At 37.2% G+C, this 51,478-nt stretch carries 57 protein-coding genes; 35 read left to right on the forward strand and 22 right to left on the reverse strand.

The features are described 5' to 3' along the window. Positions 1-359: 359 nt before the first annotated feature. The 11 genes from AC1RNS_RS15030 (at position 360) to AC1RNS_RS15080 (ending at position 9,460) form a co-directional block, all read left to right on the forward strand. On the forward strand, positions 360-560 hold the full coding sequence (locus tag AC1RNS_RS15030) for a cold-shock protein (RefSeq protein ID WP_054770577.1): 201 nt from the start codon (positions 360-362) through the stop codon (positions 558-560). A 277-nt stretch (positions 561-837) separates the two neighbouring features. Beyond that, a complete protein-coding gene (locus AC1RNS_RS15035; RefSeq protein WP_492993762.1) occupies positions 838-1,836 on the forward strand; it encodes an ABC transporter substrate-binding protein in 999 nt (332 codons plus the stop codon). Between the two features lie 259 nt (positions 1,837-2,095). Further along, the gene (locus tag AC1RNS_RS15040; RefSeq protein WP_492993763.1) at positions 2,096-2,953 is read left to right on the forward strand and encodes a DUF72 domain-containing protein; all 858 of its coding nucleotides are present in this window, start codon (positions 2,096-2,098) and stop codon (positions 2,951-2,953) included. Continuing rightward, positions 2,953-3,774 (forward strand): sulfite exporter TauE/SafE family protein, encoded by an 822-nt coding sequence (locus tag AC1RNS_RS15045; protein WP_492993764.1) that lies wholly within the window; start codon positions 2,953-2,955, stop codon positions 3,772-3,774. Before AC1RNS_RS15040 ends, AC1RNS_RS15045 begins: the two co-directional genes overlap by 1 nt. A gap of 49 nt (positions 3,775-3,823) precedes the next feature. Beyond that, positions 3,824-5,191, forward strand: a complete 1,368-nt coding sequence (locus AC1RNS_RS15050) for a bifunctional metallophosphatase/5'-nucleotidase (protein ID WP_492993765.1) — start codon at positions 3,824-3,826, stop codon at positions 5,189-5,191. Positions 5,192-5,227: 36 nt separating this feature from the next. Then, complete coding sequence (locus AC1RNS_RS15055; RefSeq protein WP_492993766.1) at positions 5,228-6,337, forward strand: HD-GYP domain-containing protein; 1,110 nt, start codon at positions 5,228-5,230, stop codon at positions 6,335-6,337. Between the two features lie 23 nt (positions 6,338-6,360). After that, complete coding sequence (gene yunB / locus AC1RNS_RS15060; protein WP_492993768.1) at positions 6,361-7,170, forward strand: sporulation protein YunB; 810 nt, start codon at positions 6,361-6,363, stop codon at positions 7,168-7,170. 105 nt (positions 7,171-7,275) lie between these two features. Next, positions 7,276-8,199: a lipoyl synthase gene (gene lipA / locus AC1RNS_RS15065; RefSeq protein WP_492446244.1), complete on the forward strand. Its 924-nt coding sequence runs from the start codon at positions 7,276-7,278 to the stop codon at positions 8,197-8,199. Between the two features lie 33 nt (positions 8,200-8,232). Further along, complete coding sequence (locus AC1RNS_RS15070) at positions 8,233-8,586, forward strand: YutD family protein (protein ID WP_492993770.1); 354 nt, start codon at positions 8,233-8,235, stop codon at positions 8,584-8,586. A gap of 118 nt (positions 8,587-8,704) precedes the next feature. Then, a complete protein-coding gene (locus AC1RNS_RS15075; RefSeq protein WP_492993772.1) occupies positions 8,705-9,235 on the forward strand; it encodes a D-glycero-alpha-D-manno-heptose-1,7-bisphosphate 7-phosphatase in 531 nt (176 codons plus the stop codon). 27 nt (positions 9,236-9,262) lie between these two features. Then, positions 9,263-9,460, forward strand: coding sequence for a hypothetical protein (locus AC1RNS_RS15080; protein WP_492993773.1), 198 nt, complete (start codon positions 9,263-9,265; stop codon positions 9,458-9,460). A gap of 149 nt (positions 9,461-9,609) precedes the next feature. Here AC1RNS_RS15080 and AC1RNS_RS15085 read toward each other — a convergent pair whose 3' ends face one another. Next, positions 9,610-9,873, reverse strand: a complete 264-nt coding sequence (locus AC1RNS_RS15085) for a DUF3055 domain-containing protein (RefSeq protein ID WP_492993774.1) — start codon at positions 9,871-9,873, stop codon at positions 9,610-9,612. Positions 9,874-9,961: 88 nt separating this feature from the next. Between AC1RNS_RS15085 and AC1RNS_RS15090 the strand changes: the two genes are divergently transcribed. Together AC1RNS_RS15090 and AC1RNS_RS15095 are read left to right on the forward strand one after the other, a co-directional pair. Beyond that, positions 9,962-10,414: a DUF86 domain-containing protein gene (locus tag AC1RNS_RS15090; RefSeq protein WP_492993775.1), complete on the forward strand. Its 453-nt coding sequence runs from the start codon at positions 9,962-9,964 to the stop codon at positions 10,412-10,414. After that, positions 10,411-11,163 (forward strand): TIGR01457 family HAD-type hydrolase, encoded by a 753-nt coding sequence (locus AC1RNS_RS15095; protein ID WP_492993776.1) that lies wholly within the window; start codon positions 10,411-10,413, stop codon positions 11,161-11,163. The genes AC1RNS_RS15090 and AC1RNS_RS15095 overlap by 4 nt, the downstream gene beginning before the upstream one ends. Before the next feature lie 274 nt (positions 11,164-11,437). Here AC1RNS_RS15095 and AC1RNS_RS15100 read toward each other — a convergent pair whose 3' ends face one another. Next, the gene (locus tag AC1RNS_RS15100) at positions 11,438-11,674 is read right to left on the reverse strand and encodes a YuzB family protein (protein WP_427544855.1); all 237 of its coding nucleotides are present in this window, start codon (positions 11,672-11,674) and stop codon (positions 11,438-11,440) included. A 332-nt stretch (positions 11,675-12,006) separates the two neighbouring features. Here AC1RNS_RS15100 and AC1RNS_RS15105 point away from each other — a divergent pair, with 332 nt between their 5' ends. Beyond that, the gene (locus AC1RNS_RS15105; RefSeq protein ID WP_492993777.1) at positions 12,007-13,071 is read left to right on the forward strand and encodes an NAD(P)/FAD-dependent oxidoreductase; all 1,065 of its coding nucleotides are present in this window, start codon (positions 12,007-12,009) and stop codon (positions 13,069-13,071) included. Between the two features lie 59 nt (positions 13,072-13,130). Here the strand turns inward: AC1RNS_RS15105 and AC1RNS_RS15110 are convergent, their stop codons facing one another. Next, positions 13,131-13,466 (reverse strand): YuzD family protein, encoded by a 336-nt coding sequence (locus AC1RNS_RS15110; protein ID WP_492993779.1) that lies wholly within the window; start codon positions 13,464-13,466, stop codon positions 13,131-13,133. Positions 13,467-13,548: 82 nt separating this feature from the next. Here AC1RNS_RS15110 and AC1RNS_RS15115 point away from each other — a divergent pair, with 82 nt between their 5' ends. Next, on the forward strand, positions 13,549-13,785 hold the full coding sequence (locus tag AC1RNS_RS15115; RefSeq protein ID WP_341300224.1) for a NifU family protein: 237 nt from the start codon (positions 13,549-13,551) through the stop codon (positions 13,783-13,785). A 46-nt stretch (positions 13,786-13,831) separates the two neighbouring features. On the opposite strand, the gene AC1RNS_RS15120 is transcribed toward AC1RNS_RS15115, so the two are convergent. Continuing rightward, positions 13,832-14,524 (reverse strand): DUF2225 domain-containing protein, encoded by a 693-nt coding sequence (locus tag AC1RNS_RS15120; protein ID WP_492993781.1) that lies wholly within the window; start codon positions 14,522-14,524, stop codon positions 13,832-13,834. Between the two features lie 186 nt (positions 14,525-14,710). Here AC1RNS_RS15120 and AC1RNS_RS15125 point away from each other — a divergent pair, with 186 nt between their 5' ends. After that, positions 14,711-15,085 carry a HesB/IscA family protein gene (locus tag AC1RNS_RS15125; protein ID WP_492993783.1) on the forward strand — a complete coding sequence of 125 codons (375 nt, stop codon included), beginning with the start codon at positions 14,711-14,713 and terminating at the stop codon, positions 15,083-15,085. Between the two features lie 355 nt (positions 15,086-15,440). On the opposite strand, the gene AC1RNS_RS15130 is transcribed toward AC1RNS_RS15125, so the two are convergent. The 3 genes from AC1RNS_RS15130 to AC1RNS_RS15140 all read right to left on the reverse strand — a co-directional run bounded on the left by AC1RNS_RS15130 (position 15,441) and on the right by AC1RNS_RS15140 (position 16,956). Continuing rightward, positions 15,441-15,815, reverse strand: a complete 375-nt coding sequence (locus AC1RNS_RS15130) for a hypothetical protein (protein WP_492993785.1) — start codon at positions 15,813-15,815, stop codon at positions 15,441-15,443. Between the two features lie 245 nt (positions 15,816-16,060). Beyond that, positions 16,061-16,258, reverse strand: coding sequence for a hypothetical protein (locus AC1RNS_RS15135; protein ID WP_492993787.1), 198 nt, complete (start codon positions 16,256-16,258; stop codon positions 16,061-16,063). Positions 16,259-16,464: 206 nt separating this feature from the next. Further along, positions 16,465-16,956, reverse strand: a complete 492-nt coding sequence (locus tag AC1RNS_RS15140; protein ID WP_492993788.1) for a CarD family transcriptional regulator — start codon at positions 16,954-16,956, stop codon at positions 16,465-16,467. Between the two features lie 102 nt (positions 16,957-17,058). On the opposite strand from AC1RNS_RS15140, the gene AC1RNS_RS15145 reads away from it, so the two are divergent. The 3 genes from AC1RNS_RS15145 to AC1RNS_RS15155 all read left to right on the forward strand — a co-directional run bounded on the left by AC1RNS_RS15145 (position 17,059) and on the right by AC1RNS_RS15155 (position 18,878). Next, positions 17,059-17,556: a MarR family winged helix-turn-helix transcriptional regulator gene (locus AC1RNS_RS15145; RefSeq protein ID WP_492993789.1), complete on the forward strand. Its 498-nt coding sequence runs from the start codon at positions 17,059-17,061 to the stop codon at positions 17,554-17,556. A 311-nt stretch (positions 17,557-17,867) separates the two neighbouring features. Continuing rightward, the gene (locus tag AC1RNS_RS15150; RefSeq protein WP_492993791.1) at positions 17,868-18,377 is read left to right on the forward strand and encodes an NUDIX hydrolase; all 510 of its coding nucleotides are present in this window, start codon (positions 17,868-17,870) and stop codon (positions 18,375-18,377) included. 171 nt (positions 18,378-18,548) lie between these two features. Then, complete coding sequence (locus AC1RNS_RS15155) at positions 18,549-18,878, forward strand: YuiB family protein (protein ID WP_492993792.1); 330 nt, start codon at positions 18,549-18,551, stop codon at positions 18,876-18,878. Between the two features lie 53 nt (positions 18,879-18,931). On the opposite strand, the gene AC1RNS_RS15160 is transcribed toward AC1RNS_RS15155, so the two are convergent. Further along, the gene (locus tag AC1RNS_RS15160; RefSeq protein WP_492993794.1) at positions 18,932-19,414 is read right to left on the reverse strand and encodes a divergent PAP2 family protein; all 483 of its coding nucleotides are present in this window, start codon (positions 19,412-19,414) and stop codon (positions 18,932-18,934) included. A 121-nt stretch (positions 19,415-19,535) separates the two neighbouring features. Between AC1RNS_RS15160 and AC1RNS_RS15165 the strand changes: the two genes are divergently transcribed. The 7 genes from AC1RNS_RS15165 (at position 19,536) to cysI (ending at position 27,179) form a co-directional block, all read left to right on the forward strand. Then, positions 19,536-21,044 carry a leucyl aminopeptidase gene (locus AC1RNS_RS15165; protein ID WP_492993795.1) on the forward strand — a complete coding sequence of 503 codons (1,509 nt, stop codon included), beginning with the start codon at positions 19,536-19,538 and terminating at the stop codon, positions 21,042-21,044. Positions 21,045-21,189: 145 nt separating this feature from the next. Next, positions 21,190-21,387: a uroporphyrin-III methyltransferase gene (locus AC1RNS_RS15170; RefSeq protein ID WP_492993796.1), complete on the forward strand. Its 198-nt coding sequence runs from the start codon at positions 21,190-21,192 to the stop codon at positions 21,385-21,387. 298 nt (positions 21,388-21,685) lie between these two features. Beyond that, positions 21,686-22,462, forward strand: a complete 777-nt coding sequence (gene cobA / locus AC1RNS_RS15175) for a uroporphyrinogen-III C-methyltransferase (RefSeq protein ID WP_492993797.1) — start codon at positions 21,686-21,688, stop codon at positions 22,460-22,462. Between the two features lie 12 nt (positions 22,463-22,474). Further along, positions 22,475-23,221: a sirohydrochlorin chelatase gene (locus tag AC1RNS_RS15180; protein ID WP_492993799.1), complete on the forward strand. Its 747-nt coding sequence runs from the start codon at positions 22,475-22,477 to the stop codon at positions 23,219-23,221. After that, positions 23,215-23,364, forward strand: coding sequence for a YezD family protein (locus AC1RNS_RS15185; RefSeq protein WP_283869335.1), 150 nt, complete (start codon positions 23,215-23,217; stop codon positions 23,362-23,364). Before AC1RNS_RS15180 ends, AC1RNS_RS15185 begins: the two co-directional genes overlap by 7 nt. A gap of 288 nt (positions 23,365-23,652) precedes the next feature. Further along, a complete protein-coding gene (locus tag AC1RNS_RS15190; RefSeq protein WP_492993801.1) occupies positions 23,653-25,440 on the forward strand; it encodes an assimilatory sulfite reductase (NADPH) flavoprotein subunit in 1,788 nt (595 codons plus the stop codon). 17 nt (positions 25,441-25,457) lie between these two features. Next, complete coding sequence (cysI, locus tag AC1RNS_RS15195; RefSeq protein WP_492993803.1) at positions 25,458-27,179, forward strand: assimilatory sulfite reductase (NADPH) hemoprotein subunit; 1,722 nt, start codon at positions 25,458-25,460, stop codon at positions 27,177-27,179. 64 nt (positions 27,180-27,243) lie between these two features. On the opposite strand, the gene AC1RNS_RS15200 is transcribed toward cysI, so the two are convergent. From AC1RNS_RS15200 to AC1RNS_RS15220, 5 genes are all read right to left on the reverse strand, one after another. Beyond that, positions 27,244-30,045 (reverse strand): S-layer homology domain-containing protein, encoded by a 2,802-nt coding sequence (locus AC1RNS_RS15200; protein ID WP_492993805.1) that lies wholly within the window; start codon positions 30,043-30,045, stop codon positions 27,244-27,246. 268 nt (positions 30,046-30,313) lie between these two features. Then, positions 30,314-31,384 carry a sulfate/molybdate ABC transporter ATP-binding protein gene (locus AC1RNS_RS15205; protein WP_492993806.1) on the reverse strand — a complete coding sequence of 357 codons (1,071 nt, stop codon included), beginning with the start codon at positions 31,382-31,384 and terminating at the stop codon, positions 30,314-30,316. A gap of 16 nt (positions 31,385-31,400) precedes the next feature. Then, the gene (cysW, locus tag AC1RNS_RS15210) at positions 31,401-32,276 is read right to left on the reverse strand and encodes a sulfate ABC transporter permease subunit CysW (RefSeq protein ID WP_492993807.1); all 876 of its coding nucleotides are present in this window, start codon (positions 32,274-32,276) and stop codon (positions 31,401-31,403) included. 9 nt (positions 32,277-32,285) lie between these two features. After that, positions 32,286-33,116 carry a sulfate ABC transporter permease subunit CysT gene (gene cysT / locus AC1RNS_RS15215; RefSeq protein ID WP_286924312.1) on the reverse strand — a complete coding sequence of 277 codons (831 nt, stop codon included), beginning with the start codon at positions 33,114-33,116 and terminating at the stop codon, positions 32,286-32,288. Between the two features lie 11 nt (positions 33,117-33,127). Continuing rightward, positions 33,128-34,180 carry a sulfate ABC transporter substrate-binding protein gene (locus tag AC1RNS_RS15220; RefSeq protein WP_492993808.1) on the reverse strand — a complete coding sequence of 351 codons (1,053 nt, stop codon included), beginning with the start codon at positions 34,178-34,180 and terminating at the stop codon, positions 33,128-33,130. 513 nt (positions 34,181-34,693) lie between these two features. Between AC1RNS_RS15220 and AC1RNS_RS15225 the strand changes: the two genes are divergently transcribed. The 6 genes from AC1RNS_RS15225 to AC1RNS_RS15250 all read left to right on the forward strand — a co-directional run bounded on the left by AC1RNS_RS15225 (position 34,694) and on the right by AC1RNS_RS15250 (position 40,186). Next, on the forward strand, positions 34,694-35,395 hold the full coding sequence (locus AC1RNS_RS15225) for a phosphoadenylyl-sulfate reductase (RefSeq protein WP_492993810.1): 702 nt from the start codon (positions 34,694-34,696) through the stop codon (positions 35,393-35,395). A gap of 12 nt (positions 35,396-35,407) precedes the next feature. Continuing rightward, positions 35,408-36,472, forward strand: coding sequence for a sulfate permease (cysP, locus tag AC1RNS_RS15230; protein WP_492993812.1), 1,065 nt, complete (start codon positions 35,408-35,410; stop codon positions 36,470-36,472). A gap of 858 nt (positions 36,473-37,330) precedes the next feature. Then, complete coding sequence (gene sat, locus AC1RNS_RS15235) at positions 37,331-38,470, forward strand: sulfate adenylyltransferase (RefSeq protein WP_492993814.1); 1,140 nt, start codon at positions 37,331-37,333, stop codon at positions 38,468-38,470. Then, positions 38,467-39,060: an adenylyl-sulfate kinase gene (gene cysC / locus AC1RNS_RS15240; protein WP_492993816.1), complete on the forward strand. Its 594-nt coding sequence runs from the start codon at positions 38,467-38,469 to the stop codon at positions 39,058-39,060. The genes sat and cysC overlap by 4 nt, the downstream gene beginning before the upstream one ends. Positions 39,061-39,561: 501 nt before the next feature. Beyond that, a complete protein-coding gene (locus tag AC1RNS_RS15245) occupies positions 39,562-39,690 on the forward strand; it encodes a hypothetical protein (protein ID WP_492993817.1) in 129 nt (42 codons plus the stop codon). A gap of 25 nt (positions 39,691-39,715) precedes the next feature. Next, a complete protein-coding gene (locus tag AC1RNS_RS15250) occupies positions 39,716-40,186 on the forward strand; it encodes a GNAT family N-acetyltransferase (protein ID WP_492993818.1) in 471 nt (156 codons plus the stop codon). A 119-nt stretch (positions 40,187-40,305) separates the two neighbouring features. Here AC1RNS_RS15250 and mnhG read toward each other — a convergent pair whose 3' ends face one another. The 7 genes from mnhG to AC1RNS_RS15285 are packed head-to-tail and all read right to left on the reverse strand — an operon-like array spanning position 40,306 to position 46,064. Next, a complete protein-coding gene (gene mnhG, locus AC1RNS_RS15255; RefSeq protein ID WP_286924689.1) occupies positions 40,306-40,674 on the reverse strand; it encodes a monovalent cation/H(+) antiporter subunit G in 369 nt (122 codons plus the stop codon). Continuing rightward, positions 40,658-40,939 carry a Na(+)/H(+) antiporter subunit F1 gene (locus AC1RNS_RS15260; RefSeq protein WP_492993819.1) on the reverse strand — a complete coding sequence of 94 codons (282 nt, stop codon included), beginning with the start codon at positions 40,937-40,939 and terminating at the stop codon, positions 40,658-40,660. Before AC1RNS_RS15260 ends, mnhG begins: the two co-directional genes overlap by 17 nt. Beyond that, on the reverse strand, positions 40,936-41,415 hold the full coding sequence (locus AC1RNS_RS15265) for a Na+/H+ antiporter subunit E (protein WP_492993821.1): 480 nt from the start codon (positions 41,413-41,415) through the stop codon (positions 40,936-40,938). The genes AC1RNS_RS15260 and AC1RNS_RS15265 overlap by 4 nt, the downstream gene beginning before the upstream one ends. A 4-nt stretch (positions 41,416-41,419) precedes the next feature. Then, positions 41,420-42,907 carry a Na+/H+ antiporter subunit D gene (locus tag AC1RNS_RS15270; RefSeq protein ID WP_492993822.1) on the reverse strand — a complete coding sequence of 496 codons (1,488 nt, stop codon included), beginning with the start codon at positions 42,905-42,907 and terminating at the stop codon, positions 41,420-41,422. Further along, a complete protein-coding gene (locus AC1RNS_RS15275; RefSeq protein WP_492993823.1) occupies positions 42,900-43,241 on the reverse strand; it encodes a Na(+)/H(+) antiporter subunit C in 342 nt (113 codons plus the stop codon). Before AC1RNS_RS15275 ends, AC1RNS_RS15270 begins: the two co-directional genes overlap by 8 nt. Continuing rightward, complete coding sequence (locus tag AC1RNS_RS15280; protein WP_492993825.1) at positions 43,241-43,663, reverse strand: Na(+)/H(+) antiporter subunit B; 423 nt, start codon at positions 43,661-43,663, stop codon at positions 43,241-43,243. Before AC1RNS_RS15280 ends, AC1RNS_RS15275 begins: the two co-directional genes overlap by 1 nt. After that, positions 43,650-46,064 carry a Na+/H+ antiporter subunit A gene (locus AC1RNS_RS15285; RefSeq protein WP_492993826.1) on the reverse strand — a complete coding sequence of 805 codons (2,415 nt, stop codon included), beginning with the start codon at positions 46,062-46,064 and terminating at the stop codon, positions 43,650-43,652. Before AC1RNS_RS15285 ends, AC1RNS_RS15280 begins: the two co-directional genes overlap by 14 nt. Positions 46,065-46,219: 155 nt before the next feature. On the opposite strand from AC1RNS_RS15285, the gene AC1RNS_RS15290 reads away from it, so the two are divergent. Next, positions 46,220-46,783 (forward strand): DUF5366 family protein, encoded by a 564-nt coding sequence (locus AC1RNS_RS15290; RefSeq protein ID WP_492993828.1) that lies wholly within the window; start codon positions 46,220-46,222, stop codon positions 46,781-46,783. Between the two features lie 67 nt (positions 46,784-46,850). Here AC1RNS_RS15290 and AC1RNS_RS15295 read toward each other — a convergent pair whose 3' ends face one another. Next, entirely contained in the window at positions 46,851-48,701 is a 1,851-nt protein-coding gene (locus AC1RNS_RS15295) for a transglycosylase domain-containing protein (protein WP_492993829.1), read from the reverse strand. 279 nt (positions 48,702-48,980) lie between these two features. Between AC1RNS_RS15295 and AC1RNS_RS15300 the strand changes: the two genes are divergently transcribed. Further along, entirely contained in the window at positions 48,981-49,568 is a 588-nt protein-coding gene (locus AC1RNS_RS15300) for a peptidylprolyl isomerase (protein ID WP_492993831.1), read from the forward strand. Between the two features lie 21 nt (positions 49,569-49,589). After that, a complete protein-coding gene (locus AC1RNS_RS15305) occupies positions 49,590-49,802 on the forward strand; it encodes a hypothetical protein (protein ID WP_492993833.1) in 213 nt (70 codons plus the stop codon). 50 nt (positions 49,803-49,852) lie between these two features. Here AC1RNS_RS15305 and AC1RNS_RS15310 read toward each other — a convergent pair whose 3' ends face one another. Continuing rightward, positions 49,853-51,277 (reverse strand): hypothetical protein, encoded by a 1,425-nt coding sequence (locus AC1RNS_RS15310; protein WP_492993835.1) that lies wholly within the window; start codon positions 51,275-51,277, stop codon positions 49,853-49,855. Positions 51,278-51,478: the final 201 nt, after the last annotated feature.

Below are 51,478 nucleotides of genomic sequence, written 5' to 3' on the forward strand. Positions count from 1 at the left end.
GCAGAAACTTGATTTATTAAGAATTAATTCAATTTGATTTGTTCTTTAGTTTACGTTAACTTCTTCATCGGTGCTTATATTTCACCTAAAATCATTGAAATTATTGTTAACTTTAAGTGAACTACTAGAAGTTTATTGCTCTTTTAGATATTTTTTGGGGCAAAAGTGACATTATACTGGACAAATACAATATTTTATCATAAAATTAATGTAATAAAATCAAATTGCGGTAGAACAATGAATTCACAAATTACAAAGAGTAATCGTGTTTTGTTAGTTACTTTTTGTAATTTGTGAATTTTTTTCTTTTGAAGCAATGGTAATGATTTTATTTAATACAATTAGTGGAGGTCATATAAATGACACAAGGTACAGTAAAATGGTTTAACGCAGAAAAAGGTTTTGGCTTCATCGAAGTAGAAGGCGGAAATGATGTATTCGCTCACTTCTCAGCTATCCAAGGAGACGGTTTCAAAACATTAGAAGAAGGTCAAAAAGTTGAATTCTCAGTAGAAGAAGGTCAACGTGGACCACAAGCTACAAACATCGTAAAACTTTAATTTTAATGCTACACCCATAAAAAGGCATCCTTTAATTAGGATGCCTTTTTTGTATAGCTACTTAGGGAGATTTTTGACCTAATTGATAATTAATTTCACTAATTATAGAAATAACACTGGATTTTATAATAATTTAATACTAAAATGATAATGATTATCAATATCATTTAAAATAGGAGCTGATAATACTTTTTCAAAATAACTACATAAGAAGGGGAGGTTACTAGAACAGTTAGATTGATATTCACACATAATTGACGAAGGAGTGTTCGATAGAATGAAAAAGAAATTTATACTTTTTAGCTTTATTGCATTATTAATGCTCGTTTTAGCTGCCTGTGGTGGAGAAAAGGAAAGTGAACAAGATCCATCCTCTAATAAAGATGAAAGCGTGGATACAGCTCAAGAAAAAGAAGAGAGTTCAGAAGAAAATGGCACAAGAACAATAGAATATCTTGGTGAAAGCTATACAGTTCCACAAAAAGTAGAAAGAATCGTTGTAACAGGCGCAATGGAGGCAATGGAGGATATGGTTGTGCTGGATGTGCATCCAGTAGGGGCTATTGCTATTGGTGGAAAGTTCCCTGAACTCTATGCTTCTGTGACAGATAAAGCTGAATCTATTGGTGAGAAAATAAAACCGAACTTTGAAAAAATAGTAGAATTAGCTCCAGATGTTATTTTAGGTTCCACAAAGTTTCCAGAGGAAGTACAAGGAAAGTTGGAGAAAATTGCTCCTACAATTTTAGTATCACATATCTCAACAAACTGGGAAGACAATTTAAATTTATTAGCTGACTTAACAGGTAAACAAGCAGACGCAGAAAAAATCTTGTCTACATATAAGGCTGATATCGAAGCTGCTAAAGCAACTCTAATTGAGAAATTAAAAGGTCAAAAAGTGGCAGCTATACGTATTCGTGGCGGACAAGCTTATGTGTATCCGAAAGAAGTGTTCTTCAATCCTGTATTATATGGTGAGCTTGGTTTAGAAGTACCTGATGAAGTAAGCAAGGCTAAGTCACAGGAAGCTATTTCTGTGGAGCAATTGGCTGATATGAACCCAGACTATGTGTTTATTCAATTCTCTGCTGCTGAAAATGCTGATGCACCTAATGCATTAGAAGATTTTAAAAAGAATCCAATTGTCCAAAATATTAATGCCTTTAAAAATGATCAAGTATTTGTCAACGTTGTAGATCCACTAATGGAAGGTGGCCCTGCATATAGCCGAATTAAATTCTTAGAAAGTGTTCAACAATATCTTTTAAAATAAAGGCAAAGATAAAACTATTTACCTGGCATTAGATTTTATGTAAATAAGAAGAAATGAATAGGGTGTCTAATTGTAGCTTTTACTTTATCAGTATGCTGTATCCCGATTGTTATACACATCAACAATCGGGGTGCAGTTTTTTTATTTGTCATTTAATTCCCCTATGAAAAGAGATTCTGTGAATACGGTTTTTTTACTATGTATTCATATGGAAGTAGAAACTGTATGCTATGATAATGTACATAGAGGAGGGAGTCACATGATACGAGTTGGATTAACTGGTTGGGGCGATCATCCTTCACTTTATAGTGGAGTGACTGCCTCAAAAGATAAATTATTCGATTATACGGGTCATTTTTTAACGGTTGAAGTAGACACTTCTTTTTATGCTATACCATCTAAAGAGAATGTACGAAAATGGTGTCAGGATACGCCAGATGATTTCCGTTTTGTTGTCAAAGCCTATCAAGGCATGACAGGGCATTTACGTGGGGATATTCCTTTTGAATCCAAAAATGATATGTTCAATGCCTTTATCGAATGTGCCAATGAATTTAAATGCCATGGTAAGCTAGGAATGCTTCTTGCTCAGTTTCCGCCATGGTTTGATTGTCAGGCAAAAAATGTTCAATATTTGTTGTATATACGACAGCAGCTTAAGGATTTTGAGGTGGCTATAGAGTTCCGAAATCAAACATGGTATGCAGAGCCTGTCGTGCAGCAAACTATGAATTTCTTGCAGGAGCATCAATTTATTCATACAATTTGTGATGAACCACAGGCAGGTGTCGGTTCTGTTCCATTTTATCCTGCTGTCACTGCCAAGAAGGCACTTATTCGAATTCATGGTCGCAATATTCATGGCTGGCGTAACACTGGAAATGCTGAAAATTGGCGAAAAGTTCGATTTTTATATGATTATAATAAAGAAGAGTTGCAACAGCTTGGGCATCATATCACAGAACTTGAGACTAAGGTGGAGGAGCTTTTCGTCTTATTTAATAATAATTCAGGGCTGCATGCCGCTAAAAATGCTAAGGAACTACAAGTTATTTTAGATATTAAAGATGTCGGGCTAGCGCCTAAACAATTAAATATGTTTGAAGGGGAACTATAATGGAATTTTTTCTTTTAGTCATTATTGCGCTATTCTCTGGCTTAGTAGGTGCACTAGTCGGACTTGGCGGGGGCATAATACTAGTGCCAGCAACATTGTTCGTAGGATTGAATCTAGGAATGATTCCAGATATAACACCTCAAAAGGTGGTTGGATTATCGGTTGTGATGATGATTTTTACTGGACTTGCCTCAACTTTAAGCTTTATGAAATCCAAAACCGTTGATTATAAAAGTGGTTTGATATTTTTTATAGGTAGTGTTCCAGGAACAATGCTAGGTGCATGGGTAAATAAGGGATTAGATTTACCTTCATTTAATTTATATTTTGGTATTTTACTTATTATTCTAGCGACGATATTACTTGTACGTGATAAATTGAAACCTGTAAAATGGTTTGTAAAAAATGGGACGCAGCGAGAATTTACGGATACTGAAGGTAATACCTTTGTTTATGGGTACCCCATTTGGTTTGCCATTATTTTAACATTTGGTATAGGCTTTGCCTCTGGATTATTTGGTATCGGTGGTGGCTCAATGATTGTGCCTGCAATGATTATTTTATTTTTATTCCCACCACATGTTGCTGTGGCAACATCAATGTTCCTAGTGTTTCTTTCATCGCTCGTTGGTTCAGCGAGTCACATCTATTTAGAGCATGTTCCTTGGCTCTATACAATACCTGTTATCCCTGGTGCCTATATCGGTGCAAAGCTTGGGGCAGCGTTAAATAAAAGAATAAAATCAGAGACACTTGTAGTAGCATTGCGCGTTATATTATTATTAATGGGAATTAGATCCATAATTGAAGGTTTATTGTAAAGTGTTTTTGTTGAGATATTAATGTGAATGAAAAGAAGAGGTTGCTAAAATGCTGGAGAAAATTCATATTTTTCACACGAATGATTTGCACAGTCATTTTAAGTATTGGCCACGAATGCAAAATTATGTGAAAGCGCAGCGTATGGAGCTCGCAACAATGGGTGAATCAAGTTTTCTTTTTGATGTTGGTGATCATTTAGATCGTTCCAATATTTATACAGAGGCTACAATCGGTAAGGGTAATGTGAAACTGCTAAATGAAGCGGGTTACGATGTCGTGACCATTGGCAATAATGAAGGCATAACATTGTCACACGAAGAGCTATATCATTTGTATGATGAGGCAGCATTTGAGGTTGTTGTAGCCAATGTCTATGTCTCACAAGGAAGTAATCCTTTTTGGATGAAGCCCTATGTTGTATTAACTACTGCACATGGTACTAAATTAGCGGTTATTGCAGCAACTGCTATGTTTGAAATTTATTATAAAGAATTAAAGTGGGAAATGGACGATGCTCGAGGGACATTAATTCGGCTAGCTCTTCAGCTTCGTGAGGAAGTAGATATTGTTGTCTGTTTGTCACATTTAGGTATTACAGAGGATGAGCTCTTAGCGGATGAATGCCCAGAAATAGATGTAATCTTTGGCTCACATACCCATCATATTCTGCCTAATGGCAAGCTTGTCAATGGCGTATTATTGACAGGTGGAGGGAAATTCGGACAATATACAGGGCATCTTGTGGTAGAATATGATAAAAAACTGAGGAAAATTGTTGAAAAAAAGGATAGTTTAATTCATAATAAGGATTTGCCAAAGGTTAAAAATGAAATAGACATTGTACAGTCATATGAAGAAGAAGGCAAGCAATTGCTAGATACTCCAATATTTGTAACAAAAAAATCGTATAATAAGGAATGGTTCCATTATTCGCAATTATCCGATTTGTTTGCTCTGGCCATCTTAGATAAAAGCGGTGCAGACTGTGCATTATTTAATGCGGGAATATTTTTAGATGGTCTACCCAAGGGAACTGTAACTGCCTTGGACTTGCATAGGATTTTCCCACATCCAATTAATTTATGTACGATTGAATTAACAGTTGCAGAAATGAAAGAAATATTCCAGCAATCAAAAAATGAAGAGTGGCCCTATATTGAGTTGAAAGGACTAGGATTTAGAGGCGTAATCTTTGGAAAGATGCTGACTTATGGCTTTTCAATGAATGAGGATCGTCAGTTACTTATCAATGGAAAGCTTGCAGATAACGATCGAATTTATAAATTAGTGACGCTTGATTTATTTACATTTGGTTATTTTTATCCAAGTTTTAAATATGCGAAGAAAAAATATATTCTACCAGAATTTTTACGAAACATTATGATAGATTATGGGCAAAGAATTTTTAAGCCGTAGAAATCAATGCTTTAAGAATGGATTGGGGAAGAGGTCATGCGATTAATTTCAATCGATGTATTAAAAGAAGGAATGGTATTAGGAAGAACTATTTGGAATGAGGCTGGACATCCTTTATTAAAGAAGGATGTTGTGATAAACGACCGCATTATTCAAAGACTTCAGGAATTAAATATGCATTATTTATATATAGATGATGAAATTTCTGAGGGGATTGAAGTAAAGGAAACTGTTCCACCTGCAATGCGAAATAAGGCAGTTTCAACCATTAAGAGTTCCTTTCAATCAATGGATGGTTTAAATCCAGTAAATGCCTCTTATATACTTGACCAGCAGTCAAAAGCGATTGTCTCAATTGTAGATGAGTTACTGTCAGCAGTTACTGGAAATGATGAAATTTTAACAATACTAACCGATGCATATTTATTTGATGAGTATTTATATCAGCATTCCTTTCAGGTTACACTCTATTCGATAGCCATTGCGAAAGAGCTTGGATACTCAGCGGAGGATTTACGTTTAATTGGCATTGGTGCTTTATTGCATGATGTGGGCAAGTTAATGGTACCAAAGGAAATTCTAACAAAGCCTGGACGCTTATCCAATGAGGAATTTGATACAATGAAGAAGCATACACGTTATGGCTTTGATTTGTTACGGAATTTACATTCTATATCATTGCTAGTAGCTCATTGTGCGTTTCAGCATCATGAACGCATTGATGGCAGCGGTTATCCTCGAGGTTTAGTTGATTTCGAAATTCATCCGTTTGCTAAAATAATTGGTGTAGCTGATGTCTTTGATGCTGTGACAACAAATCGTGTTTACCGTGAGAAAATGCTGCCTTCACAGGGCTTAGCAATTGTAGAAGCGGGCTCTGGCACTATTTACGATGCACGTATCGTGAGAGCTCTGAAAAAGGCGGTTGTCCATTATCCTAATGGGGTTATTTTAAAATTATCGGATAATCGTAGAGGCATCGTATCAAGACAAAATACTTTGAATTCTGCATACCCATTTATTCGTATTTTTGAGGAGCAAAATCAGTTATTATCAGCTACATATGAAATTAATTTAGTGGATTACCCAGGCTTAACAATTGAATGTGTGGAAACAGACTATGTTGTACCATCCAAAGTTGAATAAAAATCTTCTCCTGTTCATATTTTATGGAACAGGAGGAGATTTTTTTGTTTTTCCCTCGAAAAAGGATGAAACTACGATCATATAGCAATCATAGTCATTATGGTAGCTATAGAAAAAAAGGAAAACGGTTGAATCGTTTAACGTTATTAATTGTAAGCATCATTATAGGTGTTTCTTTATTCATTTATTTTTTGAACGAGCGACTAATGCCTACCTACCTACAATATGCTGAAGTACAGACTACTAAAATTGCATCCTATGTTGTGAGTAAAGCATCATTAAATGTTTTGGATATTAATGACGTACTTGTAGAAGTATCCCCTGGCAGCAACTCAGATTTGAAAATTAATACAGAAATTATTAATCGGGTTCGTGCAGACACAGTAAAGCAAGTAAAAATGTACTTGGAGCAAGCAGAGCAAGGAGATTTATCGAATTTGCCAGATCTTGAAAATATTGAGTATGATTATAACAAGATTAAAGAAGGGGACGGAGTTGTATTTTATGTCCCAATTAGCCAGGCAGCCAATATTCCTTTACTGGGGAATTTAGGTCCTAAAATTCCAGTACGCTTTCATGTAATTGGTAATGTGCATAGTGATGTTACTTCTTCCATAACGGAATATGGAATTAACAGTGCGTTTGTAGAAGTTGGGATTCATTTAGAGGTAAATGTACAAATCATTGTGCCATTCGCTAGTAAATCCTCAACTATTACGCAGGACATCCCAGTGGCAATGGGATTGACAAGAGGGCCTGTACCTAATGTTTATACAAATGGTAGTGAGGGAACTCAGCCATCACTTGAAATACCTATTCCATTTGATAAATAGAAAAGTTGCTGTGATAGTTGTTGCCGTTCCTTTAATATGTTACATTGACAACAGTAAAGATAGTTAATATAAAAAAAGCACATTTTTGATAGGGGCGATATTCGTATGACATCTTGTAAACCTACAAGCACAGGTAAGGAAGAACATCTAAGAAAACCGGACTGGCTAAAAATTAAACTAAACACTAATGATGAATATAAAGGGCTAAAAAAACTGATGCGTGAAAAAAATCTGCATACAGTATGTGAGGAAGCGCGCTGTCCTAATATTCATGAGTGCTGGGGCGAACGCCGTACAGCAACAATGATGATTTTAGGTTCTGTTTGTACGCGTGCTTGTCGCTTTTGTGCCGTTAAAACGGGCTTACCAAATGAGCTGGATTTAGCTGAACCAGAGCGTGTAGCAGATTCTGTAGCTATTATGAACTTGAAGCACGTTGTTATTACAATGGTTGCACGTGATGACTTAAAGGATGGCGGCGCTCAAGTATTAGCTGAAACGGTGCGTGCAATTCGACGAAAGAGTCCGTTTACATCTGTAGAAGTTCTACCATCAGACCTAGGTGGCTTGCAAGAAAATCTACAAATTTTAATGGATGCAAAGCCTGATATTTTAAACCATAATATTGAAACGGTGCGCCGCTTAACGCCTAGAGTTCGTGCACGTGCAAAATATGAGCGTTCTTTAGAATTTCTTCGTTTGGCAAAAGAAATGCAGCCAGATATCCCTACAAAGTCATCTTTAATGATTGGTTTAGGTGAAACACATGAAGAAATTTTAGAAGTAATGGATGATCTACGAGCTAATAACGTAGATATTATGACAATCGGTCAATACTTACAGCCGACGAAAAAGCATTTACCTGTTAAAAAGTACTATTCTCCAATAGAGTTTGGGAAGCTGCGTAAAATTGCGATGGAAAAAGGCTTTAAGCATTGTGAAGCTGGTCCACTTGTGCGTAGTAGCTATCACGCCGATGAACAAGTGAACGCAGCAACAAAAGAGCGTCAATTACAAGCAGAAATATAAAGCAAAAGCTGTCGTAGAATAGGTGGTGTCCCTTTGATTATTATTGATGGATATGAATATGAGATTATTGAAGATTACCGAGATGCTTTTCAAGAGGAAGTATTGAAGGAGCGATACTCAGATATTTTAGCCAGATACGATTATATTGTGGGCGATTGGGGCTATAATCAATTACGTCTAAAAGGCTTTTTTGATGATAAAAATCAAAAATCTACTTTCGATACAAAAATTAGTACGCTCCAAGATTATTTATATGAGTTTTGTAATTTTGGCTGTGCCTATTTTGTATTACGTAAATCTGGTAAAGCTATTTACCAACTAGAAGATGTAGTAAGTGAAGATAACGAAGTGACAAAGCCTATTGAAAATGAATCAATAGCGGAATAAACAACAACAGAAACCTGATGCCATTAGCATCAGGTTTTTTAAATTTGTAAAAGATGATTTTTTGGATTTTAGGGCACACTAATAAATGTATATTTAAATTTAAAGGTGTGTTGCTAAGATGAAAAAAGCTATATTTTTAGATCGTGATGGTGTAATCAATGAGGTGTTAACGAGTCGTGTGAAATTTGTGAATAAGCCTAAGGATTTTTATTTTCTACCACGTGTGCCAGAAGCTATAAAAAAATTAAATAAGTACTTTGACTATATATTTGTGGTCACCAATCAAGGAGGGGTCGGTCTAGGGTATATGAAAGAGTCAAAGCTTCAAAAAATACATGAGCATATGATGAAGGAATTGAAAAAGGACGGTGCCATTATACACGAGGTAGCCTATTGTCCACATAAGCCAAAATCGGGCTGTGACTGTCGCAAGCCAAATAGTAAACTAATCGTTGATCTTGGGGAAAAGTATAATATTGATTTATCCAAATCCTATATGGTGGGAGATACGGACACGGACATCATAGCGGGAAAACGTGCAGGGACTAAGGGTGTGTTTTTAGGAGAAAAGGATCCATTAGCAGATGCAATTTTTCCAGATTTAATAAGTGCTGCTAATTGGATGATTGAAGATGCAAAAGACGTATAAATTATATAAAAAAGGATAATTTACTAAATGGAGGTGATGAACTTGACTAAAGAAAAGAACAATAAAAAAACAGTTGACCGAGAAGAATATGGGTATGGATTTGATATTAGTGTCGACGACTTAGGAGTTATCGGGCAAAATAAACAAGCCAAAAAGCAAAACAATAATGAAAATAAAGATAAGCCGCAAAATAAAGATAATCCTTCTATCTTGAATAATGATTAGCCTATATACATTTTTGTAAGATTGCTACTAAAAAAATTTCGCTATTCTTCTGCTATACATGCTCAATGCTTGTAGAAAGCGGAATTTTTTTGTAGTCAATTCTTAATGCTAGAATCTCTCACAAAAAAACACCCTATTTTTAAAGGGTGTTAATTCAATAATTCACGTAAATATTCTCGTAATTCGGCAGTTTCTTCCTCTGAACGATTGTAAACATGCTCAAGGTAGCCAGGCTCTTCAATATCGTCTGGACCAATAATAGCGAAGCGTCCAAATTGAATATCCATGACAAGCACCTTACCAAAAAAACGACCTGATTGCAAAATAGCTAAATCATAACGAAGTTTTCCTGCAAAACTGACAAAGCGTGTTTTAGTATCTTCTACATCATCATATAAAAAAAAACGTTCCATCTTTTAATCTCCTTCCAGTCCTATAGATATGGTACTATAGAAGAGAAAAGACTATCAACTTTTAAAGATTTGAATGGGGGCTTTCCTTGTGTATTTTGTAGATCGAAATAAAATCACAAAAAATTTACAGTACTTAGATGGATTATTAGCTATTTTAGAGGCAGAAGATAATTGGCTACAAAATGATATTAAAAAATTAGCAATCGAGCGAATTGGTCACAATATTATGGAGTCGATGATGGATGTTGGGAACTTGATGATAGATGGCTTTATTATGCGTGATCCGGGAAGCTATGAGGATATTATTGATATATTAATCGATGAAAAAGTTGTATCAACAGAAATGGAAGCACCATTAAAAGCAGTTGTAGGCTTACGTAAAATGCTCGTTCGTGAGTTTATAGAGGTAGATAATCAGGAAGTAATCAATGTGTTAACAGCAAATCTATCTGCATTAAAGCAGTTCTCGCCAGCCGTTAATAGTTATTTAACAAATGAACTTGGTCCAGTCTCTGCATTTTTGCCAGAGGATCATCAATGAAAAACTATAAGGCATACTGCTTCGATTTAGATGGTACAGTTTACCGTGGGAAAGAGGGTATCTCTTCTGCGATTTCTTTTATTCAACGTTTGCAGCAAGTTGGTATCGAGCCATTCTATGTTACAAACAATTCTTCTAAGACTAGAGAGCAACTGCAGGAGGCTTTAATCGCTATTGGTGTAAATGCACCCCTTAAACATATTTACTCGAGTGCGTTGGTAACAGCCAAATATATTGCGCGAAACTTCCCAGGTCAAAAAGTCGCCATGATGGGCTCTGATGGTATTCGTAAAGCATTGTTAAATGAAGGTATTGAGACTATTGAGGAAGAGCCAGAGGTGTTCGTTATGGGCATTGATCGCACCTTGGATTATATGGCACTTGCCAAGGCAACGATTGCTGTTCAAAATGGTGCAGCGTTTATCGCAACAAATCAAGATATTAAATTTCCGACAGAATATGGATTTCTTCCTGGTAATGGGTCGTTTGCTCGTTTAGTAGGGGAGGTTGCTGATGTTGAACCAATTTATATTGGTAAGCCATCACCTGCTATGCTTGAAATGATTGCTGTTGAGCACGGTTTTACAAAAGATGAGATGGTCATGATTGGCGATAATTATGATACAGATATTATGTGTGGTATTCGTTTTGGTTGTGATACTATTCATGTTAATACTGGTGTGACACCTACAAGTAGTGTATTAGAGAAAGAGCAACAGCCAACATATATTATAGAGGCTTTAATTTAATCAATTTCGCCTTGGCGTAATTGCGTCCGGATTTTGAATTGTGCCCGCACAATTCATTCCTTTGAAAATCCGTGACATCCGCCGGGGGCTTTATCTTCATTCAGTAGGTGTTTTCGACACCCACTGAAAAGGAACCAAAACCGCAATCATCTCACCACCTGTAGAGGTGGAGTCTTCTACTGAATGAAGATAAAATAAAAAGGATGTTTATGTCGAATTTTTGGCATAACATCCTTTTCATATGTTCAAATTTATTATAGCAGCTATTTATCGTCTACCATAAAGGATTTTCTTCTATAAATTGATAGATGGCTTTTGTTAACGCTTCAGGAGAGTCAGCTTCCACTAATTCACCATTGACGATTGCATAATAGGATTCTGAGCATTTCGTACAGTAGCTGAGGCAGCCATATTCCAAAACGTCGATGTTTGGATCGCGCTCTAATATTTCATACGTTTTTTGAGAGCCATTTGCCAAATTACTCACACAAAATTCAACCATTGGATTCATACATGTCACCTCACCAAAGTAATGCTACTCGCTTTTAAAACATTCGTCAATGATTTAAGTTTATCTTAGGGTGAAAGTGGAATATGATAATAAAATTAATGTTTATTTTTAAATTTTCAAAAAATAATAATAGCACTGAAAATTTGGGTTATAACGTTAAGTTGAAAAGTACAACTACATCAAAAACCGTGCAAAAAAGGCAGGTAATCATTTATTTTGTGAAATCTTTCACAAAATTGCATTCTTATATTGTGAAACATCTCACAATCGGTTATACTCATTTGTGGATACTTTGTGAACAATTATTATAAGAGGTATAAAAGGAGACTATTATGGGAAAATTAGTACTTTTAGGTGGCGGCTACGGCAATATGCGTGTCATGCTTCGTTTATTACCAAACCTTCCATTAGACACGGAAATCGTGCTAGTAGACAGAGCCCCTTTCCATAGTTTAAAAACAGAATTTTATGCATTAGCAGCAGGGACTTCAACAGATAAAGAAATTCGTGTAAGCTTCCCGGAGCATGAACGTTTAACGGCTGTATATGGAGAGGTCGTTAAAATTGATCGTGCGGAAAAAGTAGTCATTCTAGAAGATGGGCAACATATAGAATATGATGATTTAGTCGTAGGTCTTGGCTGTGAAGATAAATATCACGGTGTACCAGGGGCAGAGGAATACACATATAGCATTCAGACTATGGCGAAATCACGTGCAACCTTCCAAGCACTTTGTGGTTTACCAGCAGGCTCTACTGTCGGAATTGTAGGAGCTGGTTTAAGTGGGATTGAGCTTGCAAGTGAGCTTCGTGAAAGTCGCGCAGATTTAAAGATAAAATTATTTGACCGTGGTCCACGTATTATGAAGGACTTCCCAGAAAAATTGAGTAACTATGTAAAGGCTTGGTTCGTGAAGCATGATGTAGATGTCATTGCCAACTCTAATATTACAAAGGTTGAGCCTGGTAAAATTTTTAATCATGAAGACGAAATTCCACTCGATGCAGTTGTCTGGACTGCTGGCGTACAGCCAGTGAAAATTGTGCGAGAGATGGATGTTGAAAAAGATAAGCAAGGGCGTCCTTTAGTAACACAATATTTTAATGTCCTTGATGATGAGCATGTATATGTTGTTGGGGATTGTGCCTCTTCCGATTTTTCACCTAGTGCTCAGTTAGCAGAGGAACAAGCAGAGCATATCGTGAAAGTGCTTCGTATGCGTTGGAAAGGTGAAAATTTACCAGAGAAGATGCCAGATATTAAATTAAAAGGCTTTATGGGATCACTTGGTAAGAAACAGGGCTTTGCTTATTTAGCAGACACAACTGTAACAGGACGTATAGCTCGATTGATGAAATCAGGACTATTATGGCTGTATAAATATCAAAACGATTAAGCAGGCTGTTATAAAAGAGGATTGCTTCAATTATGATTATTTGAAGCAATCCATTTCTTTTATACAGTTTCATCTGGAATAAAGCCCATTTTTTCAAGCGCTGAAAAGACAGGCTTCAATTGCACATAACCTTCGCCTACTACTTCATCATTTATTAATACTAATGGATAAAAAAACTCATCTTCTTGTATGCGTGCAGCATAATCTTGATCCCGTTCATTCTCAATTGGACCTTCGATATCTACATAGCGAATATCATAAGCTTGGTTTGGATATTTTCGATTAATCGCTGCCTGTAGCCACTCATATGTATCCTTTGAAGACGGCGCGTTTACACAGCTAGCGCAGATGACTGCCGTTCCATAAATTTCGATCATTGGTTTCATTTGTCCCATTGTATTTCCACTCCCGTGATTCAATATTGGATTTTTTCTGTTGCTAACATTATAATCATTATAAGGAAAGGAGTCGAGATAAATGGCTGAAGCAACAATTAACGACCAAGTACAAGAGGTATTAGATAAATTACGCCCATTCTTACTACGTGACGGTGGAGACTGTGAATTAGTAGATGTAGAGGATGGCATTGTAAAATTACGTTTACTAGGTGCATGTGGAAGTTGCCCAAGTTCAACGATTACGCTTAAAGCGGGTATCGAACGCGCATTATTAGAAGAAGTACCTGGCATCGTTGAAGTAGAGCAAGTATTCTAAGTAAATTTAAAAAGTTCTAGCTGACCATTCAAGCTAGAACTTTTTTTTAATGTTTGCGTGACTGTTCTTTTTCTTCTCGGATAATAGCCCATTGCTCTTTTGCCATATCAATAATTTTTGCTTCACCGCCAATGCTTTGCTTTTCGATAACCCTTGAAAAGAAACGTGTGGCATTTTCAATATCACCTATACGTCGTGATAGTTCAGCAATCATATACATAATGCGTACATCCGACATCTGGGTTGAGCTGTAATCCTCTGTTGAATAGGATTCCATATACTGATCCCGTGCCAATCTCATAAAGCGCTGCTCCTGACCGCTGTTGTTTAGGGAGCGATAAAGCCATGCAAGACGTAAAGCGAGACCCGCTATGGCAACGAATTTTTCTTTTTTGATTGTGCCGCAAAGGAAGGCTAATTTATAGGCTTGAATTGCTTGAAAGACAGTACGCTCTCCTTTGAAATCATGATGTACCCATTTTTCAGTTATTTGCGTGCGAATTTCATCTTGTATGCCAGGTGCAAAATATTTGGTAAAGTCTTCTGTAAAGGAAAATCCACAGTGCTCACAAACAAAAACATTATAGTAAAGGGCATTGACCCCATCAGCATAAATAGGCTGAAAGTCCGTTTCTGTATGGTCGACCTTAATGAATTTAGAGCGGACTTTTAATGTAGGAAATTCTTTTTTGCAATTAAGACATTGAATTTTTTTTTCGTAATAAGGTGAAATCTCCATATTTTTTACCTCTTTCATCGACATCGTTATAACTATTATACCAATGAGATTTCTATAAACATGAATAAAAAATACTATTTATGTGAAAAATATTAGAATTATTACTAAAAATGCACTTAAAGCTGAATGTTTGTCATACAATGGTCAAAATTGATATGATGTTATATAAGAAAGAAGGTGATTGGGATGACAAGTTTAAAGCAAGTAATTGAAATTACACAGGCAGCTGGTTTTCATATTCAAGAAATGATGGAGCATAACGAAGAGCAAGGTTCTTTTTTACGTGTAGCTGTGAATGGTGGAGGCTGTAGCGGTCTATCCTATGGGATGCATTTTGATAAAGAGAAAAAAGATGATGATATTGAAGATGAACAACATGGTTTAAGAATTCTTGTTTCCCGCGAAGATGCGCCGATTTTAATGGGAACAAAAATAGACTATAAACAATCGCTAATAGGTGGTGGCTTCACCATCGACAATCCAAATGCGATTGCATCTTGCGGTTGTGGCACAAGTTTTAAAGCGGCAAAACGTGAAGGTACGCCTGAAGTTTGTGAATAATTAATTTGGACGGACAGTAAATCGTCGTGCTTACGTATTTATACCGAGTAGTTGTTAGTTAGTTTTTATTGGATAATTGAATATATACTTAATGCGCTTTCTTACGTATTGAAAATCGATACGGAAGGGAGCGCTTTTTTTGTCTGACAATCGTTCTATTAAACGACGTATAGCAAGAGTGAAAGAAGAGAGAAAATGAATCAATTTATACCGTACATAAAATCAGACTAACTGATGCTTGGAATTATTTTATGACAGCTAAGATTGGCGATGGTATTCGAAATAGGACGCAATTGAACTATTCGAATACTTGGCGGCCTTTTGAAGTCGGTTATATAGCTCGATGTGTTAAAAGTTATCTATGTTGCTTTGGGTCTTTTGTTCGTTTAATTGGACCTTTGTGAGCTATACTCCATTCAATAATATGGTCAGTAATTCGATCATATAAATCATCTTCCAAGTACGGTACTTCACTATTATTTATAGTATCTATATCTGTTCGTATTTCATGTAAAACATCCTTTTCGAAAACTTTGTCATCGTTTAGGATATCCCATATGTACTGGCAAAATAATTCAAATCCTTCATCCCAGTTACCATTCCCATTATTTTGTGCTTCATATCGAAGTTTTTCAATCGCTCTAATTAGTTCGCCTTCAACAATTTCTGATTGACCACTCTTCGGAACGTAATTTTTCCAGATATTTTTGGCTTCTTCAAAGTATTTCACAAACTCACCTCGCTAAAATATTTAATCAAATTTTACCATTTAGAATAACAAGTACTCAAATTATTTTTTAACTAAATTACTTCACTAGTAACAATAAAAGTTTTGTGGAGATCAGACTGAAATGACGTATTAGTGGGGTATAGATAAGGAACTTCTTTGATTTGAGATGTTACATTACATAGCAAATCAAAGAAGTTTTTTAAGCTAAAATAACAAATATGTATTTAGAAAAGAAAACTCTCTTGTTAGGTATTAACCTTTTTCAATGTTTTATTGTAATTACGATATATGTTAATTAATGAAGCTATCACACATACTGCCAAAATGAATGGTGACCAATTTATTTTACCATTTAAAATAAGTGTATAAGTAATTGACAGCAGACTATAGGCTAAGATGATGAAGAGAATCAGTATACCCTTTTTCAACTGCTTATTTTCCATATATACTAACCTCCTTTATTTGACCAATATAGTTTCCTAGAGAAATGATAACACAATGGTTATTTATGTGGTAACAAATTGAAAAATATAAAAACAAATTTTGGAATTTTGGGAAGTGTAGTTTATGATTTGATGAAAATATGAAAGAAGCCGCATTATTCTCCATTAGTGAGATAATTGTGGCTTCTTTATGTACCAAAAAATGGTTATTGAATTTTTGTTAATACATCTTCATAAATTTCTTCTGAGGGTTTATTAAGGGCAATCGAAAATTCTGAGAAAATGGATTCCTGTAAGGTTTGAAGTAATTTTTCTTCTTGATTTGGGAATTTTTTTTCTTGTGCTAGAAATTCAAGCTTTTTTCTTAGTAAAGTATTTAAGAGATTTGCTTGCTTTTGTCGATCACCGGATTTAATGATTTCTATATGAGATCGCATACGATGTGTGTTTTGTTCTATCCATTCAACACCAGGAGAAGTAAACGAATGAAGAATTTTGAGGGCTTCATCTTTTTTTATGATGTCTCTAAGCTGTTTTTTTGCATTGTCAATAGGGGTGCGAATGGTTAACTTTGAATCATTTAATGGATGCAAAACGTAGTAAGTTTTTGTAATGTCGCTAAAAGTTTGTTCACAGATATCTTCAATTGAACAAAGCCCATGTGATGAATAAATGACTACATCGCCAACATTATACATGTATATTCCCTCCAACAAAATAAATTGTCAACTTAGTTGACTAAATTAAGTATAATCAAATAATTTTATTTTGTCAACTTGGTTGACGAGTGGTATTTTTTTTTGTATATTATTAACGAAAAATATGGAATGAAGGTGAATAAGTTGAAGGACGAATTGCAAAATCGGGATGTCATTGATTTATTGAGCGAACGTCATGAAATACTTCGACGACTTGCTGAAGAGAAGTGGAATAAACATAATCATATTTATATTTCTAATTCGGAATGGAATATTTTGGGTAAAATATATAAAAAACAATTAACGATTTCAGATGTGGCTAAGGATGTTGATTTTTCTAGACAGGCAACCCATAAATTCATAAAAAATTTGGAAGCTAAAGGACTAGTAACAGTTTGTAAAGTTGAACATAGTAAGAAACATAAAGCTATTCGTATGACTAAATTTGGTGAAGAATGCTATGAAAAAAATGAACATTACAAAGCAGAAATCGAGCAGCAACTTGTCAATACAATAGGGGAAGAGCATGTGACCAAATTAAAAAACATCTTAAGGCTTAATTGGCAATTGGAACATTTAGAAATGCAGGATTTAATCTAAGTAATGTAATAGGTTCAGATGTAAAGATCTTAAGCCAGTAGTATCTCTCCTAGTAAAAATCAGCCTCTATCACACCTTCTTGAAGGGGACTAAAAAAGTCGATTTGCCACAAATAATGTGATGCAAATCGGCTTTTTCAAGTTTTCATATCTAACAAAAGATAGATTTCTAATAATTAGTTTTTCAGTGCCCTCCCCTTCTGGTGAGAAGGTTTTTTGCTGCATTTTTTAGCTAAACACTAATAATTCTGAATTAATGCTTCTCCGTATAGAAAATGAGCAGTTATAATATTGATATAAGAGGTGAATGAGATGAAGAAAGATAGAGGGAAAGTTTGGTTGGGGGTTGCTGGAGTTGCTGTCAATGAGTTCGGTCAATGGCTGGTTGTAAAAAAAGCATATAGTGGCTTAAAGGGAAGATGGTCATTGCCAGCTGGATTTGTAAATGCGGGTGAAACGGTGGATGAGGCTGTTGTCAGAGAATTAAAGGAAGAAACAGGTATTGATTGCTGCGTATCTGGCTTAATTGGTTTTCGTACAGGTGTTATTCGGGGTGAAATTAGTGATAATATGGCAATTTTTTATTGTCGAATGATAGATGATCAACAGCCGATTTGTATTCAAGAAAATGAATTGTTAGAGGCAAAATGGATGTACCCACAGGAGCTAGCACAAGATGAAATGACATCCGTTATGTTAAAAGAGATGGCCTCCAATCAATTTGAAAAACACCAATTACAAGGGATTGAGGGCATTAATCCAGGCGATGTGTTTGGCTATTCATCTTATCGATTATTCTTTAAAAAAGATAATGGAGGGTAACGAGTATTTGGTGCTTTAGGGAACCATTATTCTCTCATTAAATGTTAAACGTTTAGCAAAATCAAAATGATTTTCCTAAATATGACGAACAAGCGAAAACAAGGCTATGTTCATTGAAAGCGTTGTCGTAATCATGTAAACTAATGAGAGGAAAACGGAGGTTATACATACATGGATGGTCCAGTTTCATTAGTTCAGCTAATCATTTCAATTTTGTTATTTTTCGTCATGTTCTTTGGTATCGGATTTTTATTAAATATGCTTCTGCGAATGACATGGTTAATGGCAATTGTGTATCCGATTGTTGTTATTTTTATTGTTGATGATGTAGGCTTTTTAGATTATATTTTCAAGCCAGGCTCTGCGTTTCCAGCTTTAATCGATAAATTACAAGCATTGCAATTTGTAGATATTGCTATTCTATCTGGTGGCTTTGCAGGTTCTATAGTAGCTGGGATTGTCATGATTTATTTACGTAAAAGTGGCTATCGAATGTTTTAACAAGCTTCAGTATTTATCTCTATGAGTTGATATAGAGATAAATACTGATTTTTTTATAATAGTAACTGGTAGGTGATGATGGCGATAAAAATGCCTGTTAATGCCCCGAAAAAAACCTCGCTTCGCTTGTGACCTAGCAATGTTTTCAGCTCTTCCATTTTTTCTTGTCCATCCATTTGTGGCCATTTCTTTAAATCATGAAGCAAAGTTTGAAAGTCCTTTCGTAGCTGATTTAAGATGGCTGCATGTTGACCTGCCTGATAGCGAACGCCACTTGCATCATACATAACGATAAATGAGAACATGGCGGCTACAGCGAAAATTGGAGAATCTAATCCAGTTTCATAGGCGATAGAGGTCGTAAGTCCTGTAACAGAAGCGGAATGTGAGCTAGGCATTCCTCCAGTGGAAGTAAACAGTCCCCATTTAATCTGTCTGGTCATTAAAAAATGAATAGGAATTTTGACAAATTGTGCAAAGAGAACTGCAAAGAGGGCAACGAGTAAAGGGGTATTTTGAAGTAAACTCATAATCATCACAACCTTCACTTATAATTGCCTTTATTATAACATTCATTATTTTCTAAAAGAAGCTATAGCCAAATATTACGCGTTTTCTGAAACTTAGGTATAATGGAGAATGAATGGAGGAATTAACATGCATATTGTAAAAGAAGCAAAAACATTTGAAACGATTTCTACTGAAGTGTTAGTGGTAGGGGTCACAAAACATCGTGAACAAATGCAGGATTGGGATAGCTTTTCATCATTTTATGGAGAATCCATTAATGCGTGGCTTAGCGCAGGGGACGTATCGACAGAGCTAAAAAAAATAACAAAGTTGCCATTTATGAAAGATCACGCAAATCTTAAACGTATTTTATTTGTGGGCTTAGATGAACGTAAAAATCTAACAGAAGGCAATATTCGTGCAGCATTTGGTTTAGTAGGTAAGGAGCTTAGAGCCTTAAAGGTTAAAGAGTATTCGATTTGGCTTGAATCTTTTACGACTGAAGATATTACTGTTACAGATGTTGCATTTTTAGCTGGTGAGGGAGCAGGTCTTGGTTATTATACAATTCCTCATTATAAAACAACATCAAATGAAGTCGATAAGCGAATTGAGGCTATACATCTAGTAACTAAAGCTAATGATATTGATGAGGTAGTGGCAAGTTTTGGGGTGGGACTTATTTATGCAGATGCAGTAAACGAAGCACGAAGCTTAATTAATTTACCGCCGAATCTTCTAACAGCAACAGACTTGGCTAATTATGCAGAATCTCTTGCGACAGACTATGATTTTGAAGTTGAGATTTTAAATAAAGCACAATTAGAGGAGCTTGGTATGGGCGGTATTTTAAGTGTTAATCAAGGCTCACAAGAAGAGCCTCGTTTAATCACATTAAAATATAAAGCTACTGAAGACTTTGAAAATCCAATTGGTCTTGTAGGTAAAGGCGTTACATATGATACAGGCGGCTACTCCTTAAAGCCAAAGGATTCAATGGTAGGCATGAAAGGCGATATGGGTGGTGCAGCAGCAGTGCTTGGCGCTATGAAAATCATTGGTGAATTACGTCCAAATAAAAATGTTGTAGCTGTTATTGGTTCTACTGATAATATGGTTTCGGATACAGCATTTAAACCAGATGATGTCATTACAACGTATAGTGGTAAAACAGTTGAAATATTAAATACGGATGCTGAGGGACGCTTAGTCTTAGCAGATGCTACTACCTATGCTAAACAGCAAGGCGCAACTTCGCTTATTGATGTAGCGACATTAACAGGTGGGGTGATTACAGCACTTGGTATGGATAAAACTGGGGCATTATCGAATGATGATGAATTCTTTGCTGCATTTATGGAAGCTTCACAGGAAACGGATGAATTTGTATGGCGCATGCCGTTAACAGAAAGTGATAAAAAACGAATTCGTAAATCGGATGTTGCTGATTTAAATAATTCCCCAGGTCGAGATGGACATATGATTTTCGGTGGAGGCTTTGTTGGTGAGTTTGTTGGAGATACGCCATGGATTCATTTAGACATCGCTGGCACATCTGATGCAGTTGCTGTACATGATTTGGGTCCAAAGGGTGGTACAGGTGTCATGGTAAGAACAATTGCAAACTTTGTGCAACGACTAGGGGAAGAGAATTAAAAACGTTACGGTGGTTGTCAACTTGTTTAGGTAGAGAAATTGATAGAAGATAAGTTTTCCCTCGATAAAGTCAAATAGCTTAGGCGATGTACATGCGATAGTTATGCCCTCCCTTCATACGATAAAGTAAAAAGGGAGGTAGCTTATGCCATTTTTCGGAGGTTATCCAGGAGGAGGCTTTTGGCCATTCGGTGCACCGTTTTTTGGAGGTTTTTTAGGAAGTTTACTTGGATCACAATTTGGCCCATATCCACCGTATTATCCAAACTATCGTCCATATCCACCAGGTCCTTATTTCCGTCCAGGTCGACCATATCCACCACGATATCGTAGACCTTATTGAATAGTGAAATATGCTAACCAGTTGTCGATATTAAATCGCCGACTGGTTTTTTCTTGATTTGGAAATATTTATATATCTTTCAATTGGTGTTGTCCTTGAAAAAATCATTCAAAAGGTATGAAATAAACTGTTGACAGAATATACTAAATTATTTATTATTCTTATTATATTACTAAGAATTAAAAACGTAGCTGACTAGCAAACTAGAGGCTCATATTGTTCATAGGCATCGCTATGCCCATGGATAATATGAGCCTTTTTTCTATCTCTAACAAGAGACGAGAAGGAGTGAAATGAAATGGGTAAAGTTTTTATAGTTGGTGCTGGTCCTGGAGATGTGGATTTGATCACTGTCAAAGGATTAAGGTGTATCGAATGTGCGGATGTCATCTTGTATGACAGACTGATTAATAAAGAGTTGCTCGCTTATGCTAAAAAGGAAGCTCAACTAATCTTTTGCGGTAAACTGCCTCAGCAACATGCCATGATTCAGGAGCATATTAATCAATCAATTGTCAGCTATGCACAGCAGGGAAAAATTGTGACGAGATTAAAGGGAGGTGACCCTTTCGTATTTGGCAGAGGGGCCGAGGAAGCAGAGGTGCTAGTACACCATAATATTCCATTTGAAATTGTCCCTGGTATTTCTTCCGGGATAGCAGCACCAGCCTATGCAGGAATTCCAGTTACACATCGCGATTTAAGCTCAAGCTTTGCGATGGTTACTGGTCATATGAGAGAGGGCAAAGACGATGCCATACAATGGGAAAGTCTTGCAAAAGGAATTGATACAATTGCAATTTATATGGGGGTTGGTAATCTTCCCTATATTCGTCAGCAGCTGCTTAAGTATGGTCGTGATGAAGAAACTCCTGTAGCACTTATACATTGGGGAACGCTTTCCCAACAAAAGACAGTTACGGGTACTTTAGCAACTATAGAAAAGATTGTACAACGAGAAAATATCCAAAACCCAAGCATAATTGTAGTGGGAAAGGTTGTTACATTGAGGGAATCAATTCAATGGTTTGAGCAAAGCATTCCACAGCCACAGTTAGTAAAAAATTCTGTGTAAGGATGTGGATTTATGCAAGCCATTTTATATATTGCACATGGAAGCCGTGTAAAGGAAGGTGTGGAGCAAGCTATTGCTTTTCTAAAGGGTGTACAACTGGAGATTGATATACCGATTCAAGAAATTTGTTTTCTGGAATTGGCAGTACCCACCATTGCTGAAGGGATTGATAGCTGTATTAAACGAGGGGCTACAGCTATCGCGATCATGCCTATTTTATTGCTAGCTGCTCAACATGCAAAGCAGGATATTCCAAGTGAAATCGAAAGAGCAAAAAAACAGCATCCCCATGTAGCATTTACATACGGTGAACCACTAGGTGTCCATGAATTATTAATTGACACACTGCACACTAGGATTTTAGAAACAAAATTACCTACTAACAATGCAAGTGTTTTACTAATTGGTCGTGGGAGTAGTGATTCAGCAGTCAAGATAGATCTAGCTAAAATTGCAGCAAGGCTACGTGATAAATATGCTTACATTTCCGTAGACACATGTTTTTTGTATGGAATAGGTCCAACTTTTGAAGAGTGGCTACAGCAAAAGAAAAATGAGGTTGATCCAGTATTTATCGTGCCGTATTTATTGTTTACAGGAATTCTTCGACAAAGTATAACAAAGCGATTGCAAGAATATGAGAATCGTAACATCACATTATGTGAAAGTTTAGGCTACGACCATAATGTAAGGAAAGTTTTAGTGGAACGTATTGTCGAATTATTAGCATGTCATAAGGAAGGTGTTCTGTCATGGTAGATAAAAGGACTGAAAATGTAAATCTAGCATTAGATAATGTCCGTCAAATTTTAAATACTGTGAGTCATGGATCAATTACTTTAATTATCCAAAATTCCTATGTGGTCCAAATTGAAAAAAAGGAAAAAATAAGACTTCGATAATTTAACTTCTTTCAGCAGAAGTCTCCCACCTCTATAGGTGGTGAGATGAATGCGGGTTTAGGTTGCTTTTCAGTGAATGTCCAAACACCTACTGAAAGAAGTTAAAGCCTCTGGCAGATGTCACGGAATCAGAAAGGATTTCTTTGTGCAAGCACAAAGCCGATTCCGGACGCAATTATGCTGAGGCATAATTGATTTTTACAGAAAAATAGCGCCAGCCAAAAAAAGCTTGGCGCTGACTCAATGAAAAAAGAACAGAAATGATACTAATACGTGAGGTGGCAAGAATTGAAACTGCAAGTAATAAATAGTCCATTTAATGAGGAGCAGGTAAAGTTATTGAATGAGCTGCTCCCTAAACTAACTGGAGAGCAGAGAATTTGGCTAAACGGGTATTTAAGTGCACCGCTAGCAACAATCAATACTATAGCTGAGGAAGTAGCGTCAACGGTAACACCAATTACTAAAACAGTGACGATTTTATATGGTTCACAAACAGGCAACAGTCAGGGTCTAGCTGAAAAATATGCGTCCGCATTGAAAAGCAATGATGTAGATGTGACGGTTTCATCATTAGCAAAATTTAAGCCTAATAATTTAAAAAAGCTTACAAATCTTTTACTCATTGTCAGTACACATGGTGAAGGGGATCCACCTGATCAAGCCATACAGTTCTATGAATTTTTGCATAGTAAGCGCGCTCCAAAACTAGAGAATTTACACTATTCGGTACTAGCTTTAGGGGATAGCTCCTATGAATTTTTCTGTAAAACAGGGAAAGATTTCGATGAGCAATTTGCTAATTTGGGGGCCTCTCGCATCATTCCTCGTACAGATTGTGATGTGGATTATGATGATGCTGCAGCACAATGGTTCACAGCTGTTCAGAAGGAGCTCCTGCAGCAGGCTGATGTAACTGCTACATTAGAGGAACCAAATCAGATAGTACAGGGAGAATCTACATATTCTCGAAAAAATCCTTTTTATGCTGAAGTACTAGAAAGCATTAATTTAAATGGCAGGGGCTCCAATAAAGAGACACGTCATGTTGAATTATCAATTGAGGGTACAAATTTTAATTTTGAGCCTGGAGATAGCATCGGTATTTTGCCAGAAAACGATGAAAAATTAGTCGATGCTTTATTAACAGCACTACAGTTTGATCCACAAGCTGAGGTAAATGTATTTGATGAAAAATTATTGATAAGGGAAGCATTGCAAAAGAAGCTAGAAATAACAGTGCTATCCAAGCCATTATTACAAAAGATTGGTGCCTATACAGTGCATAAGGAATTTACAAAGTTAGTAGAAGATGCTAACGACTGGAAGGACTATGCAAAGGGTAGAGATTTGCTTGATGTCGCTCAAGACTTTGCACCATTTTCATGGAATGCACAGCAATTTGTAGAGTTGTTACGAAAAATTCCAGCACGACTTTATTCCATTGCTAGTAGTCAAAAGGCAAATAATGATGAGGTGCACTTAACTATTGGGAAAGTAAGCTATGAGACAAATGGACGTCAACGACTTGGCGTTTGCTCTGGTAGCGTTGCAGAGCGTATTCAAATTGGTGATACATTACCAATATATGTGCATAAAAATCCTAATTTTAGATTACCAGAGCAACAGGACACACCAATTATTATGATAGGTGCGGGTACAGGTGTGGCCCCATATCGTGCATTTTTAGAAGAGCGTGAGGAACTGGGGATTGAAGGAAAGGCATGGTTAATCTTTGGTGATCAGCATTTTGTGACAGATTTCCTTTATCAAACCGATTGGCAGCGTTGGCTTGCTTCTGGCACACTAACTCAAATGGATGTAGCCTTCTCACGAGATACTGATAAAAAAATCTATGTGCAACATAAAATTGAGGAAAATGCAGCGACCTTTTATGAATGGTTGGAGCAAGGGGCTGTTATTTACGTATGTGGCGATGAAAAAGCGATGGCGGCAGATGTCGATGCCACAATACATCGTCTGATAGAGCAACAAGGACAAAAAACGCCAGAGGAAGCGAAAGCCTTTGTCAATGAACTAAAACAACAGAATCGCTATCAACGTGACGTTTATTAATAAAGGAGAGAAGAAACATGACAGGAAAAATTATTTTACCTCCACAACAAGGCAATCCTAGTGATGTAGAGCGTATAAAAAGTGAAAGTAATTATCTGCGTGGAACACTTGAACGTACGATGAATAATCCATTAAGTTCAGGAATTCCAGAGGATGATAATCGACTGATGAAATTTCATGGTAGTTATTTACAAGATGACCGTGATCTACGTAATGAACGGCAGCGTCAAAAGCTAGAGCCAGCTTATCAATTTATGGTGCGCGTACGTACACCAGGTGGAGCAGCTACACCGGCTCAATGGTTAGTAATGGATGAAATGGCAAGAAAGTATGGCAATGGTTCCTTAAAATTAACAACTCGCCAGGCGTTCCAGGTACATGGAATTTTAAAATGGAATGTCAAAAAATATATGCAGGAAATTAACGATGTTTTATTGGATTCTCTTGCTGCCTGTGGGGATGTAAACCGTAATGTTATGTGTAATGTCAATCCAAATCAATCAGCATTACATGAGGAAATTTACAATTGGTCCGCAAAGTTAAGCGAGCATTTACTTCCTAGAACACGAGCATATCATGAGCTATGGCTAGATGGCGAAAGGGTAGTGGACAGTCAAGAGGAAGAAATTGAACCTATTTATGGTTCATTGTATTTACCACGTAAATTTAAGATTGGTATAGCTGTTCCACCAAGCAATGATGTGGATGTATTTTCACAAGATATTGGATTAATTGCGATAGTTGAGGAGGGGCAGTTAATTGGCTTTAACGTTGCAGTAGGTGGTGGAATGGGCATGACGCATGGTGATCATGAAACTTACCCACAGCTTGCTCGGGTTATAGGCTTTATCACACCTGATAAATTACTGGAAACAGCAGAAAAAATTATTACGATTCAACGCGATTATGGCAATCGTTCCGTACGTAAAAATGCTCGCTTTAAATATACAATTGATGCTAGAGGGCTTGAATGGTTTAATGAGGAGCTAACACGTCGTCTAGGCTGGGATATTCAAGAAGCACGTCCATATACATTCGATCGTACAGGTGATGAGTTTGGCTGGATTAAAGGAGCAGAGGGGAAATGGCATTATACGCTATTTATTCAAAATGGTCGTATTAAGGATTTTGAAGATTACCAACTGCTAACAGGGCTAAGAGAAATTGCGAAGGTACACACAGGTGATTTCCGCTTAACGCCAAACCAAAATTTAATGATTGGCAATGTTACTCCGCAAAAGAAGAAAAAGATTGCAACTCTTATTGAAGAATACAAGCTAACAGATGGTGCGCATTATTCTGCTTTACGCCGTAATTCTATTGCTTGTGTGTCGTTACCAACATGCGGGTTAGCAATGGCTGAAGCGGAGCGTTACTTGCCTTCCCTAATTACAAAAATTGAAACAATCATTGATGAGGCCGGCTTAAATGAAACGGAAATCGTTATTCGGATGTCTGGCTGTCCTAATGGTTGTTCGCGAGCTGCTATGGCTGAAATTGGCTTTATCGGTAAAGGACCAGGAAAGTACAATATGTATCTAGGTGCAAGCTTTATAGGAAATCGTCTTAATAAAATATATCGTGAAAATATTGGTGAAGAGGAAATTTTAGCAGAGCTACGTCCAATTCTTCTGCATTTTGCCAAGGATCGTTTAGAAGGAGAGCATTTTGGAGATTTTGTTATTCGGGCTGGCTATGTAACAGCAGTCTATGATGGAAGAGAGTTTCATCATCAATAGAGACAGGAGAAAGAATTAATATACGCTACAAAGTCTAGTCAAAGGCTTTGTAGCGTATTTCAAATTATAGGTTCAGTGCCCGATACATAAATGCCACGAATTGTGCTCTTGTCACTGGTTCATTGGGTTTGAAGTTACCATTATCGCCTAATGCTATACCAGAATCGGCGAGTGCGGATATATAGTCATAGCTCCAATGCGTGGCAGGAACATCGTGGAATGTACTTGTTCCTCCAGGTGTTAAACCAAATGCAAGTACGAGAATCTTTGCCATTTGAGCACGTGTCATCGGTGCGTTTGGATTAAATGCACCGTTTGATCCATCTACGATACCAGCTTGTTGGAGTTTCGTTATAGAATCATAGTATGGATGGTTTTGGGGTACATCACTAAATGGCATAGCTTCACGTTTAGTTGTTAGCTCAAATGCACGTGCCAACATAACTGCAATATGTTGTCGTTTTATTGATTCATTTGGTCGGAACGTGCCATCTGGATAACCAGTGATAATACTACGGCCTGCAATGTCCTCAATCATATCCCTTGCCCAACTGTTAGAAATATCAGTGAAGCGGTAAGTTGGTGTCATTTTTTCAGGTTGTTCAGGTTCTTCAGGTTCTTCAAGTGTTGGGACAGGTTGTTCCGTTTTTGGTGGTTCAACTGGTATTGGTCTTAGATCTGGCTCAGGAATCGGAATATAACCACCACCAGTAGTACTGTTCATAATCCATTTTGCGTACAAAATTATCCGTTCCGTTACGACATCTTTTGTAAAATCCCAAGCATTTGTAAAAGCTGCATCTTTGTACCATCCTCCGAATGTATAACCCTCTTTTATAGTTACTGGTTCTTTTAAAGTTGTGTTATACAAAACACTTTGATCGGTTACAATACTTCCACCGTTTGATTCGAAGGATACCGTATAGCTATTAGCTGATGGTGGAGTAGATGTTGTGAACGATAGAGCTTTGACGTTTTGCATAAGGTTACTCTTTTGATCTTCCGTTACTAAATAAATAGTGTATTTCGTTGATTTTTGCAGTCCTGACAGGCTAATTTTTTCTTCTTTATTGCCTGCCGTAGCAATACTTCCTTGCAGGTTGGCAGAGAGTAAATTTCCTGATGCATCTGTTCCTGCCTTAACCTGTGTAGCAGTTGGAGCTGTTCCGTTAGAGAGAGCCGTGTAGTAGACATGACCTGGTTCATTTGTTTTTAGAAGCAAATCAGCAGTAGTCTCTCCGATTATCCCTAACCTAGGATAATTTTGTATAAAGTAAGGTGCGGTCTGATCCACTTCCACCTGAATACTTTGTGCCTGCTCCACGTTACCCGCATTGTCTTCGCTCCAAGCCTTTAATACAAAAGTTCCATCTGTTTGAAAGTCAACAATATTCCCAGTTTCTACATTACCATTATCTATCTGGTAGAAAGTCTCCTTCACTCCAGACAGGGTGTCAGTTGCAGTTAGTGTTAGCCTCGTAGTTCCGTTTGACAAAAGGACAGGCGGTGCTATTGTCGTCACTGGTGCAGTGCGATCAATCTTAATCCCACTCACCGTTGCATTTGTGCTGTTTCCAGCATTATCGCTCACGCTTGTCGTCACAAATAAATTGTCACCTTCTCCAGTAATACGATTATTGTTCGGTGAAGTAGATGGATCAATTCCTGAAAGTGCATCAGAGACTGTCCAGCCTATAATTACATCCCCATTGTACCAACCAGCAGAGTTAGGGGGTATTGTTGCCTCTCCAATTATGGTTGGAGGTGAACGATCAATTTTAATTCTTACAGTTTCAGTCGCACTATTTCCGGCCTTGTCTTTCACAGTTCCCGTCACTTGTAGACTGTCACCTTCAGCGGTTAGAATTTGATCACTAGGTATTGTCATAGGATCAATTCCAGAAGCACTATCATTTACAGTCCAGCGTACAGTTACATCACTGTTGTTCCATCCGGTTGCGTTTGGTTGAGGTGTAATTGTGCCCGTAATTGTAGGTGCTATCGTATCCTTTACGACATTGACTGTATATGTTTTCTTTTCGGTACAATCTCCTTTTATAACAGTGAAATCAATATTGTTTAGCCCCTCATTCACGGATATCGTATAAGGGATTCCGCTGATTCCTGAACTTCCGTTAATCTCCAAATATGAATCTGCGGGGGTCTCTAATGTTGGTGTCAGCGTAAAAGAAGATGCACTTGGAAGAGTGATGACTAAATACTTTAAGTTGTCTGGATCCCTTTCTGAACGGAGTACATTGTCATTCAGAATTAAGCTGCTTAAATTGGTTGTAGCCCTGCTAGGATCTCCTTTACTCATATAGAGTCTTAACCTCATGTTTTCTTGATTGCTGATCTGGCGTACAGCATCCTTTTCTACATAAAAGATACCGTCCATATATTCTTTTGTTGATACAGACAGCATGGTTACGAGATTGTTTCCACTAACCTGATAGACTTTGACTGCATATTTCTGTCCAGCGACAAGCGAAACAGATGCTGGAAAATTCATTGTTCTCCACCCAGTCCCTTGTATCATACTTTTTGACTGTGCGATGACCGTTCCAGGCGATAGATCACCTGCGGACAGAGATAATAAATCGACCCATACTTCACTTCCCGCAAGGTCATGCTGCAAATAAATATCCAGGGCGGTTAAATTAGTCGTATATTTGGCTGTAAAGGTCTGAGTTAGGCTATCAAAATAACCCAGATTAAGGCTGCTATAATTTGAATTTGATTGATCACCAATGGTTACACATGGTTGTGTAGATGCAGATACATTTGTAATAGGCCCAGATATTAGCATGAATAAAAGTATTGTCGATGCTAACAACGATGTCATAATTTGCTTGATTGGTTTCATTTTTTCCTCCTTCTTTTGTCAAGGTTTTGTAAGTGATACGGAATCCCGAAAATAGATTGCGTCAATAGAAAATTTTTTCGACATTTTCCAAACAGCTAAGGAAGTTGTAAAATCGATTGTCTACTACTATAGGGGAGAAAGGTTAAAATTAGGTTAAATAAATAGTAAATTAAAAATAAGTTGAAGGGTATATTGTAATGGGTACTCATAAAAAATAAGCCTACTCTTATAAAAAAAGAGCGGCTTGAAAGTAAGCTACATTAAAACTTTAGATGGAGAAATCTTCAGGGATAAAGACTTTTAGTTGCTTTGGTTTTACATATACTTGATCACCGATTTTAAGTTCTAGGGAAAGAAATTGTTCTTTTGATAATTCGGCTTCTAGAAATTCACCGATATCCTCACGGCGTAACTCAATTTGTACGATTGGACCAAGCAAATGAATATGACTTATTTTGACAGGTACTGTACCTGTAACAGCGGTTTTTTCAATTTGAATATCATGTGGACGAACGTAGCCTATAGCATCATCCTGAGTGTGCGCATGTGAGTCAGGTACATCAATAGCAAATTCACCATGTGTTAATTTACCATTATGTAAGCGTCCTTTGAAAATATTTACATTACCTAAAAAATCGTAAACAAATGGGCTTTTAGGGTTTGTATAAACCTCATCTGGACTACCAATTTGCTCGATTTGACCATTGTTCATCACAACGATGCGATCCGCTACATCCAGTGCCTCCTCTTGATCATGTGTAACAAATATACTTGTAATGTGGAAATCATCATGAAGTTTTCGTAACCATCTGCGTAGCTCTTTTCTCACTTTAGCATCAAGTGCACCAAAAGGCTCATCTAATAAAAGCACCTTTGGCTCCACAGCAAGTGCTCTAGCTAGTGCCACACGCTGACGTTGCCCTCCTGAGAGCTGTGTTGGAAAACGCTCAGCGAAATTTTCTAGTTTAACAAGTCGTAATAGCTCCATCACTTTGTCTTTAATTTCTGATTTGGAGGGCCTTGTTTTACGAGGACGTACTTTAAGACCATAGGCAACATTATCAAATACAGTCATATGTCGAAAAAGGGCATAATGCTGGAATACAAAGCCTACATTTCGTTCCTTTGGATGACGGTCTGTAATCGCTTGGTCGTCAAATAAGATTTCACCGACATCAGAGGTTTCCAGACCAGCAATTACACGTAGTAAAGAGGTTTTCCCTGAACCAGATGGGCCAAGAAGGGCAATGAGTTCACCAGATTGAATATGGAGGGAAATATCCTGTAAAGCTTGAAAGGAACCGAAATTTTTTGAAACGTTTTTTATTTGAATGCTCATAGTGGCAATGTCTCCTTTAAACAGATTTTGATTTCCAAGCTATAATATCTTTCACAATAAGTGTAATGATGGCAATAACACTCATAAGCGAAGCAACGGCAAAGGCTGCTGCAAATTGATATTCATTATATAAAATTTCAATATGAAGGGGCATTGTATTTGTCATACCTCGTATATGACCCGAAACAACAGAAACAGCACCAAATTCACCGATTGCTCGAGCATTACAAAGAATAAGCCCGTATAATAAGCCCCATTTAATATTTGGTAATGTCACATGCCAAAATGTTTTAAAGCCGCTTGCTCCTAGTGATATGGAAGCCTCCTCCTCAGAGGTCCCTTGTGTTTGCATAAGAGGAATGAGTTCCCTTGCAACAAAGGGCAATGTAACAAAAATGGTAGCAAGAACAATCCCAGGAAGCGCAAAAACAATTTTAATATCATTTTCAAAGAGCCAATCGCCAAATAGACCCTGTGAACCAAATAACAAGATAAATATTAAGCCCGCAATAACAGGGGATACAGCAAAAGGAAGGTCGACAATTGTTAGTAATAAATTTTTCCCTTTAAAATTAAATTTTGTTAGCGCCCAGGCAGCCATAATACCAAAAATTGCGTTTAATGGAACGGCAATCACAACAACTGTTAAAGTTAACTTGATAGCCGCTAAGGCATCTGGATGTGTAATAGCTGCCATATACACGTCTACACCTTTTTGAAAGGCAGTGATGAAAATAGATACTAGTGGCAAAACAATAAAAAATCCTAAAAAAACTAGCGCAATAAATGTCAATGTATAACGGACAAAGCGAGGTTCTTGTAAGGCTGAAGACTTTGCTAGGGCTTTATTTTTTTCAGGAGCAGCTTGTTGAATAACTGTAGATTGATCCATATATCCCTCCTACTGTACAAAGCGACGATTTGCTAGCCATTGTATGATATTTATGCTGAATAATAGTATGAACGATGTAATGAGCATGACTAATGCAATGGCTGTAGCACCAGCATAATCATATTGTTCTAACTTTGTCATAATAATTAATGGTGTAATTTCGGTTTTCATCGGCATATTTCCAGCGATAAAAACAACGGAACCGTACTCTCCTAGTGCTCGTGCAAAAGCTAGTGAAAAGCCTGTCAAAATGGCAGGAGCCAGCTCTGGTAAAATGACTTTTCCGAAGGTTTGTAAGCGTGTTGCACCAAGACTTGCAGAGGCCTCCTCGACCTCTGCGCTAATATTCTGTAAAACAGGTTGCACTGTACGTACGACAAACGGCAGCCCGATAAACGTTAGGGCGATAATAATACCAAGCGGTGTAAATGCAATTTTGAAGCTGAAGAATTGACCTATCCAGCCATTGGGTGCATAAAGTGACGTTAAGGCTATTCCTGCTACAGCAGTTGGTAATGCGAACGGTAAATCAACAAGCCCATCAATGATGCGTTTAAAGGGAAATTGGTAACGCACAAGCACCCAAGCAATGATTGTGCCAAAAACGACATTCAATAAACCAGCAGCGAGCGCTGTGCTGAAGCTTACTTTATAAGAAGCAACAGCCCTAGGAGCGGTCACAATATCAACAAACTCTGCCCAGCTTAAGGACAGTGTATGAATAAGAATCATAGAAAGTGGCAATAAAACTAGCAAGCTAACATAGAGCATGGTGTAACCAAGTGAAAGATGAAAGCCTGGAATGATGCGACGTTTTTTATTAACCGTTAAACTTGTCATAACTGGACTCCTTATTGAGGTACATAAATTTCGTCAAATGTACCATCATCTTTAAAATGTTTTGCTTGTGCTTCAGCCCAGCCTCCAAAATCATCGATGGAAACAAGCTCAAGTTGTGGGAATTGGTCTTGATATTTTGCTAGAATTTCTTCATTACGTGGTCGATAGTAGTTTTTTGCAGCAATTTCTTGCCCAGCATCACTATATAAATGCTTTAGATAAGCTTCTGCTACTTCGCGTGTTCCTTTTTTATCAACTATCTTGTCAACAATTGCTACAGGAGGCTCTGCTAAAATACTTAAAGAAGGTGTGACAATTTCAAATTCATCATCTCCTAGTTCATTAAGGGATAAATAGGCTTCATTCTCCCATGCAATTAGAACATCTCCAATTTCACGCTCAACAAAGGTTGTTGTAGCGCCACGAGCACCTGAATCTAACACCTCCACATTGCTATATAAAGTATTCATAAATTCTTTTATTTTTGTTTCATCGTTGTTATATAATTTCTCTGCATAGGACCAAGCTGCTAAATAATTCCAACGAGCACCACCAGACGTTTTTGGGTTTGGCGTAATAACGGATACATCTTTCTTAATTAAGTCATTCCAGTCCTTAATGCCCTTTGGATTGCCCTTGCGTACTAAAAAGACAATAGTAGATGTATAAGGAGTGGAATTGTTTTCAAATTCCGTTTGCCAATCATTGTTTAGTAAATCCCGAGCCTGTGCAATCTCATCAATATCGTAGGCTAAGGCTAAGGTAACAACATCAGCCTCTAGTCCATCAATAACAGCTCGCCCTTGCTTTCCAGAACCACCATGAGATTGCTTAATAGTCACCTCCTGACCTGTTTCATCCTTCCATTTCTTTATAAAATCTTGATTGAATTCATCGTATAGCTCTCGTGTAGGGTCATAGGATACATTAAATAATTCCACAGATTTTTTGGTATCTGAAGCACCAGTATCACTATTAGATGATTTAGTTCCACAGCCTGTTAAGGTCAATGTCAGCACTGATATAAGTGCTAATGATTGGAAAAGATGTTTTCTTTTTTTCATTAAAATCGCTCCTTTTTGATCTCAAAAAACGCAAAAGACCATCTCTTAGAACGGGAATATTTCGTTCTAAGTAGATGGCCTTCAGATCATCTGATCAGCATTTTTATTGGTTTGGTTCAAATCTTAGTTATACATTAAACATATATTTCCTATTAGTCAACAAGGAATTAAAAATATTGCTAATTTTTAAAAAAATAGTGGCTCTTCATCAAAATAGGTAGTTTGAACTTTCACAGGAATAGTGTGAAAAAAATCATTAAAACAGCTATGTTTACCATATATTGGACAAAAGTTAATAAGAATAATTTATTTTTTTGAAAAGCCTAGTTGACTGCTAGGTGTAATTTAGTATATATTTGGTAATAAGAAAAATGATTGTGAACAAGGTAGCAAATACTAGTAAACAATCATCATATAAGAGCTGGCTAGTCAAACTAGAGGCGTTTTAGCAATGAGGCATGTTATATCTATGTCTTTTGTTAGAGCGTCTTTTTTCGTTATAAGGGGGATAACATGTTAACATTTGCAACTTGGCATGAGCCAACATTGGATTTTAAGATTGATGAAACCTATAAGGCTGCGCTGGAGGTTTTACAGTGGAGTTATGCGGAGTATGGAGAGGATATCGTTTATGCTTGTAGCTTTGGAATTGAGGGAATTGTCTTAATCGATTTAATTTCAAAGGTGAAGCCTGACGCTACCATTATTTTTTTAGATACAGATGTTCATTTTAAAGAAACTTATGAAACTATCGATCGAGTGAAAGAGAAATATCCGCAGTTAAACATTATTATGCAAAAGCCAGCGCTTACGTTAGCACAGCAAGCAGCGCAATACGGTGAAGAGTTATGGAAGTCTAATCCAAATAAATGCTGTGAAATTCGAAAGATAACACCGTTACATCAATCATTAGCAGGTGCAAAAGCTTGGATTTCAGGTTTGCGTCGTGAACAATCGTCAACTCGTCAAAACACAAATTTTATCAATCTCGATGATAAATTTAAATCAATTAAAATTTGTCCACTCATTCATTGGACATGGAAGGACGTTTGGCGATATGTTTCAAAGCATAATTTGCCTTATAATCCTCTGCATGACACAGGTTATCCAAGCATTGGCTGTGAGCATTGCACAAAGCCAGCCTTTACGATGGATGATTTACGTTCAGGTAGATGGCAAGGATCTGGTAAAACTGAGTGTGGTTTACATGAATAAAGGAGCTTTGCCATGCTTGAATATGTTGCGATAGCGATTAGTCTATTTTTTGCATTAAATATAGGTGCTAGTGGAGCAGCGGCTTCAATGGGAGTTGCTTATGGTGCAGGGGCCATTCCAAAAGCCTGGCAAGCCTTGCTGATTTGCGCCATAGGTGTTTTTAGTGGAGCAGTACTTGGTGGTGGAGAGGTAGTTAAAACGATTAGCTCAGGCATTATGCCACAAGAGTACATCACTGTAAAGGTTGTTATTATTATTTTGATTTCTGCAACAAGCTCGCTCTTTCTGGCAAATCTTTTAGGTATCCCATTATCAACAAGTGAAGTAACGGTAGGAGCTGTTGTAGGTGTAGGGATAGCTTATAAGGTGCTTTATGTAAAATCATTGCTTGTCATCATGTCATTTTGGGTGATTGTTCCGATTATTGCATTTGTCATTGCATTAGTCTTTGGGAAGTGGCTGTATAAATTACGTATTAAGGGCTTGCTAAAGGATCGCCCGATATTAACGATTCTGCTTGTACTAGCTGGATTTTTTGAAGCATTTTCAGCGGGGATGAATAATGTAGCGAATGCAGTTGGACCACTAGTGGGTGCAGGGATGATGAGTGTGACAAGTGGAATCTGGCTTGGTGGGGCATTTGTAGCGCTTGGTGCCATTCTACTTGGAAAACGAGTACTCGAAACAAATGGGAAGAAGATTGTTCGTTTCGAGAAAACAGAAGGTATTTTAATTTCCAGCACAGGTGCATTACTTGTTGGTATTAGCTCTATTTTTGGGCTTCCAGTACCATTAACACAAGTAACTTCCTCTTCGATTATCGGCATGGGGATGGCGAAAAACGGAAAACAAATTTTGCATAAGCAAATTGTTAGAAAAATCATTCGAATTTGGATTGTATCCCCAATATTTTCGTTAGCCATTTCTTATTTTTTAGTGCAGCTATTCTTGGAGAAAGATCTCTACGCCATCGTTTTAATTGGAAGCATTATAGTTGGAACGCTAGGTGTCATAAGCTTAATGCGAACAATGCGAGAAGAGGAACGTTCCATATACGACTCTGGGGAGGGTATCTAAATAGGTGTGGCAAAAAGATGGGGGATCGATTGGAATGGAGGGTAGCTGATTAAAGATGAGTGGTACTTGATTACATAAGAGAGGAAGCTGATCAAAACAGAGTGGTGCCTGATCAAAATACGAGAAGCTGATCGAAACAGGGTGGTACCTGATCAAAAATCTGAGAAGCCGATCAAAACAGGGTGGTACCTGATCAAAAATCTGAGAAGCCGATCAAAACAGAGTGGTACCTGATCAAAAATACGAGAAGCCGATCAAAACAGGGTGGTACCTGATCAAAAATACAAGAAGCTGATCAAAACAGGGTGTGACCTGATCAAAAATCTGAGAAGCCGATCAAAACAGAGTGGTACCTGATTAAAAATACAAGAAGCCGATCAAAACAGGATGAGACCTGATCAAAAATACGAGAAGTCGATCAAAACAGAGTGGTACCTGATCAAAAATACAAGAAGCCGATCAAAACGGAGTGGTACCTGATCAAAAATACGAGAAGCCGATCAAAACGGAGTGGTACCTGATCAAAAATACAAGAAGCCGATCAAAACAGGGTGTGACCTGATCAAAAATACGAGAAGCCGATCAAAACAGAGTGGTACCTGATCAAAAATACAAGAAGCCGATCAAAACAGGGTGAGACCTGATCAAAAATACGAGAAGCTGATCAAAACAGAGTGGTGCCTGATCAAAAATACGAGAAGCTGATCAAAACGGAGTGGTACCTGATCAAAAATCTGAGAAGCCGATCAAAACAGGACGAAACCTGATCAAAATAACAGAAGCTTTATCAAATACCTAAATCACTACCCAATAAAACTATATAACATAGTATTTTTATAAAATTAGGAGGAGTTTTTTATGAGCTTACAACCACATGGCGGCCAATTAGTGCAAGCTTTTAATCCTGAGAAAGATGTGACGAATATAAATAAAGCAATAGAGCTTGATGTCATTTCTCTAAGTGATTTGGAGCTAATTGCAATAGGTGGTTACAGTCCAATTGAAGGATTTTTAATCAAGGAAGATTATGAATCTGTTGTGGAACATACACGTCTAGCATCTGGTGCGGTATGGAGTATTCCGATTACACTACCTGTAACAAAGGAAGTTGCAATAACTTTACAGCCTGGAGATGAGGCAAAGCTGGTTTATGCTAATGAAGTTTATGGTGTGATTGAGGTGGCTGATATTTATGAGCCCAATAAACGAAAAGAGGCGTTACTAGTATATGGCACAGAGGATATAGAGCATCCCGGTGTGAAGAAACTGCATGAACGCCCAAGTATTTATGTGGGTGGTAAAATTACATTAACTAAACGCATTGAACAAAAGTTTCCTGCGTATTCCTTTGATCCGATTGAGACGCGTCAGTTGTTTGCAGACAAAGGCTGGAAAACGATTGTCGGTTTCCAAACACGTAACCCTGTGCATCGAGCACATGAATATATTCAAAAGGCTGCATTAGAAACGATTGATGGACTATTTTTGAACCCACTTGTCGGGGAAACAAAATCAGACGATGTGTCAGCGGCAATTCGCATGGAAAGTTACGAAGTTTTACTGCAAAATTATTATCCAGAAAATCGTGTGCAATTGGGCGTGTTCCCAGCTGCCATGCGCTATGCAGGACCAAAAGAAGCCATCTTCCATGCACTTGTAAGGAAAAATTATGGCTGTACGCACTTTATCGTTGGGCGTGATCATGCAGGTGTTGGTGATTACTATGGCACATATGATGCACAAAAAATATTTGAACAATTTACGGAAGATGAATTAGGTATAGTTCCACTAAAATTTGAGCATAGCTTCTATTGCAACAATTGTGAGGGGATGGCAACAACTAAAACGTGTCCGCATGATAGTACAGCACATGTGATTTTATCGGGTACAAAGGTTCGTGAAATGCTACGTAATGGTGAAGTGCCACCAAATACGTTTAGTCGTAAAGAGGTAGTGGATGTTCTGATTAAAGGTATGCGTAAGGAGGTTTTAAAATGAGTTCCAATATTGTTTGGCATGAAGCTTCCATTACAAAAGAGGAGCGTCGCACACAAAACAAGCATCAAAGCTTTATTTTATGGTTCACGGGCTTATCTGCCTCTGGAAAATCTTCTGTAGCAAATGCCTTCGCACGTCGACTTTTTGACCGTGGTAATCAAGCCTTTGTCCTGGATGGTGATAATGTTCGTCATGGCTTGAATAAGGATTTAGGATTTGATGAAGCAGGGCGAAAGGAAAATATTCGACGCATTGGCGAAGTTTCGAAGCTCTTTGTGGAAAATGGTCAAATTGTTTTAACAGCTTTTATATCTCCGTATAGAGAGGATCGTCAAGTTGTACGAGCGCTCGTAGAGGAGGGAGAATTTATAGAAGTCTATGTGAGATGCTCTGTAGAAACATGTGAACAGCGTGATCCAAAGGGACTTTATAAGAAAGCACGCAATGCTGAAATCCCAAACTTTACAGGGATTAGTGCACCCTACGAAGAGCCGGATAATCCAGAAATTATTTTAGATACAGAACTCAACTCCATTGAAGTATGTGTAGACCAGCTTACTGACATTTTAACATCAAGAGGATATATTTAATTTTAAAGAATCTGCTTGCTTTTAAGAAGCAGATTTTTTTTATTAGGGTAAAATTATTTGTTGTGAGATGATAGATTTATCTTCATTCAGTAAGACTCCCACCTCTACATGCTATGCATGACCCACATCAAATACAGAGAATGGATATAGGAGGGAAGTACTTCTCCAAAAAGTGATGTCAGCTCGCTCCACATGGTATGATGAAAGAAATCCGCTATCTATGAGGGGAGAGGTATTTAGGATGGAACAAAATCGTATGAATCATTGGGCCTATCGGGATTTTCATGATTTGGGTATCTCTTGTGGCAGAACCATCAAACGATTTATTCGCTCCATGATCACACTTTCCGAAAAAATCAGTACATCTATTCAGTGTGTGTCCAAACACCTACTGAAATGGAGGAACTCATGCTAAAATCTTCACATCCTGTGAAAACGCCTGAGTGACCAACATAGTGTTGGCCTAAAGCCTCCGGCGGATGTCACGGATTTTTAGAAGGAATGAATTGTGCGGGCACAATTCAAAATCGGGACGCATTGTTTATCTGTGCGAAAGCGAAGCGACAGCAACAAATGTTTTCTGTAGCGAAAGCAAAGCGGCAGCTACAATTACGCCAAGGCGAAAAATGATTAAATGGTATAGGAGTTGTCTGAGGTGAACATACATATTCAGTTACTAACAAAGGATATTATAAATCAAAAAATAGTAAATGATATTTTGGAGCTATGGAATGAAAATGCGAAAGAAACGGCAGATTGTGAATTAGAGAAGAGTGATAGAGAGGGTATTCAAAATCAACTAGAACAATATTTACAATCACAATATGGGGCTATTTATATCGCAACTAATGAAAGCCATCAAATTATAGGCTTCGGGTTGGCTTCTATGAAAAAGGATTTAATGTATGATATGATCTTTGGTCAAATCGATGAAATCTATGTTTTACAAGCATATAGACGACAGAAGATTGCTAAACGTCTGGTAGATGAGTTGGTAAATTGGTTTGATGAAAAGCACGATACTTCTGTCATAAATGTTTATGTGGATTTAGAAAATAACCTAGCACTTGAATTTTGGGAAGGTATCGGTTTGGAGAGAGAGTTTTTTATGCTATCAAAGTGTTAAAAAAAGGCCAATTAAGTCTAGATGATTTCATTGGCCTGTCTTTTTATCTTCATTCAGCAAATGTTTTTAGTAGCAAAAGCAAAGTGGCAGCTACAATTACGCCAAGGCGAAATTGATCCTTATTTTATGCCTTGTTCCTTTTTCATACGTTCAATTTCTGGTCCAAGCTCATCGCGGACAGTGCCTTTCCATGGCTTGACACCAGCGATATACGAGGAGCGAGTCATAATATGACCTCCAACTGGTCCAGTGATAAATAAAAACAAAATACCTAGCAAAATACGGGGATTAAAGTGGTCCTCGATAAGCCAAAAGTGAAAGAATACGCCAATCAATATACACATGACACCTAATGTTGCACTCTTAGAGGCAGCGTGAGCCCGAGTGTACAAATCAGGTAAGCGAATAAGTCCAATGGCTGTCACGACAATAAATAGCACCCCAACAGAAATAAAAAAGATAACTAAACTATTAGCGAGAATTGTCACGTTTAATGATATCTCCTTTCTCTATAAATTTAGAGAAAGCTACTGTGCCGATAAACGATAAAATCGCTAACAATAATATAATCTCAAGGAAGAAGCTTGTCTCCACTAATATGGAAAATAGTCCAATTAACGAAATGAGTGACACACCTAATGAATCCAAAGCGACTACGCGGTCGGATGCAGAAGGTCCTTTAACCATTCGATAAATGACGGCTACCATTGATAAGCAAATCACTACAATCGCAGCCATAATAAACGTTGTCATGATTTACTCACCTCCAAAATCGCTTTCTCAAAGGAATCTCGAATCGCTGCAATTGCTTCATCAACATCACTGATATCGATGGCATGTACATATAAAGTTTTAGCATCATCTGATACATGAACAACTACTGTACCTGGTGTTAAGGTAATAAGACTTGATAATAGGGTAATTTCCCACTCTTGCTTTAGAACAGTAGGGTAAGCAAAGAATGCTGGCTGCATATCTAATTTAGGCTTTAAGACTACTTGAAGAACTTGTATATTTGCCAATACTAATTCCTTTAAAAACAGTAAAGTCAGTTTAATAATTGCCCAAATACGGTAGACATAGAGACGTGTTGCAAAAAATCTCCGCATCATAATAAGCAGAAGAATACCGAGAAGGAATCCTACAATAAAGCCCGTTACTGTGTAATTAGAAGAAAGGAACATCCAGACGAAGGCAAGTGCAAAATTTAAAATAATTTGAAATGCCATAGCTTTAATCCTCCTTCATAACAGCATCTATATATATAGATGGATCATGTAATAGTTCTGCCGCATCGTCCATAAATGGTGTTATCCACTCAGACCCCACACCATAGGCTACGGTAATAAGCACTAAAATAACAGTAGGCACAAATAGTGTCTGGTAGACTTTTTTATCGACCGTACCAGTCGTTGCTTTTTCTTCACCCCAGAAGGCATAAAGGAAAATACGAATCACAGACAATAATACGAGAAGTGAAGAAGCTAAAATAAAAATACTACTCCACATACTGCCTGCCTCAAAGCCTCCTTGTGCAATAAGAAGCTTTCCGACAAATCCACTAAGTGGTGGAATTCCTGCTAAGCCAAATGCAGCAATTAAATAAAACCAGCCAAGAGCAGGATATTTTTTCATAAGGCCACCCATTTTTCGTAAATCAGATGTACCCGTAATATAGATGACGATACCGATTAGCATAAAGAGAGCTGCCTTAATCAGCATATCATGCACTAAATAAAACATGGCCCCTTTTAAGGAAGCTTCGTTCATTTGAGAGACACCGAATAAAATAACGCCTACTGCAATCACGATGTTGTAAATGATAATAAGCTTAACATCAAAGTAGGCAAGTGCACCAATACAGCCGGCTGCTATGGTTGCAATAGCTAGTGCCATTAGTAAATCATGTGTATAGGATAAATCATGCACAAAGAACAGTGTATACGTGCGTGTAATGGCATAAATACCGACCTTTGTTAATAATGCCCCAAATAGTGTTAGCACGGGTATTGGCGCTGCCGCATAAGAGGTGGGCAGCCAGAAGTAGAGCGGGAAAATTGCCGCTTTTAAACCAAATACCATTAAAAACAGTACAGCTATAACCGTAACAATACCAGGCTGGTTGATTTCAGCTATTTTTACCGCAATATCTGCCATATTTAAGGTTCCAACTACAGAGTATAGGAAGGCCACTGTTATAACAAATAATGCTGAAGAAATCACATTGATTAAAATATATTTAATTGAGCCTTTAAGCTGTCCTTTTTCTCCTCCTAAAACGATTAGCAGGTACGAAGCCATTAACAATACCTCAAAGAATACGAAAAGGTTGAAAATATCACCTGTAGTAAATGCTCCGTTCACCCCAGTTAAAATAAACATAATTCCTGGATAGTAGAAGAAGCGCTCTCGCTCCTTTGTGATGGAACCAAAGCCATACCAAACTACAAAAAATGCAATCAACAGTGTTGTTGTAACAAGTAATACTGATACCATATCAGACACCATTGTAATGCCGAATGGTACAGGCCAGTTGCCAAATGTAACCTTTTGTATGCCGTCATTTTTAACCTTTATAAGAAGTGAAATGGCCGATATAAGGGCAATGCCTATACCAAGTAGTGAAAATGTTCGCTGATATTTTAGATTTTTTTGCCCAAACATTAAAATCATGCCAAAGAAGAAAGGAATGATAATGGGCAGTAGAAGGAAGTTATTCATCCTCATCACTTCCTTTCATTAAGCTAATATCATCTGTTTCAAGCTCCTGATAGGAACGATAGGCAAGTACAAGGAAGAATGCTGTTACCCCAAAGCTGATAACAATCGCTGTTAAAATGAGAGCCTGTGGTAATGGGTCTGCGAATGTTTTCGCTCCCTCATTTAATACAGGAGGTGCTTCTCCTCCAAGTCCGCCCATTGTTAAAATAAGTAGATGTGCACCGTGGCTTAAAAGGCCAGTTCCTATGATGATACGCAATAAGCTTTTGGATAAGATTAAATAAATCGCTGCCATAAACAGAAAGCCTATGACAAAGGCCATAATTATCTCCATTATTCATCCTCCCCAATTGTTTGAATAATGGTCATCGTAACGCCGACAACAACCAAATAGACACCACTATCAAAAAGCATAGCCGTGTGGAGTGACTGTTTGCCAAGAAGCGGTAAATTGAAATAATCAAAAAAATGTGTGAAAAATGGCTTGCCAACAAACATTGGGAAAGCAGCAGTTGCAAGGGCTAATAACAAGCCAATTGCTGTTAAATACGTATAATTAATGGGTAAAACATGGCGAACTGTATTTAAATCAAAGGCAAGTACTAGGAGTACGACGGCACTAGATGTTAGAAGTCCACCAACGAAACCTCCTCCTGGTGTATAATGACCAGCCAGAAAAATATGAATGGAAAAGAAGAAAATAATGAAGAATACAATTTTTGCTGTAAATTGTATAATGACATCATTTGTTTTCATGCGGTTTCTCCTTTCTATTCATACGTAACTTAATCATTGCTAAGATGGCCATGCCAGCAATACCTAGTACAGTAATTTCAAATAATGTATCGAAGCCTCGATAGTCTACTAAAATCACATTAACTATGTTACCACCGCCAGCTTTTGAATAAACTGTTTCCTCATAGTATTTAGAAATAGTTGGAATCAATTTTTGTGATTGTGCAGATAATGCTACAAGTGTGACCATTACACCAACTGCGATGGAAACTATCGCGCGGTTTAATTGGAATCTCATGCGTTCTTCGCGTTTCCCAAGCTTAGGGAGATGGTAAAATGCTAATAAAAATAATGCGACAGAAATCGTTTCAATAACAAGCTGTGTTAATGCTAAATCAGGAGCATTAAAAATAACAAAGAATAATGCCACTGTATAACCAACAGATCCAAGCCCAATAATGGCTGTTAGACGTGATTTTGCTAAAATTGTAATGGCTGTCCCAATGACTAAAACCACCACTAAGATAATCTCATACGAGCGAATAGGTGCCGTATTTTGGAAAGAGAATGTAAAGGCATTCTTTACAAATAAGGAGCCTATGACAATCGCTGCAATGCTGCTAAACATATAAAGTAAATAGTGCCGCATAGAACCTGTCATATAAAGTCGTGACACGCGATTTAAGCCCGCATCAAGACCAAGCATCATTTTGTCGTAGGCATTGTTTAACGTGAATACGTGTGGGAATCGTGTGTACATACCTTGCCATTTCGGTAATGCTACAAACAATAAAACACCAACAATGACGATACCAATTGTCATAAGTAATTCGGGTGTTATACGACCATGCCAAGCAGCTACATGAATGTCAATATCCTGTGGTGAGTCATATAGGAATGGCTGAATAGCTTGGACAGCTGGCTTGACAAAATTATCCCCGACAAAATTCGGAATAAAGAATATTGCTATGACTAATGTTGCTAAAATCATTGGCGAAATTAACATACCGATGGGAGCCTCATGTGGTTTCTGAGGCAATTTTTCTGGTGTAAATTTGCCAGTAAATGTTCGAAAGACAAAATAAAAGCTATAGATAAACGTAAATATACTAGCAATCCAAGCAATAATAGGGAAAAGTACCCCCCATGTATCAAAGCCGAAAAATTCGAAATTTTGAAGTGCCAGCATAGCGGTTAAAAACATTTCCTTACTTAAGAAACCATTAAATGGAGGTAGACCTGCCATTGATAAACTACCAATTGCCGCGACTGTAAAGCTAATTGGCATAATACTCATTAATCCGCCTAGTTTGCGAATATCACGTGTACCCGTTTCATGATCAATAATACCTGCTATCATGAATAAGCTTCCTTTAAAGGTTGCATGGTTTATAAGATGGAAGATAGCTGCGAAGGCTGCATATTTGATGCTATCTATTGCACCATTTGTGTGATAAGCTACCGCACTTGCACCGAGCAATGACATAATAAGCCCAAGCTGACTCACTGTTGAGAAAGCAAGAATTCCTTTTAAATCAGTTTGCTTGACTGCAAAGAAAGAACCCCAAAATAAAGTTAAGATACCTATACCTGTAACAAGCCACACCCAAAGCTCAGAAACAGCAAAAATCGGTGTAAAGCGAGCGACTAAATAAATACCTGCTTTTACCATTGTAGCGGAGTGGAGGTAGGCACTAACCGGTGTTGGCGCTTCCATTGCATCTGGTAGCCAAATGTAGAATGGGAATTGTGCGGATTTCGTAAATGCTCCTAAAAGTAATAAAACGAGTGACCAAGTGAATAATGGGTGATGCATTAAATCTGGTGCAAGGACAATCAGTTCACGAATTGAATATGTTCCGCCCATTAGGTAAAGAAGAATGAATCCTCCCAGCATCATTAAGCCGCCACCGACTGTAATCATCATTGACTTAAGTGCACCAAGACGAGATGCATCGCGAGTATACCAGTAGCCAATCAATAAAAATGATGAAATAGACGTTAATTCCCAGAAAAAGTACAAAGTAATTAAATGATCAGATTGTACTACACCTAGCATAGCGGTCATAAATAATAATAAGTAAACATAAAAATTATGTAATTTTTCTTTATGTTTATCTAAGTAAAAAATGGAGTAAAGCACGACCAATGAGCCGATTCCAGTAATTAGTAATGAAAATAGCAAGCTAAGTCCATCTAAATAAGAAGCGACGGAAATATCAAGTGATGGAATCCAAGGAAGCTCTGCATGAAATACTTCACCGTCTGCTACTTTTGCGATATAAGATGTGTATATGATCGCGAGTGTAGCAGGAACTGCAAGAACAAACCAGCCTGTGTGGATATTTTTAATGCTTTTATATAAAAAGGGCACTAATATCGCAGCAAGCATTGGTATGAAAATATAAAGTACTTGTAACAAAAAAATCCTCCTTTATGTAGGTAAGTGTGTCCATTATAGCGCACTTTTTGTAGGAATGCATATGTACGTATAGGTTTTGGCTTGCGATAATGGAATAATTTTGGCTATATTATAAATAGGAAGTTATCAATAAAAATAGAGGAAAAAAATTTTTTATGAGGAACCCTTATATTTATGGTTATCTGCCATTAATTACAATTTTATTGTTTAGTTTAACATTTGGAATGTATGCCGTAGGGGAATCTTTACAAATTTTCCAATCCATTGGCGTGTATTCTGGTATGCGGGAATTTTTATCAGATTTTGAGCTCCGTGTGTTTTTATTAATTGTTTTTGCAATGATTTTCTTTATGGTATTTTCAGCTTTAAAATTAGTGGGGGAAACTATTCACGAGTTAGGAATGTTATTTTTCTCTAAAGATCAGGATGGTGCGACAGTTAGTCAGGCTCGGGGCGGCTTTATTATTTTATTTGTTGGTGCAATATGTTCAGCCTTTGCAATTCAATTCATTTATGTGTTGGTAGGTATTTTTGTGCTAACTATTTTTATCTATTTTATCTACCTTATATATAAGATGAGCCATTTTATGTCGATGGGTGGAACAATTGGATTACTAGTTTTTGAGCTTTTTATGTGGACTATACTATTATCGCTTTTAGTTTATGTGATTTTAAAATTATATAATGGTATTTTGGCGAGTTTACCATTTGCTAGTTAAATTACATAATGACAAAGAGCAGTCCAAATAGTGAGAGACTTCACTATGGACTGCTCTTTTTCTTTTATTATTCCAGTAATACATTAAAAAGCTGATGGTGAATTTTATAGGCCTCTAAATTTTCCATAGATTGTGGCTTATCGAAGCCAAGCCACACAGCTGCTGTATGTTCTTCTGTTAAGCCAGCAAGCCAGTAGTCACGATAGTCATTCGTTGTCCCAGTCTTTGCTCCGGTATAGTTACTTGTACTATAAACACCTTGTCCTGTACCATTCGTAACAACATCTGCTAGCAGCGTACGCATATACTTTACTGTTTTTGGAGACCAAATTTGATGGCGCTCTGTATTCCAGCTATAAAGCTCAGTTCCATCAGCTGCTGTTACCTTACGTATACTGTGGGCAAGTACATAGGAACCGTCTATAAAGCTAGTATAGGCATCGGCTAGCTCAAGTGCTGTTACGCCATATGTTAATCCCCCTAATGCAGCAGCATAGTTCTGATCCTTTGCTATGATAGAGCGAAAATGAAAACGATCTAGGTAACTAAATGCTGTTTCAATGCCTACTGTCTGAAAGAGCCGTAGGGCAGATGTATTGTAGCTATGACGAAATGCTACCCGAATTGGCACATCACCGTACTTATAGCCCCCATAGTTTTGTGGACAAAATGATCCAACACAGTAGCTCCCACCATTAACGATGGAATCAGGCGTATGTGCGGTTGTTTCAAAGAACGGCGCATAGACAGCAAGTGGTTTAAAGGCTGAGCCTGGCTGCCGTGTACCTTGAAAGGCACGGTGATAATCAAATTTTTCGTAATTTTTCCCTGCATAAAGGCTAATAATTTCACGTGTACTATTATTTATGACTGCTCCTGCTGCCTGTAACTTACCAGAGCCTAATATGGCCGTCATCTTTTCTTCATCATGTGATTGCTTGCTTGGATTAAGGGCTGTATAGATTGTCAGTCCATTTTGGAATAAAGTATTGAGTCGATTGTCTAGCTGTGCTTTGATATTTTTCTTTTCTTCTTCATTCTGAGCATTGACAAGTCGCTCCGCATATCCTTCTTTTTCTGCCACTAACCATCTAAGCTCTTGTAGGACATATGTGCTATATGTAGGATACTGTTGAATTTTATTTTTTACATTCAATGTAATGGGTTCAGCCTTATAGGTAGCAGCATCTTCTAACGTTATAGCACCGCTCTCTGACAGCGTATCTAATAGCCGCTCCTGTCTTGCTTTGGTGTTGTCAAAATTTTTTAATGGGTTATACAATGATGGGTTATTTGGAATGGCTGAAATAAATGCCATCTCAGCAATAGAAAGTTCCTTGAGCGGCTTTTGAAAATAATAAGAAGCTGCACCGCCAATCCCATAAACCTGATTACTAAAATAGGATTCATTTAAATACATGGTTAAAATCGTATCTTTATCGAATTCTTTCTCAAGTTCATGTGCATAAAAAAGCTCTGTTAATTTTCGTTCATAAGTTTTTTCATCCGATAAATAGCGCATTCGAACAAGTTGTTGTGTGATAGTGCTCCCACCTTGTGAGGCTGAGTTTGTATTTGAATTCGCTACAACAGCTCGAATGATTGCACTGAAGTCAAAGCCAATATGATCATAAAAATGAGCATCCTCACTTGCTATAAAAATTTCCTGGGCAATTTGTGGAATTTCTTGTAAGGTTAGTGGCTGCCGCCATTCTACATACTCCTCACTAAAAATTTCTCCGTTTTGATCAATAAGTGTTACAGGAAGTTGTGCCTGTACTTCCGGTAAATGAATAGCGCTAGCAATTTGCTCTTCGTGTGCTTTTGCCGTATTAATTTCTGTTCTAATATTAGTGCTAACCCACCAAAGGACAGGTAAGGATAGAACTATGATAAAAAAACCAAAAGCCTTGTTCATGTGTGCCTCCACTTTAAATTATGAGTCACTCAACAGAATAACATAATTTGGATGGTTTCCAAATACGCGTTCGGACCTATTTACACTTTCCAAAAATTTGAAGGCTGTATTGATTTCTCTTACTAGATTCAGATAATAAATGATGGTAAAAGTGCAAAAATCGTCAATACTTTGGTGAAGAAAACCTGTAGGAAGTATGTTAGACTAAAATGAGGTCAGATATGATAAGCTACTATCATATTCAGCGAAACTGAAATTACATTTAAAGGAGAGACTCCAATGTTTCCACAATTAACATCAGAAGTACAAGCAGGCGAAGTACTTGTAGAAATGAAAACAACATTAGGTGCAGTTAAAATTAAGTTATTCCCAGAGCATGCACCAAAAACAGTTGAAAACTTCTTAGGCCATGCAAAATCAGGTTACTATAACGGCATTATTTTCCACCGTGTTATTCAAGATTTTATGATTCAAGGTGGCGACCCAACAGGTACTGGTATGGGTGGCGAATCTATATGGGGTAACTCTTTCGAGGATGAGTTCTCAGATCAAGTATTTAACCTTCGTGGTGCCCTTTCTATGGCAAATGCAGGTCCAAATACTAATGGTTCACAATTCTTTATCGTTCAAATGAAGCACCTTCCAAGTGATATGCTACGCCAATTACAAGGTGCAGGCTTCCCTGAGGAAATCATTGAAGCTTACGCAAAAAATGGTGGTACACCTTGGCTAGATCATAAGCATACAGTATTTGGTCATGTGGTTGAAGGAATGGATATTATTGACAAAATAGCAGAGGTTGAAAAAGATTTCCGTGACAAACCTCTAGAAGATGTGAAAATTGAGTCAATTACAGTTTTTGAATAATAATTGTAAGGACGTGTAAAGATGAAACCCTTAATGTATCAATTTTTATATTTCCCTGAAGATAAATCAGGCTATATTCCTGCTGCTTTTGAATTTTTAGTAATGCTAATCCTATGTATTGCTGTATTTATGATTTTTCGTAAAATTTCAAAAAAACAAGAATTAAAATCGAAGGAAATTGAAGCACGTATTCTTGCTGAGAAGAGCAAAACAAACAATCAGCAAAATATTTAAGGTAAGAATGCTAGATGCCTCGCAGCCATTCAGGACAGCGAGGCAATTTTTTATTTTCTTTTGTAGCGTCGCATTTGATGTCTAATTGACTTGATAGTAGTTACACAAACGAGTATTAGGGATAGACAAATACCACTAAGTGCCGTTATAAATGCTACCCATTCAAATATAGTATAGCTCCAAACACTGCCTAATCCATTAGAATCTCTCCACTCCTCAATCACTAAATTCATGCCATAAATACCTGATATAACAGTAAAAACTGTTAAGATAAATAGCAATTTATTACTTCTATTATCCGATTGATCCTCTTGCGTACGGTATAAGCTATCTAGTGTTGCCTTTGTCTCCGTATAATGCTCATTTATACGAAAATATTTCCGCAGCATTTGTGAAATTTCTCTGCCTTCGGTACGAACGATTACCTCTTCAAAATAATAACGTGCAGAAAACTTTGTAATTAATTCAATCAGCTCGTTAACAACTAATTTATCCTTGCCCCAACTGATTTCACTATATTCGTATGCAACCTTTAGAAGCATCATTTTATAAAAATAATGAGTAAACAGATTATAATAATGAGTACCCATAAATTCTTCTAAGTTGTGTTTGCTTTTTTCAAAAGACATATTACAAATAGTCATCTGGGCTTGTGCAGAGGTTACAATATAGCTGTGCGGAGCCCAGCGCTGATGTGTATGTTGCTTTACATATTCAGCAATATACTCAGGATTAGTACTAGAGATAAAAGGGGTGCCTTCGGGCGTTCTTCCATCTACTTGTCCCAGTCTAAATAAATGCTCATCTAAAATGTCTTGTCCCTCCTTACAAAGTAAATACCCTGATGAAAACATGCGTTCATCCTCAAAAAAAGGTAATCCTTCATACGTATTTTCTTGATGATGCAATAAATAAGGCTGTAAAAAGGGCATAAAATGCTTAAATAATAATTCACTGGTGGATGAAAAATCACCAAAAGAAAAATGATGGCTGGCTCCCTTTTCCTCTCTTAGCTTTGCTTCAAGTACTCTAAAATAATGAATGAAATTAATAACATCACTAATATCTTGTGTGTGCTCTGTCATACTTACTCGAACTGTAACGATTCCGTTACCAAAAGGGCATAATGTAACATCTAAACTAATGATTTCGTAACCGAAACGGCTATCCTTGTGTTGTAAAAAACCCTTTGTATGGTAGGCCTTTGAAAATCGAAGAAAATCTTGACTATTCAATTTTTCTGGAAATAGTTTATCCTCAAGAAAGGGATAGAAAAATTGAGCGAGCTCTTCATGTTTAACTGAAATGGAATGACCATAAAATGCATTTTCTAAGGAAGTATTGTTTAATGAAAAAAAGGAATATCCCTCATTTTTAAGGACATTGCTAAGCTGAGAACGATTTTTCATTTGATAAGCAAATGGAAATAAAAAGGTCATATATGCTCGTTCTATTGCTAATGGCACTAACTTCATGAAAATCACCTCAAACAAATTTAATAACATTCCTGTGAGAGAAGGATAGAAGGAGCTAACAAACCTTTCCACCAATTTGAATTTCTAAACATAAAAAGGATATCTCAAATTGGAGATATCCTTCCATGTTGTTGAAATACTATTATGTCAATGAAATCAAGGTGACAATTTAAAAAGTATAGCCCTTTTTCAAAACGAGGG

This window comes from Lysinibacillus sp. GW821-FHT14F06, from assembly GCF_058803665.1.

What these genes read in the sequence shown, in the direction of transcription:
- lipA (WP_492446244.1), top strand. Translation starts at nt 7,276, where the DNA reads ATGACATCTTGTAAACCTACAAGCACAGGTAAGGAAGAACATCTAAGA.
- AC1RNS_RS15080 (WP_492993773.1), top strand. Translation starts at nt 9,263, where the DNA reads ATGGAGGTGATGAACTTGACTAAAGAAAAGAACAATAAAAAAACAGTT.
- sat (WP_492993814.1), top strand. Translation starts at nt 37,331, where the DNA reads ATGAGCTTACAACCACATGGCGGCCAATTAGTGCAAGCTTTTAATCCT.
- AC1RNS_RS15180 (WP_492993799.1), top strand. Translation starts at nt 22,475, where the DNA reads ATGCAAGCCATTTTATATATTGCACATGGAAGCCGTGTAAAGGAAGGT.
- AC1RNS_RS15225 (WP_492993810.1), top strand. Translation starts at nt 34,694, where the DNA reads ATGTTAACATTTGCAACTTGGCATGAGCCAACATTGGATTTTAAGATT.
- AC1RNS_RS15035 (WP_492993762.1), top strand. Translation starts at nt 838, where the DNA reads ATGAAAAAGAAATTTATACTTTTTAGCTTTATTGCATTATTAATGCTC.
- AC1RNS_RS15200 (WP_492993805.1), bottom strand. Translation starts at nt 30,045, where the DNA reads ATGAAACCAATCAAGCAAATTATGACATCGTTGTTAGCATCGACAATA.
- yunB (WP_492993768.1), top strand. Translation starts at nt 6,361, where the DNA reads ATGGAACAGGAGGAGATTTTTTTGTTTTTCCCTCGAAAAAGGATGAAA.
- cysW (WP_492993807.1), bottom strand. Translation starts at nt 32,276, where the DNA reads ATGGATCAATCTACAGTTATTCAACAAGCTGCTCCTGAAAAAAATAAA.
- AC1RNS_RS15040 (WP_492993763.1), top strand. Translation starts at nt 2,096, where the DNA reads ATGATACGAGTTGGATTAACTGGTTGGGGCGATCATCCTTCACTTTAT.
- AC1RNS_RS15245 (WP_492993817.1), top strand. Translation starts at nt 39,562, where the DNA reads ATGAATTGTGCGGGCACAATTCAAAATCGGGACGCATTGTTTATCTGT.
- AC1RNS_RS15095 (WP_492993776.1), top strand. Translation starts at nt 10,411, where the DNA reads ATGAAAAACTATAAGGCATACTGCTTCGATTTAGATGGTACAGTTTAC.
- AC1RNS_RS15135 (WP_492993787.1), bottom strand. Translation starts at nt 16,258, where the DNA reads ATGGAAAATAAGCAGTTGAAAAAGGGTATACTGATTCTCTTCATCATC.
- AC1RNS_RS15150 (WP_492993791.1), top strand. Translation starts at nt 17,868, where the DNA reads ATGAAGAAAGATAGAGGGAAAGTTTGGTTGGGGGTTGCTGGAGTTGCT.
- AC1RNS_RS15120 (WP_492993781.1), bottom strand. Translation starts at nt 14,524, where the DNA reads ATGGAGATTTCACCTTATTACGAAAAAAAAATTCAATGTCTTAATTGC.
- cysC (WP_492993816.1), top strand. Translation starts at nt 38,467, where the DNA reads ATGAGTTCCAATATTGTTTGGCATGAAGCTTCCATTACAAAAGAGGAG.
- AC1RNS_RS15115 (WP_341300224.1), top strand. Translation starts at nt 13,549, where the DNA reads ATGGCTGAAGCAACAATTAACGACCAAGTACAAGAGGTATTAGATAAA.
- AC1RNS_RS15205 (WP_492993806.1), bottom strand. Translation starts at nt 31,384, where the DNA reads ATGAGCATTCAAATAAAAAACGTTTCAAAAAATTTCGGTTCCTTTCAA.
- AC1RNS_RS15155 (WP_492993792.1), top strand. Translation starts at nt 18,549, where the DNA reads ATGGATGGTCCAGTTTCATTAGTTCAGCTAATCATTTCAATTTTGTTA.
- AC1RNS_RS15170 (WP_492993796.1), top strand. Translation starts at nt 21,190, where the DNA reads ATGCCATTTTTCGGAGGTTATCCAGGAGGAGGCTTTTGGCCATTCGGT.
- AC1RNS_RS15265 (WP_492993821.1), bottom strand. Translation starts at nt 41,415, where the DNA reads ATGGCATTTCAAATTATTTTAAATTTTGCACTTGCCTTCGTCTGGATG.
- AC1RNS_RS15185 (WP_283869335.1), top strand. Translation starts at nt 23,215, where the DNA reads ATGGTAGATAAAAGGACTGAAAATGTAAATCTAGCATTAGATAATGTC.
- AC1RNS_RS15295 (WP_492993829.1), bottom strand. Translation starts at nt 48,701, where the DNA reads ATGAACAAGGCTTTTGGTTTTTTTATCATAGTTCTATCCTTACCTGTC.
- AC1RNS_RS15105 (WP_492993777.1), top strand. Translation starts at nt 12,007, where the DNA reads ATGGGAAAATTAGTACTTTTAGGTGGCGGCTACGGCAATATGCGTGTC.
- AC1RNS_RS15100 (WP_427544855.1), bottom strand. Translation starts at nt 11,674, where the DNA reads ATGAATCCAATGGTTGAATTTTGTGTGAGTAATTTGGCAAATGGCTCT.
- AC1RNS_RS15220 (WP_492993808.1), bottom strand. Translation starts at nt 34,180, where the DNA reads ATGAAAAAAAGAAAACATCTTTTCCAATCATTAGCACTTATATCAGTG.
- AC1RNS_RS15125 (WP_492993783.1), top strand. Translation starts at nt 14,711, where the DNA reads ATGACAAGTTTAAAGCAAGTAATTGAAATTACACAGGCAGCTGGTTTT.
- cysT (WP_286924312.1), bottom strand. Translation starts at nt 33,116, where the DNA reads ATGACAAGTTTAACGGTTAATAAAAAACGTCGCATCATTCCAGGCTTT.
- AC1RNS_RS15310 (WP_492993835.1), bottom strand. Translation starts at nt 51,277, where the DNA reads ATGAAGTTAGTGCCATTAGCAATAGAACGAGCATATATGACCTTTTTA.
- AC1RNS_RS15290 (WP_492993828.1), top strand. Translation starts at nt 46,220, where the DNA reads ATGAGGAACCCTTATATTTATGGTTATCTGCCATTAATTACAATTTTA.
- cysP (WP_492993812.1), top strand. Translation starts at nt 35,408, where the DNA reads ATGCTTGAATATGTTGCGATAGCGATTAGTCTATTTTTTGCATTAAAT.
- AC1RNS_RS15045 (WP_492993764.1), top strand. Translation starts at nt 2,953, where the DNA reads ATGGAATTTTTTCTTTTAGTCATTATTGCGCTATTCTCTGGCTTAGTA.
- AC1RNS_RS15055 (WP_492993766.1), top strand. Translation starts at nt 5,228, where the DNA reads ATGCGATTAATTTCAATCGATGTATTAAAAGAAGGAATGGTATTAGGA.
- AC1RNS_RS15110 (WP_492993779.1), bottom strand. Translation starts at nt 13,466, where the DNA reads ATGGGACAAATGAAACCAATGATCGAAATTTATGGAACGGCAGTCATC.
- AC1RNS_RS15270 (WP_492993822.1), bottom strand. Translation starts at nt 42,907, where the DNA reads ATGAATAACTTCCTTCTACTGCCCATTATCATTCCTTTCTTCTTTGGC.
- AC1RNS_RS15165 (WP_492993795.1), top strand. Translation starts at nt 19,536, where the DNA reads ATGCATATTGTAAAAGAAGCAAAAACATTTGAAACGATTTCTACTGAA.
- AC1RNS_RS15085 (WP_492993774.1), bottom strand. Translation starts at nt 9,873, where the DNA reads ATGGAACGTTTTTTTTTATATGATGATGTAGAAGATACTAAAACACGC.
- AC1RNS_RS15300 (WP_492993831.1), top strand. Translation starts at nt 48,981, where the DNA reads ATGTTTCCACAATTAACATCAGAAGTACAAGCAGGCGAAGTACTTGTA.
- AC1RNS_RS15260 (WP_492993819.1), bottom strand. Translation starts at nt 40,939, where the DNA reads ATGACAACGTTTATTATGGCTGCGATTGTAGTGATTTGCTTATCAATG.
- AC1RNS_RS15160 (WP_492993794.1), bottom strand. Translation starts at nt 19,414, where the DNA reads ATGATTATGAGTTTACTTCAAAATACCCCTTTACTCGTTGCCCTCTTT.
- AC1RNS_RS15075 (WP_492993772.1), top strand. Translation starts at nt 8,705, where the DNA reads ATGAAAAAAGCTATATTTTTAGATCGTGATGGTGTAATCAATGAGGTG.
- cysI (WP_492993803.1), top strand. Translation starts at nt 25,458, where the DNA reads ATGACAGGAAAAATTATTTTACCTCCACAACAAGGCAATCCTAGTGAT.
- AC1RNS_RS15140 (WP_492993788.1), bottom strand. Translation starts at nt 16,956, where the DNA reads ATGTATAATGTTGGCGATGTAGTCATTTATTCATCACATGGGCTTTGT.
- AC1RNS_RS15280 (WP_492993825.1), bottom strand. Translation starts at nt 43,663, where the DNA reads ATGAAAACAAATGATGTCATTATACAATTTACAGCAAAAATTGTATTC.
- AC1RNS_RS15275 (WP_492993823.1), bottom strand. Translation starts at nt 43,241, where the DNA reads ATGGAGATAATTATGGCCTTTGTCATAGGCTTTCTGTTTATGGCAGCG.
- AC1RNS_RS15305 (WP_492993833.1), top strand. Translation starts at nt 49,590, where the DNA reads ATGAAACCCTTAATGTATCAATTTTTATATTTCCCTGAAGATAAATCA.
- AC1RNS_RS15050 (WP_492993765.1), top strand. Translation starts at nt 3,824, where the DNA reads ATGCTGGAGAAAATTCATATTTTTCACACGAATGATTTGCACAGTCAT.
- AC1RNS_RS15030 (WP_054770577.1), top strand. Translation starts at nt 360, where the DNA reads ATGACACAAGGTACAGTAAAATGGTTTAACGCAGAAAAAGGTTTTGGC.
- cobA (WP_492993797.1), top strand. Translation starts at nt 21,686, where the DNA reads ATGGGTAAAGTTTTTATAGTTGGTGCTGGTCCTGGAGATGTGGATTTG.